Here is a 56,909-nt window from a genome sequence, read left to right as displayed (position 1 = left end):
CTGCCGCGCCGGGTTCCGCGCGTTCTGCTGATCGACGAGCTCGACAAGAGCGAAGCCGATCTCCCCAACGATCTCCTCAGCATTTTCGAAGACGGCGAATTCCGCGTTCCCGAACTCGAACGCATCCGCAGTCACACCCCCGAAGCAACGGTGTTCACCGACGACCCCGGCGAGACGGCTCCGGTCGTCGGTGGGCGGATCCGGTGTCATGCGTTCCCGATCGTCATCATCACCAGCAATGGGGAACGGGAATTCCCCCCGGCTTTCCTGCGGCGCTGTCTGCAACTGGAAATGCCGGATCCGGACCCGGAGCAATTGGCCGCGATGGTCGTCGCCCACCTGCACGATTCGGAGGAGAACCGGCGCAAGCTCGGCGACGGCCTGCAGAACGAGCTGATCGAGCAGTTCGTGCGGCGCAGCGCGTCCGGCGACGACCGCCTGCCCAGCGGGAAGCTCTTGGATGCCATGTACCTCGCCACGTCCGGCGCCTACCGCGGCGACGCGACCTGGGAGCGGCTGGTGGACGCGCTTTGGCAGCGTCTGTCGGCGGTGCAATGACGTGGGCGGCCCGCCCTTTTCGCCGGTCCCCGGTCCCGTCGGCGCGGGATCGCGGTTCACCGGGGCGGGCGAACGGCGACCGTCCGCGGACCCCGGTCAGCCGGATGTGCGGGACGTCGCCGACGCGCTGTGGCTGATCGCGGCGACGCGGACCGACGAGACGCGGCTGCGGCCGGCGATGCCCCATCGCCCACCGGATGTCCCGCGATCCGGTGACCCGCTGCCGATGCCGCTGGAGCTGCCGCCCCCGGCGGCGCGGCCGGAGCCGGTTCCGGTACTCGAAAGCCCACGTCAGGTGTTTGCGGGTGCAGCGGCCGAAGTCCCGTCGGCTACGGATTCCGCACCGCAATCACAACCCGTCTCTGGATCGGTTCGGCCGTCCGTTATCGTTCGTGCCCTCCGCACGCTGAAGCGAAGGGTGCCGGCCTGGCATGAGCACGTTGTCATCGTCGACGAAGCCGCGACGGCCGAGCGGGTCGCCGAGAGCGGATTTTGGTGGCCGGTGACCGAACCCGAGCTCGAACGCTGGCTGGATCTCACCGTTGTGGTGGACACGGCTCGGTCGATGACACTGTGGCGGAGCACCGTGAAGGCGTTTCGCGCCGGCCTCGAACAACTCGGTGCCTTCCGGACGATCCAGTACCGCCGGCTCGACACGCAGAGTAGCGGCCACCGGCGTGGCCGGCCGCGGTTGTACGGCGAGACGTCGTCGTCGGCGCCGCGGGATCCGTCCGAGCTGATCGACCCCACCGGACGGCGGATCGTCCTGGTCGTCACCGACGGCGTCGGTGACCTTTGGCGGTCCGGCGGTGTTTCCGCCGTGCTCGCCGAGTGGGCGTCGGTGATGCCGACGACGGTCCTGCACGTGCTGCCGCAGCGGCTGTGGTCCCGGGGCATGGACCTGCACCGCGCGCGGCTGAACGTCCGGGTGCCGGTCGCGCCGAACAGCCAGTGGGGCTGGGAGCTGCCGGAGGCGTGGGCCGATCCGGAACTGGCGGCGGCCAAGGACGGCGGGGCGATCCCGGTGCCGGTGATGGAGCTCGGCCCGCGGTGGTTGCGGTGGTGGGCCCGGCTGGTTGCCGGTGAGCACAAGGGTTTCGTGCCCGCCCGGGTGCTGCTGAGCGGGCTGAAGGGTGCGCCCATCGAGGGCAGCGACGACCTCGTCGATCCCGGCAGTGCCCGTGAGCGGGTGCGCCGCTTCCTGAGCGTCGCCTCGCCGCCGGCCTATCGGCTGGCGACCATGCTCGCCGCGGTGCCGGCGAACCTTTCGGTCGCGCGGTTCGTCCAGGACGAGCTCCTTCCCGAGGCGCGGCCGGAGCACCTGACGGAAGTGCTGACGAGCGGGTTGCTGCGGCCGGCCGCGGCGGTCGGCGACGAGACGACGGTGTTCGACTTCCCGGCTTCGGTCCGGCAGGTGCTGCTGAGCGGGGCCCGGCGTGCCGACACCGCGGAGGTCGTCCGTGCCACCGAGGCCCGGTTCGGCACCATCACCCGGCTGCGGGATGCCATCGACGCCCCGGACGCCACCCGGGATCCGGACGCCCAGGCGGATCCGGCGCACGATGTCGCACTCGAACGGGTGGTAATGCAGGCGCTCAGTGGTCCTTATTCTTCCCGCGCCAGCCGAATTCGCTCGAAAGAGCGAGACTACTCCGGTGAACTTTCCTCAATAGCACCCGATTCAGCGACGGTGTCGTCGCCTGTTTCCGGGGTAACCGAAGATATCGCCCAAAAGAGAATACCGCCCTACGATTATGGTGAACCGGTGAGAGACACTATGGCGAAACCGCCCGTGCCCCCTGAGGCTTCCACGTCCGCAGTCATGGCCACCGGTGAGGTGGCGGACGACCCGGTTCGGCGGAGTCCGGAGTTGCACGAGCCTTCGCCGTCCCGGGACGGCGGGCCCCGGCTGGGCCCCCGGCCGATCTTCACCCTGGAACACGTGGACAGTCCGACCGAGGACGTCCCTCCGGTGTGGGGCAGCGTGCCGCCCCGGAATCCCAACTTCACCGGGCGCCGGGAACTCCTCCGCGAGCTGGGTGAGCGGGTCATGTCCGGCACCACCGCCGTCCTGCCGTCGGCCCTGCACGGCATGGGTGGCATCGGCAAGACGCAGATGGCCGTCGAATACATCTACGGCCACCTGCGGGAATACGACGTCGTGTGGTGGATCCCGGCCACCGAGGCCGCCCAGATCCGGGTTGCCCTCACCGAGCTCGCCCAGGCGTTGGGACTCCAGGGCTCCGGTGAAGCGAACACCGCCATCCCGGCCGTGCGCGAGGCGCTGCGGACCGGGCGGCCGTACCGGCGGTGGCTGCTGGTCTTCGACTCGGCCGAAGACGTCGCGCTGGTCCGCCAGTTCTTCCCGACCAACGGCCCCGGGGAAATCCTGATCACCTCCCGCAACGCGGAATGGGCCAGCGTCGCCCGGCCGCTGGAAGTCGCCGTCTTCGAACGCTCGGAGAGCGTCGAACTGCTGCGCCGGCGTGGTCCGGAGATCGACGTGGCCGAGGCCGAGCAGTTGGCGGAACGACTGGGGGACCTTCCGCTGGCGATCGAACAGGCCGCCGCCTGGCGGGCCGAAACCGGCATGCCGGTGCAAGAATACCTGCGGTTGTTCGACGAGAAAGTCGCGGAAATCCTCGACACCTCGAGCCCGGCGGACTACGAGGTTTCGGTCGCCGCAGCCTGGAACGTCGCGTTCGACGAACTGCGAACGCGAAATCCGGTGGCGCACCAGCTGCTACAGATTTGCGCTTTTTTCGCACCGGAGCCGATTTCGCGTGCATTCTTTTCTGGTGTCGGCAGTATTTCCATTCTGCCCGAGATCGACACGGCGCTGCGCGACCCGATGAAACTGGCGCGGGCCATCCGGGACATCAACCGGTACAGCCTGGCGAAGATCGACCACCGCACCAATTCGATCGTTCTGCACCGGTTGGTGCAGATCGTGCTGCGCAACCGCATGACACCGCAGCACCGTGCGGAGATGCGGCACGGTGCCCACCTGCTGCTCGCGAAGCGCGACCCCAACGACCCCACTTCGTCGAAGCAGTGGCCGCGCTACCAGGAGATCCTCCCGCACGTCTACCCGTCCGAGATCGTCGAATGCGACGACCGCTGGGTCCGCCAGCTGGTGATCAACCTGATGCGGTACCTGTACCAGTGGGGCGACCACGACGAGGCCCTCCGCCTCGCGGAATTGGCGCACCGCAACTGGACCGAACGGCTGGGTGCCGACGACGAGCAGACGTTGCAGGCCGCCGAGCGGCTGGGTTACTTCTGCTGGGTCACCGGCCGGTACGCCGAGGCGGCGGCGATCAACCGGACGATCCTCGACACGCGACGGGAGCTTTCCGGCGACAACAGCGAAGAGACGCTCGCCGCCCAGATCGCGGTCTCGGGCGACCTCTCCGCGCAAGGCGACTTCCTCGCGTCCCGCGACCTGACCGAAGATGTCTATCAGAAGGCCAAGGCGCTCTTCGGCGAGGACGACCCGGTCACGCTGCGCGCGGCGCGGATCCACGGCACGAACCTGCGTCTCACGGGTCAGTACCGCGAAGCCGCCGAGCTGGACGAAGCGAATTACCAGCGCCAGACCGAGATCCTCGGTTACGACCACGCGGAGACCCTGAGCTCCCGGGCGGGTCTCATCATCGACCGCCGGGAAGCGGGTGATTACGTCTGGGCCCGCGAAGAGAACGAGAAACTCGCCGAACGCGTGCGGGAACTGTTCGGCAAGGACAACGCGGAAACCCTACGCCGGATGGCCTACCTGGCGGTCTCCCGGCGCAAGGCCGGCGACCACGAAGCGGCGAAGGAACTGGCGGCCGCGGTGCTCGAGCGCTTCCGCGTGCGTTACGGCGAAGACAACTTCAACGTGATGGCCTGCGCACTCGGCTACTCGATCGACCTCCGCCACGCACAGGAACTGCGGTCCGCGCGGGAACTGGGTGAGCAGATCTTCGAGCGCTACCGGCGCAACCTGGGCGAGCACCACCCGCACACGATGGCCGCTGCCGTCGACCTGGCCGTGACCCTGCGGCTCTTCGGAAACGCCGCCGCGGCCAGGCAACTGGACGAGCGTTCCTTGGGACAGCTGCGCGAGGCGCTCGGGCCGGACCACCCGAGCGCGGTGTTGTGCGGGATCAACCTGGCGAGCGATCTCTCCGCGCTCGGCGAGACCGCGGTCGCACTGGAGCTGGGAACGAACATGCTGGCGCGAGCCGAGCGAGTACTCGGAAAGGACCACCCGACCACGCTCGCCGCCGCGCTCAACCGGGCACTCGACCTGCGCACGTCCGGGCAGAGCCAGGAAGCGGAGACGCTGTACGCCGATGTCCTGGCGCGATACCGGATGGTGCTGGGCGAGTCTCACCCCGGCACCATCGCGGCGTCGAAGGGCGTCCGCGCGGACTGCGACATCGACCCGCTGCCGCTGTAGTACCGATCCGGCCAAAAGCAGGCCGACGCCCACGCGGCACGTAACCGTTGCCGCGAAGTCATTCGGCCGTGACTGTGGGCGGATTGGTACTGATCGGCGCTGTAACGGGTTCAGCTGCGGACCGGCCGGGTGCCGGTCCGCAGCCAGCCGAGCCAGCCCGCGAGCTCGTCCGGTGTGTCCGGCGCGGCGCCGTCGGCCACCACCAGGCGGTGCACCGCCCGGACCAGCTCCGGCTGGTGCAGCAGGACCGACCCGGCCGGTCCGGTGGCGGACCGGGAGAGGGCGAGCCCGAGTCCCGTCCAGGCCGTCGGGCTGTCCGGATCGGCCGACAGCTCCGCTCGGTAGCCCTCGGCCGCCTGGCCGAAGTGGCCGGACACGTAGGCGAAGTCGGCCGTGGTCGCCCCCGGCACTTCCGGCCACTGCCGGGCGAAGCCGGCGGGATCGGCAAGGGTGAGCCGGGTCAGGTCCAGCCGGGCGTGGTGCCACCGGCCGTCGGGCACGGGGGTGGGGTCGGCGTCGGGCAGGAAGCCCAGAGCCGGCCGGGGGCGCTTGGCCGACCAGGCTTCGGCCAAGGTGCGGACGACCAGCGGGTCGGGCCGCAGGTGACGCAGCCGCCAGCCGGCGTAGTGGTCGAGGAGGGTCGCGCTCGCCGCGGCCGCCCGGGGCGTCGGCACCGGCTCACGCAGCCACGGTCCCAGCTGCTCGGCGATCCGGCGCAGGAACCGCCGGCCGTCGATGGTCAGCCCAGGATCGGCCCGGAGCACCTCCAGGACCTGCCACACCGCTTGCCGCCAGTAGGCGAATTCGAACTCGGCGATCCGCTGGAACGGCTCGTCCTCGAACCGGGCCAGCGCTCGCCAGAACGCCGTGACGCCGAAAAAGGCATACACGCCTTGGAAAACTCCGCCGATTGGCCGGGGATCGTCGCGCCAGGCGGTGTAGAACCGTTCGGCCGGGTCGTCCTGGTGCAGCTGCCGCAGGTGCAGCAACCCGCTGAGCCGGTTGTGCTGAAACTCGTGCACCAGTGATGCGGCGAATGATGCGGCATCGGTGGGCAGCGAAATGACCGCGCTGCCGAACGCCTCGCCACTCGACGCGCTCATGGTGTGGAAGGGCTGCATCGGCCGCGGCACGAGTGAACTGAACCCGACCGGGAACGCGTCCGCCGTGTCGGGCAGGCAGCGGACGATCATCCGCCAGGCGTCGTCGAGCAGGCGGGTCCAGTTCTTCCGTTCGTCCTCCGGAAGGCGTTGGGGGAGAACGGGCTCGAAGGAACCACGGTAGGGGTCGAGGTCGTCGAGGCGCAGGGACAGCACGCGGTCACCCGAAACGGCTGTCACCTGGCGCAAGCCCCACCAGCCCGGCCCGTCCGTGGCCGGGTCAGCAGGTGCCCGGACGATCTCACGGCCGTTGTCCAGTTCCAGCACGGTTCCGGTGCGGCGCACTTCGGCCACTGCCCACTCGGCGTCGTCCCGGAACCGGGCCACCCCGAGGCCGGGGAGCATCGCGGTGCCGGCCCAGACCGGGATGGTCGTGGTGAAGTCGAGGCCGGCGCGGATCGCCGCCGCGGCCGCCAGCGCGTGCAGGTGGCCGGTGTGCACCCACAGCGGACAGACGCCGGTGATCTGCTTGCGCAGCAACCGGATGGTGTAGCCCGCCCACGTGCCGGTGTAGGGATGGCCGAGCAGCAGGTCGACAGCCTCGGGGGCGAGGCTCTGCACCCGGGCCAGCAGGTCCCAGGCTTCGTCCGGGTGCGGGAGTGGGCCGTGCGACGACGGGTCCTTCGCCACGAGGTCGGTGATCGCGCGAAGCAGGAGCAACCTCCGGCTGCGTTCCGCTTCGCGCAGCAGCCGCATAGCGCTGATATCCCCGGTTCCGTTCGCGATCGCGTCGAAATCCGCTGTCCCGATCCGGTGCACCGGCAGTTCACCCGGTGTCACGTGTACCTGGCCCGCCGGCATGACGGCACTGCTAGTCGTGCCAGCTGTCGTCGCGCTTCATATCGCAGAACTGTGGGGCCGCCGACTGTTCGACCACACGGCGCAAGGCGCGTTGCAACTCCGGGTTGTTCATGGTGCGCAGCGCGCTGAGCGGCACCGCACTCAGATCGACCAGTGGTGCGCCCGGGTTCGGGTGTTCGAGAACTCTGTTCATGTCCCATCCCCACTCACGAACGGAAACGGCCGAGTCGCCACGTCCATGATGCCTGACCAGCGCCCCCGGCAGGAAGGGCGGAAGGTAGTGAACCGATCTGCGACCGGAGTTCAGGCAACGCCGAGGACGATGTGCAGCAACGTCGTCAGCTCCGCTTCGAAGTGTGGCCTCGCCGCCACGCGGCGGGTCCGGGCCAGGTCGTTCGCGATGGTCAACGCCGCATGCACCGTGATCTTCGCTTCGCGCTGCGGCAGTGAAGGCCGCACCGCCGACAGCAGTGTCACCCACTGGGCCACGTAATCCCGTTGCACCCGCAGCAGATCCGCCTTGTCGCGGTCCGGCATCGTCACGCGGTCCGCCGAGAACGACACCAGCAGCTCCGGGGTGTGCAAAATCGTGTGCACGTACGACGCTGCCAGCCTGCGCAGGGCCGATCGCTCGTCCGATGTGCGCAGAGCCCGCTCGGCCGCCAGGGCCAGCCTGTCCGCCGCTCGGTGGCCGATCGCCACCATCAGGGCCGCCTTGCTGGGGAAGTGGCGGTACACGCTGGGGCCCGCTATGCCCGCCGCCGCTCCGATGTCCTCCATGCTCACGTCGTGGAAGCCGCGCTGGGCGAACAGCGCCGTTGCCGCCGCCAGGACCTGCTCGCGGCGTGATGGGGTGCCGAGGCTCACCGGCGGGACGGACGGCGCTGGAGCCGGTGCCGGCAGTGTGGCGTTGAGCACATTCAGGGCCAGTTCGACCAGTAACTGCGCGAAGCGGCGGCGGGCCACCGACGTGTGGTGGACGCTCACGCTGCCGAACACCGACAGCGCCGCCCAGCAGAGCAGCTCCGCGTCTTCGGCGGGCAGCTCCGGGCGCCGGGCCAGCAGGGCCTTCGACCACGTCGCCAGTGCCAGCAGCGACCGGCGGGCGATCTCGCGCTGGTCCTCCTTCGGGAGGTGGCGGCCTTCCCAGCGCCACAGCGCCGCTATTTCGCGGCGCTCGACCGCCTGGGTGGCGAGCAGGCCCAGCAGGAACTCCAGCTGGTCAGCGGGGGGAACCGAGTCCGACAGCGCTTCCGCCGTCGCCTCCTCCAGCTCCTCGAAACCGCTCAAGACCACGTACGCCAGGATCGCCTGCTTGTCCGCGAAGTGCCGGTACAACGCCGGGCCGGTGACGCCCGCCGCGTCCGCGATGTCCTTGATGCCGACGCCGGGGAAGCCGCGGGCGCGGAACAGCTCCGCGGCGACCGCGGCCAGCTGGGCCTTGCGGTCACGAGGGCGAGAGCTGCGTTCGGTCATGGTGAGTGAACGATAGCGGCTCATGGCACACCTGCAACCCATTGACACCATGGGGTTATCCGGAGATATGTTAATGGGCATTAGCCCTACTGGCCGGTATACTCGGCCACGGCACGACGACGTCCGAACCCGCTCGCGAGGAGTTGTTCAGTGAGTAGCGAGGCCTACATCTACGAGGCGATCCGCACGCCTCGCGGCAAGAACAAGGGCGGTGCCCTGCACGGCACCAAGCCGGTCGACCTGGTGGTCGGCCTGATCAACGAACTGAAGGTCCGCCACCCGAACCTCGACCCCGCCGCGATCGACGACATCGTGCTCGGCGTCGTCTCCCCGGTCGGCGAGCAGGGCGCCGTCATCGCGCGTACCGCCGCGCTGAACGCGGGCCTGCCCGAGACTGTCGCCGGCGTGCAGCTCAACCGCTTCTGCGCCTCCGGCCTCGAAGCCACCAACACCGCCGCGCAGAAGGTCCGCTCCGGCTGGGACAACCTGGTCATCGCCGGTGGTGTCGAGTCGATGTCGCGCGTACCCATGGGCTCGGACGGCGGCGCGCTGTTCATGGACCCGGCCACCGCCTACGACAACTACATCGTCCCGCAGGGCACCGGCGCCGACCTGATCGCGACCATCGAGGGCTTCTCCCGCGAGGATGTTGACCGCTGGGCCGTCCGCTCGCAGGACCGCGCCGAGGCGGCCTGGTCCGGGGGCTACTTCGCCAAGTCCGTCGTCCCGGTCAAGGACATCAACGGCGTCACGATCCTGGACCACGACGAGCACCGCCGCCCCGGCTCCACCGTCGAGGGCCTCGGCAAGCTCAAGCCCGCCTTCGCCGGCATCGGCGAGCTGGGCGGCTTCGACGCCGTCGCGCTGCAGAAGTACCACTCGGTCGAGAAGATCGACCACGTCCACACCGGCGGCAACTCCTCCGGCATCGTCGACGGCGCCGCGCTCGTCCTCGTCGGCTCCGAGCAGGTCGGCAAGACCTTCGGGCTGACCCCGCGCGCCCGGATCGTGGCGACCGCGTCGATCGGCTCCGAGCCGACGATCATGCTCACCGGGCCGACCCCGGCCACCGAGAAGGTCCTGAAGACCGCGGGTCTCAAGCCCGAGGACATCGACCTGTGGGAGCTCAACGAGGCCTTCGCCTCCGTCGTGCTCAAGTGGATCAAGGACCTGCACCTCGACGAGGAGAAGGTCAACGTCAACGGCGGCGCGATCGCCATGGGCCACCCGCTCGGCGCCACCGGCGCGATGCTGGTCGGCACCGTGGTCGACGAGCTGGAACGCCGCCAGGCGCGCCGCGCCCTGGTGACCCTGTGCATCGGCGGCGGCATGGGCGTCGCGACCATCATCGAGCGGGTGTGAGGACCGAAATGCCTGAAAGCAAGACCATCCGCTGGGAGCAGGACTCCGACGGCATCGTCACCCTGACCCTGGACGACCCGAACCAGTCGGCGAACACGATGAACGCCGACTTCCGCGAGTCGCTCGGGGTCACGGTCGACCGCCTGGAGGCCGAGAAGGACTCCATCACCGGCGTCGTCATCACGTCCGCCAAGAAGACCTTCTTCGCCGGCGGTGACCTGAACGACCTCATCCAGGCCAAGCCCGAGCACGCGGTCGAGCTGACCGAGGGCAGCACCCTGATGAAGGGGCAGATGCGCCGCATCGAGCAGCTCGGCAAGCCGGTCGTCGCGGCGATCAACGGCGCCGCGCTCGGCGGTGGCCTGGAGATCGCGCTGGCGACGCACCACCGGATCGCCGCCGACTCCCACGGCAGCCAGATCGGCCTGCCCGAGGTGACGCTGGGCCTGCTGCCCGGCGGCGGTGGCGTGGTCCGCACCGTGCGCCTGCTCGGCATCCAAAGCGCGCTGCTGAACGTCCTGCTGCAGGGCCAGCGGCACCGCCCGGCCAAGGCCCTGGAACTCGGCCTGGTGCACGAGCTGGTCGGCACGGTCGAGGAGCTCGTCCCCGCCGCGAAGGCGTGGATCAAGGCGAACCCCGAGGGCGGCGTCCAGCCGTGGGACGTCAAGGGCTACAAGATTCCGGGCGGCACCCCGTCGAACCCGAGCTTCGCGGCCAACCTGCCGGCCTTCCCGGCGAACCTGCGCAAGCAGATCAAGGGCGCGAACATGCCGGCGCCGCGGGCGATCCTGGCCGCCGCGATCGAGGGCGCGCAGGTCGACTTCGACACCGCGATCCAGATCGAGACGCGCTACTTCATCCACCTCGCCACCGGCCAGGTCTCGAAGAACATGACGAAGGCGTTCTTCTTCGACCTGCAGACCATCAACTCCGGCGGCTCGCGGCCGGACGGCTTCGAGAAGTACACCGCGAAGAAGGTCGGCGTGCTCGGCGCCGGGATGATGGGCGCCGCGATCGCGTACGTCTCGGCGAAGGCGGGCATCGACGTCGTCCTCAAGGACGTCTCGCAGGAGGCGGCCGAGAAGGGCAAGGGCTACGCGGAAAAGCTGGAGCAGAAGGCGCTCTCGCGCGGCAAGACCACGCAGGAGAAGTCGGACGCGCTGCTGGCTCGCATCAAGCCGACCGCCGACCCGGCCGACTTCGCGGGCGTCGACTTCGTCATCGAGGCCGTGTTCGAGAGCGTCGAGCTGAAGCACAAGGTGTTCGGCGAGATCGAGAGCATCGTCAACGCCGACGCGGTGCTGGGCTCCAACACCTCGACGCTGCCGATCACCACCCTCGCCGAGGGCGTGCAGCGCACCGAGGACTTCATCGGGATCCACTTCTTCTCGCCGGTGGACAAGATGCCGCTGGTCGAGATCATCTGCGGCGAGAAGACTTCGCCGGCGACGCTGGCCAAGGTCTTCGACTACACGCTGCAGATCAAGAAGACCCCGATCGTCGTCAACGACAGCCGCGGCTTCTTCACCTCGCGCGTGATCGGCACGTTCCTCAACGAGGCCGTCGCCGCGCTGGGCGAGGGCGTCGAGCCGGCGTCGATCGAGCAGGCCGGTTCGCAGGCGGGCTACCCGGCGCCGCCGCTGCAGCTGATGGACGAGCTGACGCTGACCCTGCCGCGCAAGATCCGCAAGGAGACCCGCGAGGCGATCGAGGCGGCCGGCGGCACGTGGAAGGCGCACGCGTCGGAGGCCGTGATCGACCGGATGGTCGAGGAGTTCGACCGCAAGGGCCGCTCGACGGGCGCGGGCTTCTACGAGTACGACTCCGAAGGCAAGCGCACCGGCCTGTGGCCGGGCCTGCGCGACGCGTTCAAGTCCGGCTCGGCGCAGGTGCCGTTCGAGGACCTCAAGGAGCGGATGCTCTTCGCCGAGGCGCTCGAGACGGTCAAGTGCTTCGACGAGGGTGTGCTGACGTCGGTGGCCGACGCCAACATCGGCTCGATCTTCGGCATCGGCTTCCCGGCGTGGACCGGTGGTGTCATCCAGTACATCAACCAGTACGAGGGTGGCCTGCAGGGCTTCGTCGACCGGGCCCGCGAGCTGGCCGCCCGGTACGGCGACCACTTCGAGCCGCCTGCTTCGCTGGTGGAGAAGGCCGCCAAGGGCGAGATCTACGAATAAGCGGTGACCGAAGGGGCTCTCCCCGGCTTCGGCCGGGGAGAGCCCCTTCGTCGTGCCGATCACCCGATGGGGGACCGCGCCGGCGCGAGTACGGTGCTGCGGATGGATTTGCCCGTGCACCGAACGATCTTCCTGATCGACGTGGAGAAGTACGGCGACAAGAGCAGGACGACACCGGATCTGCTCACCCTCCGAAAAGGGCTGTACGAGGCACTGGAGACGGCCTTCCTCCGCTGCGAGCTGCCCTGGTCGGACTCGCGGCTCGACGACGCGGGTGACGGCCTCTTCGTCCTCGTGCCCGCCGAAGTACCCAAATCCGCTTTCGTGGAACGGTTTCCCGAGGAGCTGGCCGCGGCGGTGCGCGCCCACAACGACCGGCACCCGGAGCAGGCACGCATGCGCGTGCGCGTCGCCCTGCATGCCGGGGAAATCGCCTACGACGAGCACGGGGTGGCCTCGCCGGCGATCATCAAGGCGTTCCGGCTGCTCGACGCCCCCGTGCTGAAAAAGGCACTCGCCGATTCCGGCGGGGTGCTCGTCCTCGTCTGTTCCGCCTGGTTCTTCGAAGAAGTGGTTCTCCAGAGCGCGGACGCGAACGCGGCCACCTACCGGCGGGTCAAGGTCAAGGTGAAGGAGACCCGCGAGACCGCCTGGATCGCCCGGCCCGACGACCCGTACCCGCCCGCGGCCCGGCGCGCCGCCAGGAAGAGGTGGCGGGTCGCGGTGGCCGCGGCCGTGGTCGTCGCCGTCGCCGCGGTGGGGCTGAAGCTCGTCGCCGAGGCGCGCCGGACCACGTTCCTGGGTGATCCGCGGACCGTGGACCCGTGCGCGCTGACCTACGCCGAGGCGCTCAGCCACTACGGCCGGGTGGAGGCGACCGACCACTACGGCAACTTCGACCGCTGCGACGCCCTGGTCCATCTCGCGAGCGATCCCGGTGACGTCGTGGACGTCCGGGTGCAGCTCGTGTCGGACGCCTACGAACCCGGCCTGCCGGTGCAGCAGGACGGCGAGATCGGCATCCAGCGCCTGCCCGCCGAGCCGGACCGCTGCAGCCGCACCCTGCTGCTGCCCGACGACGCGCAGGTCATCGTCCAGGCCGACCAGGACGGCGACGAAAAGGTCGACCTCTGCGGGATGACCGAAGCCGTTTTGGCGAGTGCCCTGTCCCGGCTGCAGGACCACCGGATCAAGCGGCGCGAGCTCCCTGCCGGGTCCCTCGCGGTCAAGGAGGCCTGCCCGCTGCTGGATCCCGCGGCGGTCAAGGGCGCCCTCGGCGACGGCCCGATGGAACAGACCCCGTCCCTGACGAACTGGAGCTGCCGCTGGGACTACACCGACCGGCCCGGCGTCGTGAAGGTGATCTTCGACCGGACCCAGGCCGAGAGCCTGGAGGGCACGCCCCTGCCGCTGCCCGGCTTCGGCGCGCGGCTGCAACCGGCGGTCCGCAGCCGCACCAGCTGCGCCGTCGCGATCGTCTACCGCACCTACCCCGACGAGAAGCACGTCGACACGGCCGAGCTGGTGATCGTCGACGTGGAGAACAGCGCCGCGCGGCCGGACCGGCTGTGCGAGCCGGCCCGGCAACTGGCCACCACTGTCGCCCAGCGGCTGCGGTCCTAGGGTTCGAGCGCGAGGTGCGGCAACCGGCGGTCCAGCCACCGCGGCAGCCACCAGGCCTTCGCCCCGAGCAGCCGCATGATCGCCGGGACGACCAGGCAGCGGATCACCAGCGCGTCCAGCAGCACCGCGACCGCCAGGCCCAGCCCGAACTGCGCCAGCATCCGGGACGGGTCCAGCAGGAACGCGCCGAACACCAGCACCATGATCGCGCCGGCCGCGGTGATCACCGCGCCCGTCGAGGCGAGGCCTTCGCGGACCGCCAGCCGCGCGTCGCCCGTGCGGCGCCACTCCTCGTGCATGCGGGACACCAGGAACACCTCGTAGTCCATCGACAGCCCGAAGACGATCGCGAAGATCATCACCGGCACGAACGCCTCGATCGGGCCCGGCTGCGCGCCGAACCAGCCGTCGCCGAACACCAGCGTCATCACACCGAGGGAGGCGCCGATGCTCAGCAGGTTCAGCAGTGCCGCCTTGAGCGGGATCAGGATCGACCGGAACACGACCATCAGCAGCAACGCCGACAACCCGACGACAACCAGTACGAACAGCGGCAGCCGGTCCGCGACGGCGCCGGCGAAGTCCGTCGCGGCCGCGACCGAGCCGCCGACGAGGTAGTGGCCCGGCAGCGCCGGCAGGACGTCGGTCCGCAGCCGCGTCACCAGCTCGGCCGTGGCTTCGTCCTGTGGTGACGTCGTGGGGAACGCCAGCACGGTCCTGCCCATCGGCGGCAGGACGTGGGCGATCCCCGGGGTGGCCGCGAGTTTCCGCTGCAGCGCGTCGGTGTCGCCGTCTTCGGTGACGATCGCGAGCGGGCCGGTGAAGCCCGGGCCGAAGCCCTCGGCCAGCAGGTCGTAGGCCTGGCGCGTGGTCGAGCCGGCCGGGTCGGTGCTCGCGTCGGCGAACCCGAGCCGCATGCCGGCAGCCGGAATGGACAGTCCGATGAGGACGATCAAGCCGATGGCGAGCGGGGCCAGCGGACGACGCTGGACGCCGTCGGCGAGCCGTCGCCACGCCTTGCCGTGGTCCCGGCGAAGAGCGTGCCGGCGGATCCCGCGCTCGAGCCGCTTGCCGAACAGCGACAGCAGCGCGGGCAGGAGCGTGACGGACGCGAGCATCGTCATCAGGACGGTGAGCGCGACGGACAGCGCGACCCCGCGCAGCCCGCCGAGCCCGAGCGCGAGCAGGCCGAGCAGGGCGATGATCACGGTCGTCCCGGCGAACAGCACCGAACGGCCTGCCGTGTCGAGGGCGCGGCGGGCGGCCGCGTCGCGGTCGTGGCCGGCGAGGATCTCGGTGCGGTAGCGGGAAAAGATCAGCAGCGCGTAGTCGACGCCGACGCCGAACCCGACCAGCATCATCAGCGGCGCGGTGTAGCTCGCGATGTCGACGAAGTGAGAGACGACCGTGATCACGCCCAGCGTGCTGCCGACCGCGAACACCGCGGTGAGCACCGGCAGCCCGGCGGCGAGCAGCGAGCGGAACAGGAACACGAGGATGACCAGGGCGGCGAGCAGGCCGGCGCCTTCCGCGGGGCCGCCGCTCTCGGAGATCCGCTCGATCGGGTCGCCGGCGAGCGCGACTTCGACGGGCCCGGCCCGCTTCGCGGTGTCGGCGAACTTCACGATGTCGTCGTAGGGGAGGTCGGTCGAGGCCGCGTCGAAGGTGACGGTGGCGTAGCCGATCCGCCCGTCGGCCGAGAGCGTCGTCTCGGTCACCGACCGCACGTGCGGCAGCGACCGGACGTCGTCGAGCATGGCGTCGATCGGCGCGCGGTTCGCGGCGAGCCCGCCGTCGGCCTTCAGCACGATCTGCGCGCTCGCGCCGGACTGCGGGGAGTTCTCGAGCAGGTCCACGACCTGCTGGGATTCGGTGCCGGGCAAGGAGTTGTCGTCGTGGAACGCGCTGCCGGCCAGCTGCGAGGTGACCGTGACGCCGATGAGGACCAGCGCCCAGAGCGCGACGGCGAGCCACCGGCGGCGCTGGGCCCAGCCGGCCAGCCGCGCCAGGCTCCCGCCGGTGGTACGAGTGATGGTGTCCATGGGGGACAAGGATTCGCGAGAGCGGCCGTACCGCGCGTCGCGCAGCGGAGGACACTTCGCGTGCTACCGGCGGTGTCCCTTAAGGCCGATCCCGTACTCCCGCGGGGGTACGGGTCAGGGAGCCAGCCACCGCGGCGTCACGGCGCCGGACTCGTAGGCGAGGACGACGAGCTGGGCGCGGTCGCGCGTGCCGGTCTTGGTCATGATGCGGCTGACGTGTGTCTTCGCCGTCGCCGGGCTGAGCGTGAGCTCACGCGCGATCTCGTCGTTCGACAATCCGGCCGCGACCAGGGACAGGACCTCGCGTTCGCGGTCGGTGAGCCGGTCGAGCGCCGGCGACCGCGCCGGGCGGGTGCCGCGCGCGGCGAACTCCGCGATCAGCCGCCGGGTGATCGACGGCGCCAGCAGCGCGTCGCCGCGGGCGACCACGCGCACGGCGTGGATCAGCTCCGCCGGCTCGGTGTCCTTGACCAGGAACCCGCTCGCGCCGGCCCGCAGCGCGCCGTAGACGTCTTCGTCGAGGTCGAACGTCGTGAGGATGACGACCTTGGTGTGCACGCCGGGGTCTTCGAGGAGGTGCCGGGTGGCGGCGAGGCCGTCGAGCACCGGCATCCGGATGTCCATCAGCACGACGTCGGGGTGGTGGTCGTGCGCGGCCTGCAGCGCCTCGCGCCCGTCCGCGGCCTCGGCGACGACGGAGATGTCGTCCTCGCCGTCCAAAATGGACCGGAAGCCGGCGCGGACGAGCCGCTGGTCGTCGACGAGCAGGACCCGGATCATCGGCCCATCATCGCACCGGCAGCCGGGCGCGCACGCGGTAACCGCCGCCTTCGCGCGGGGCCGCGGTCAGTTCGCCGCCGAGCGCCCGCGCGCGTTCGGCCATCCCGCGGATGCCGTTGCCGGCCGGGGCCGCCCCGCCGTGGCCGTCGTCGTCGACAGCCACGGTCAGCTCGTCGGCGCCGTAGCCCAGCCGGACGACGACGGTCTTCGCGCCGGCGTGCTTGGCGACGTTCGTCAGCGCTTCCTGTACCACCCGGAAGGCGGCGTGCTCGACGTCCGGCGGCAGGTCGCGGGCGGCGCCGTCGATCTCGGTGCGCACGGTGAGCCCGGAGGCGCCGGCCGACTCGGCCAGCTCCGCGATCCGCGACAGTGACGGCAGCCCGGTCTCGCGGAGCATGCCGAGCGTCGCGCGCAACTCCTGGAGTGCGGTCTTGCTGGCGTCCTTGATGGCGGCGAGCGCTTCCTCGGCCTGCCCGGGGTCACGCCGGTGCAGCGCGGCGCCCGCCTGGACGTTGATCAGCGCGAGGTGGTGGCCGAGCACGTCGTGCAGCTCGCGGGCGATGCGCAGGCGTTCGCCGGTGGCGCGCGCCCGGGCTTCGGCCTCCTTGGTCCGCTCGGCCTCCGCGCGGTAGTGCGCGACGGCGCCGCCGGCGACCAGGGCGGCGAACCAGCCGGTCATCAGGAAGAAGGCGAAGTTGTCGACGTTCCGCCCGGTCGGCAGGCTGATCTCACCGGCCGCGACACCGGCCATCGCGGCGACGACGAGCAGCGCGGCGCCCCGGATCCGCCCGGCCGCGGCGGCGTTGTAGAGCGCGTAGGCGAAGGCGAGCAGGACGTGGCCGTCGGGGTCGGTGAGGGGGTAGTAGAGCGCGCAGCAGACCAGGGTCAGCGCGGCGACGCCGAGTGGGTGTCGGCGCCGGAAGAAGAGGGCGGCGCAGGCGAGGACGGTGAGGACCCACCCGATGCCGACGTGGCGGCCGGGCTCCGCACCGTTGTCGAGGATGGTGGCCAGCGAGCCGGCGACCACCGCGACGGTGACCGCGAGTTCGGCCGCGTATCGCCGTAGCCAGGACATACCGGCAGTCTAGGAGAACGGGGCACCGGTTTCCGGCTGTGACGAAACCGCCACTCGGACGGAAACCCGTCACCCCGTGGGTACAGTGCACGAAGTTGCATGATGCGTACTAAGTACACGCTTGGGGGTGTGTCGGTGTCCGGTTCCGGCCGCGCGGTCGTCGTGGTGCTCGCCTCGTGCGGGCTCGTCGCTTCGTTCATGCAGACGCTGGTCGTGCCGCTGATCCCGGTCTTCCCGCGGCTGCTGAACGTCCCGGCGGCCGACGCGTCCTGGGTCGTCACCGTGACGCTGCTGGCCGCGTCCGTCGTCACGCCGGTCAGCGGACGGCTCGGCGACCTCTACGGCAAACGGCGGATGATCCTCGTCAGCCTCGGCCTGCTCGTCGCCGGCTCGGTCGTGTCCGCGACCACCAGCGCGCTCGCGTTCCAGATCCTCGGCCGCGGGCTGCAGGGCTGCGCGATGGGCGTGATCCCGCTCGGCATCAGCATCATGCGCGACGAGCTCCCGCCCGAACGCGTCGGCGGCGCGATCTCGCTGATGAGCGCGACGCTCGGCGTCGGCGGCGCCATCGGGCTGCCGGTCGCGGCCGTGGTGGCCGAGCACGCCGACTGGCACGTGCTCTTCTGGACCGCCGCCGGGCTCGGGCTGGCTTGCGCGCTGCTGATCCTCACCGTGGTGCCGGAGTCGCCGCTGCGCACGCCCGCGCCGTTCGACTTCTTCGGGGCGTTCGGACTGGCCGCCGGGCTGCTCTGCCTGCTGCTGCCGGTGGTCAAGGGCGGCACGTGGGGCTGGACCAGCGCGCCCACGCTCGGGCTCGCCGCGGCCGCCGTCGTCGTCCTGCTCGCGTGGGGCGCCTACCAGCTGCGCCGCCGCGACCCGCTGGTCGACCTGCGGGTGTCCGCAAGACGTCCAGTGCTGTTCACGAATTTGGCGTCGATCATGGTCGGGTTCGCGCTGTACGCCATGGCCTTGTCGTTCCCGCAGCTCCTGCAGGCGCCGGCGTCGACCGGTTACGGGCTGGGCCAGACGATGGTCGAGTCCGGTCTCACGCTCGCCCCGAACGGCCTGGTCATGATGCTGCTGTCGCCGGTTTCGGCGCGGCTCATCGCCCGGGTCGGCCCGCGCCCGACGCTGATCAGCGGCGCGCTGGTGATCGCGGCCGGGTACGCGTTCGCGATCGTGCTGATGGACAACGCGTTCGAGCTGATCACGGCGTCGGTGATCATCGGCGCGGGCGTCGGCATCGCGTACGCGGCGATGCCGGCCCTGATCATGGGGTCGGTGCCGGTGACCGAAACGGCGTCGGCGAACGGCCTGAACTCGCTGATGCGCTCGGTCGGGACGGCGATCTCCAGCGCGGTGATGGCGGCGATGCTGGCCCAGCTGACGATCACCGCAGGCGGGCTGCCGGTGCCGTCGCTGTTCGGCTTCCGCGCGACGTTCGCGGTCGCCGCGTTCGTCGCGCTGGTGGGTGCGCTGCTGGCGGCGCTGGTCCCGGGGAAGCGGACCGCGCCGGCGCCGGCCGGCGTCTAGTTCTTGCGTGCCACCAGCGCCAAGCCGCCGCACTCCGCGGGGTTCGGCGGGACGTCCGCGGGGTCGTCCGGCCGCCACTCGGGGATGAACACGATGCCCGGCTCCACGATCTCGAAGCCGTCGACCAGGGCCCGGAGCTCGTCGGCCGAACGCGGCGTCACCGGGTTCGCGCTCTTCTGGTACATCGCGACGGCGCGGGCCGTGCCGTCGCTCTGCTGCTCGTAGGTGGCGGACGACAGCGCGAGGTAGCTGCCGGGCGCGAGCGCGTCGCGGTAGGCGGCGATCAGCCGGGCCGGGTCGCGCTCGTCCGGGATGAAGTGCACGAACAGCGCCATCACGACCATCACCGGCTGGTCCAGGTCCAGCAGCATCTCGGTGGTGTCGTGGTCGAGGACGTCGTCGGGGAACTCGGCGTCGGCGTGCACCATCACCGCGTTCTCGTTGTCCTCCAGGACGATCTCGCTGTGCGCGACGGCGATCGGCTCGTTGTCGACGTAGACGACGCGGGCGGCGGGGTCGATCGCCTGCGCCACTTCGTGCACGTGCCCCACGGTCGGCATGCCGGAGCCGATGTCGAGGAACTGCCGGATGCCCTGGTCCATCCCGAACCGGATGGCCCGGCGCAGCCACTGCCGGTTCAGCCGCGCCCGCTCGCGCGCGTTCGGCTGCGCGGCGAGCACCTGCTCGGCGAACACCCGGTCGACGGCGTAGTTGAGCTGCCCGCCGAGGATGTAGTCGTAGACGCGCGCCGCGTTGGGCTTGTCGAGGTCGATGCCCCGCCGTGCGTGCTCGTCTTCGCTCATCCGCCGCTCCCGGATTCAGGTGTGCCGCGAGAATAGCCGGGTGCCCCGCTCAGCCGGCGAGGTGACCGGTGTCGTTCAGCGTGTGCAGTGTCCGGTTGTGGAAGCGGTCGTCCTCGGCGAGCACGGTGATGCCTCCGGCACTCGCCCGGAAGGACGCGTACGCGCAAGCCTCGACCGGCAGGCCCAGCCACGCTGCGACGACCCAGCTCAGCGAGCCGCCGTGGGTGACGGCCACCTGGTGTTCCGCCGTGCCCGACCGGATGCGGCCGACAGCGCGGTACACGCGTGTCACCCACTCGAGCTTGGTTTCGGCGCCCTCGACGCCCTCGTCGTGGTCAAGGCGCTCGCCGGTGGCCGGCGGCGGCACGAACCGCTCGTCGAGCCAGGCCTGCGGCCGCCCGCCCGCGACACCGTAGGACTTCTCCCGCAGGTCCGGCACGAGCACCGCGTCCACGCCGAAGCGACGCGCGATCGGCGCCGCGGTTTCGGCCGCCCGCCGGAGGTCGGAGCTGTACAGCTCGATCGTCGCCGCGGGCGGGACCAGCTCGCGCAGCCGGGCCGCGATCGCCGTCGCGTGGACCCGGCCACGGGCGGTCAGCCGCGAGTCGAACCACCCGCCGACCCGGCCCGCCACGTGGTGGGTGGCTTCGGGGTGGGTGACGACGTAGAGCCGGCGCACTAGTTCTTGCGGCCCACCAGGGCCAGCTGACTGGCCTGCTCCGGGTGCGCCCCGACCTCGGCCGGGTCGTCCGGGCGCCACTCCGGTGTGAACACGATCCCCGGCGGCAGGATCTCGAAGCCGTCCACCAGCGCGCGCAGTTCCGCACGCGATCGCGCGACGACGTCGGTGCCGCTCTTCCGGTACAGCTCCGCCGCGCGGCGGACCTCCTCGCCCTGTCCCTCGAACGTGCCCGACGACAGCGCCAGGTAGCTGCCCGGCGCGAGTGCGTCGCGGTAGGCCGCGACGAGCCCGGCCGGGTGCCGGGCGTCCGGGACGAAGTGGATGAACGCCGCCATGATCAGCATCACCGGCTCGGTGAAGTCCAGCAGCCGCTCGGTCGTCGGGTGCTCGAGGACGTCGGCCGGGAGCTCCGCGTCGGCCTGCACCATCGCCGCGTTGTCGTTGTCCTCCAAGACGATCTCGCTGTGCGCCACCGCGATCGGCTCGTTGTCGACGTAGACCACCCGGGACGCCGGGTCGATCGACTGGGCGATCTCGTGCACGTGCCCCACGGTCGGCATGCCGGAGCCGATGTCCAGGAACTGGCGGATGCCCTGCTCGGCGCCGAACCGGACCGCGCGGCGCAGCCACTTCCGGTTGAGCAGGGCCAGCTCCCTGGCCTCCGGCCGCACCTCGAGGATCCGCTCGGCGAACTCCCGGTCGATCGCGTAGTTGAGCTTGCCGCCGATCAGGTAGTCGTACACGCGTGCCGCGTTCGGCCTGTCGAAGTCGATCCCGCGGCTCGCGTGCTCGTCGGTCGTCACCGTTCCTTGCGGGCCACCAGGGCGAGCCCGCCCGACTGCTCCGGCGGGTCTTCGAGCGGGGCGTCCGGGCGCCACTCCGGCGTGAACACCACGCCGGGCGGCAGGATCTCGAACCCGTTCACCAGCGCGCGCAGCTCGTCGGCGGAACGCAGCGTCAACGGCGTCCCGCTCTTCTCGTACAGTGCGACCGTCCGCTGTGTCTCCTCGCCCTGGCCGTCCCACGTTCCCGACGACAGCGCCAGCAGGCTGCCCGGGGCGAGCACCTCGCTGTAGCGCGCGATCAGGCCGGCCGGGTCGCGGGAGTCGGGGATGAAGTGGACGAACGCCGCCATGATGACCATCACCGGCTTGCCGAAGTCGATCAGCTCCGTCGTGGTCGGGTGCTCCAGCACCTCGTCGGGGTACTCGGCGTCGGCCTGCACCATCACCGCGTTCTCGTTGTCCTCCAGGACGATCTCGCTGTGCGCGACGGCGATTGGCTCGTTGTCGACGTAGACCACCCGGGACTTCGGGTCGATCGACTGGACGACCTCGTGCACGTGCCCGACCGTCGGCATGCCGGAGCCGATGTCGAGGAACTGCCGGATGCCCTGCTCCGCGCCGAACCGCGCGGCACGGCGCAGCCACGCCCGGTTGACCAGCGCCATGTGCCGGGCGTTCGGCAGCACGCCCAGGATCTGGTCGGCGAACATCCGGTCGACGGCGTAGTTGAGCTTGCCGCCGATCATGTAGTCGTACACGCGCGCAGCGTTCGGCCGGTCGAGGTCGATGCCCCGCTTCGCGTGTTCGTCTTCGCTCATCCGCCGCTCCCGGGCTCAGGGGTGTGACGGGAGAATAGTCCGTTTCTACAGCAGCGGCGGCACCGCGGCGTCGATGAGGTGCGGGCCGGGCTCGGCGAAGGCCCGCTGGAGCTGTTCGGCGAGCTCTTCGGCGGTGGTCGCGCGCGACGCCGGGACGCCCATGCCCTCCGCGATCTTCACGAAGTCCATGTCCGGCCGGGACAGGTCGAGCAGGTCGTTCGCCTTCGGGCCGCCCGAGGCCGCGCCGACGCGCTGCAGCTCCAGCCGCAGGATCGCGTACGCGCGGTTGTTGAGCAGCACCGTCGTGACGTTCAGGTTCTCCCGCGCCTGCGTCCACAGCGCCGAAATCGTGTACAGCGCGCTGCCGTCGGACTGCAGGTTGAGCACCGGCCGGTCCGGCGCCGCGACGGCCGCCCCGGTCGCCACCGGCATGCCGTAGCCGATCGCGCCACCCGTCAGGGTGAGGACGTCGTGCCGCGGCGCGCCGGCCGTCGCCATCGGCAGCATCAGGCCGGACGTGTTGGCCTCGTCGGCGATGATCGCGTTGTCCGGCAGCAGCGCGCCGATCACCTCGACCCAGTTCTGCGGGGTCAGCGGCCCGCTCGGCAGCGCCGGCCGGGACGCCGGGGCCAGCACCGGCTCGGTGTCCGCGGCGACCAGGTCGGCGACCTCGTTCAGCGCCCGCGTGACGTCCTGCCCGACCGCCGCAAGCGTGTGCACCTGGGCGCCTTCGGGCACCAGGTCGCTCGCCTTGCCCGGGTAGGCGAAGAAAGACACCGGCGCCTTCGTGCCGGCGACGACGACGTGCTTGATCCCGTCGAGCTGGTAGGCGACCTGCTCGGCGAGGTAGCCGAGCCGCTCGATCGACGGCAGCCCGGCGCCGCGCTCCAGCCGGGCCGGGAACGTCTCGACGAACGCCTTCGCGCCGGTCGCCGCCGCGATCCGGCTCGCGGCCCGCAGGCCTTCCTCGCGGCACGCGCTGCCGCCGACGAGCAGCGCCACCGGCTCCCCGGTGCCGAACACCGCGGCGATGTCCTTGACGGTCGTGGCGTCCACGGCCTGCGGCACGCGCGGCGGGATCGGCGCGCAGGTCTCGCCGCCCTCGCCCCAGGAGGCGTCCGCGGGCAGGATCAGCGTGGCGACGCGGCCGGGCGCGTCCTGCGCGGCGGCGACCGCGGCGGCGGCGTCCGCCCCGACGTCCTTGGTGTGCTCCGAGCGGCGCACCCAGCCTTCCAGCGAGCCCGCGACGGCCTCGATGTCCGACTCCAGCGGCGCGTCGTACTGCTTGTGGTAGGTCGCGTGGTCGCCGACGACGTTGACGATCGGCGTGTGCGCGCGGCGCGCGTTGTGCAGGTTCGCCAGCCCGTTGCCCAGGCCGGGACCGAGGTGCAGCAGCGTCGCGGCGGGCTTGTCCGCGATGCGCGCGTAGCCGTCGGCCGCACCGGTGACGACACCCTCGAAGAGCGCGAGCACGCCCCGCATCTCCGGGACGGAATCGAGCGCGGCGACGAAGTGCATCTCCGACGTGCCCGGGTTCGCGAAACACACCTCGACGCCGGCGTCGACCAGCGTGCGGATCAGGGACTGGGCGCCGTTCATCTCGCTCATGCTTTTCCTTCGGGGAAGAGAACGCCGGGGTTGAGGATCCCGGCGGGGTCGAAGCTCTGCTTGATCCGGCGCATCAGCTCGATCTTCGCCGGGTCTTCGAGCTCGGAGTGGTAGTGCGCCTTGGTGCGGCCGAGGCCGTGCTCGCCGGAGATCGCGCCGCCGAGTTCCATGGCGTAGGCGAAGATGTCGGTGAGCAGCTGCTTCCGCTTGGGCGCGTCCTTGCAGAAGATGCCGAGGTGGACGTTGCCGTCGCCGGCGTGCCCGCAGCCGAGCGCGCCGCCGCCGGCGGCCATCGCGAGCTCCCGCGCCCTGGTGATGAACTGCGGCATCGCGGTCCGCGGCACGACGACGTCGATGACATCGTCGGCACCGGCCGCCTTCGCGGTCCAGAACGCCTTCTCGCGGGCTTCGATGAGCTTGCGGGCGGCGTTGCCTTCGAGGACGTAGACGTCGGTGGCGCCCAGTTCGCCGAGCAGCTCGCCGACGGTTTCGACGTCTTCCCCGAGGCGGCCGGTCTCCCGGTTTTCCAGCGCCACCACGAGGTACGCCTCGCTGGTCTCGCGGATCTTGTCCGGAACACCCAGTTCGAGCTTCTCGTTGTAGACGATCGCCGCCATCGTCAGGTTGTCGATGTACTCGAGGATGTGCGGCGCGAGCCCGCTGGAGAGGATGGCGGGCACGGCGGCCATCACCTGGCCGAAGTCGCCGAAGGGGGCGAGCACCGTGGCGCCGTGGGCCAGCCGCGGGTGCAGCTTGACGGTGATTTCGGTGGCCAGCGCGAGGGTGCCCTCGGAGCCGATGATCAGCTGCGTGAGGTCGTAGCCGGTGGACACCTTCGACGTCTTGCCGCCGGTCCGGATGATCTCGCCGGTCGGCAGCACGGCCTGCAGGCCGAGCACGTTGTGGCGGGTGACGCCGTACTTGACCGCCCGCATCCCGCCGGCGTTGGTCCCGACGTTCCCGCCGACGCTCGCGCTGAGCTCACCGGGGTAGACGGTGTAGCCGAGCCCGGCTTCGGCGGTCCTGGCGTCGAGCTCGGCGAGGGTCACCCCGGGCTGGACGACGGCGACGTGGTTGCCGGTGTCGACCTCGAGGACGGCGTTCATCCGCTCGAAGGAGATCAGCAGCCCGTCCGCCGTCGGCCGGGCGGCCCCCGACAGCCCGCTGCCGGAGCCGCGGGCGGTCACGGGGACGTTGTGTTCCGAAGCGGCCTTCAGCAGCTCCGCGACTTCTTCGGCCGTTGCCGGCTTCGCGACGTACGCCGGCTTCTGCGGCTCCGCCGACAAAGCTTCGTCGTGCGCGTAGTCCTCCGGGATCGCTTCGCCCGTGAGCAGGTTCTTGGCCCCGACGATCTCGGCCAGCCGTGCCGCCACGTCGCCCATCGGCAGTTTCTCCTCCGCGCCGTTGCTGTGGTTACCGCAGCGTAGTACGTACCGGCGGTACGCCGCCATGAAGGGTTTTCATGTTCTTCTTGCTCCATTCAGGTAGAACTCCCGCCATTGCCGTTCCTGTCCGGTCTGCCGTGCTTCTCCTTGATCGGAGGCACCGTCGCGAGCGGTCGGAGGGGCGGAACATGAATGGTCTCGACCCGGTGTTGCGGGAAGTGCGCGAGCTGATCGACCGCCCGCGCTGGAGGTGGTCCAAGAGGCACCGGGACGACCTGCGCGGGGAGCAGGCGCTGCCGCTGCTGTGCCTGATCGGCGAGCCGGGCGCGACCGAGGCCGTGACGGAGGCCCTGGCCGCCCGGCTCAACCCGGATCCGGCCCGGCTCGACCGGGCGCCGTCGCGGCTGATCCCGTCCGCCTCGGTCGACGCCACCCTGATCACCGTAGATTCCGGGGACGGCCGTCCGGTGCTGCCGTTGCTCAACCACCTGGTCAAGCACCTGAGCTCGGACCGGTTCGGGGCGGGCAAGGAGATCCCGTTCCACACCTTCCGCCTGGTGGACTGGCTGACCCGGCACAGCAAGTCCACGCTCGAACGCGATCAGCAGGCACCGCTGCGCTCGAAGCTCCTCGAGTGGTACGCCCCGACCGCGCCCGAGGACGAGAGCACCGAACTGCTCGGCCGCATGGTGACCGCCGTGGCGCCGGAAAAGGCGCTCGCGCTGACCAGGCTGATGCCGCGGCTGCTGTCCCGGTTCGGGCGGTGGCTGTGGTTGCGGGGGCTTCGCGGCGGTGAGCCTCGGTGGCTGATGCGGCAGCAGTTCATGGTGCCCAAGCATTCCGCCGATTTCCTGGGGTTCGCCCGGCGGCTCACCACCGACGCCCGCAAGTACGAGAACCTCGAACAGCTGAAGCTGCTCCTGGTCCACGCTTTCCTGCGGGACCTGCGCCTGTTCTACGGAACTCGCACCTGGTGGCTGCGCCGGTGGCGGCGCACCGCCTACCTCACCGCCGTCCTCCACGGGATCACCGAGGCCAACGGAGGCTGGGAGCTCCTGCGCCTGGTCAACGACGTGCGCAACCAGACCGGCGAGCACGACCCGTTGCTCGTCGTCGCGACCGCGACGGACGTCCCGGACAGCCTCGACGTCAAGCCCGGCTCGGTCCGCACGATCGAGGAGAACGTCGCCAGCTGGAAGGACAACCTGCCACGGCGACGGCAGCAGTTCCGGCCGGCGGCCCGGTTCCTCGTCATCCGGCTCGACGGCGAAGATCCGGTGTCCCGGCACGACGCGGGCAGCGGCCGGCACTGGGAACCGAGGAAGATCCCCTGGTTCGCCCGCAAACCGGCCGTGGTCACCGCGGTGCTGCTGTTCCTGGCCGGGACGGGCGTGATCGCGTGGACGACGCGGCCGGAGCCCGTCCCCGACCCGTGCGGGGTCGCCGGATTCCCGGAGGCGGGCGCCGTCCTGATGCCGGAGACCGGGGAATGCGTCGGGGTGAGTGCCGGCGGCTACGTCTTCGGCAGCACGGACAAGCTGCGCAAGGCCCAAGAGGCGGTGTTCGAGCAGAACGAGATCGCGGAGCGCCTGCACGGCACCAACCCCGACCGCTCGATCGTCACGCTGGTCTACTTCGCCGAACTGACCCATCCCGACACCCGGGAAGGCACCGACGACGCCGAGGCGGAGGAGGTGACCGGGCTGCTGATCCAGCAGTCGCAGTACAACACGGTGGGCAACTCCACCGAGGACGCCCTGAATCCGCTGCTGCGGATCGTGATCGCCAACGGTGGCTACCAGATGCGGCACGCGCGGCGCGCGGTCGACCAGTTCATCGCGCCGCTCGCCGAGCGGGACCCGACGGTGATGGGTGTCGTGGGTGGCGGCCGGAGTGTCACCCAGACCGAGAGTGCCATCGGCGCGCTCGGGGCGTTCGGCATCCCCATCGTGGCCACGACGCTGACCGGGGACTCGCTGCCCGCACTGTCACCGCTGTACTTCCAGCTCGTCGCGGGCAATCGCCCGCAGGCACGGCTGGCCGCCGAGTACGCCGCGGCCACCCGGCGGACGGTGACCGTCTACCACCCCGATCTCGCCCAGGAGCCCGACCAGTACCTCAGCTCGCTGCGCGACAGGTTCGCCGAACTCGCGCACGGGAACCCGTCGATCCGATTGCGCCAGTGGCGCACGCCGTCGACCGTGCGGGTCGACTGCCGCGCGGACGACATCGCGTTCTACGCGGGCCGCGAGACCGGGTTCACCGACTTCCTCAACCACGTCCTCGACGACTGCCCGGCCACCGGCAAGCCCACCATCATCGGCGACGACGCGGTGACCCGGTTCATCGCCCAGGGGGAGAGCCGCCGGTCCGACCGGTTCTCGAACGTTTCGCTCGGGTACGTGTCCCTGGCCAACCGGGTCGTGCTCGCCGGCAGCTCCTGCGTCTCCGAGGGAAAGCCCGCCGCGGGCAGCGACCCGGACGGTCAGCGGCCGCTGACCATCTTCTGCACCGGGCTGAAAGGGCTGTACTCGCCGCGGGAGGACCGGCCGGCCGCCTGGCAGGCGTTCGGGGCGGAGCTCGCCGCGCACGGCGGCAACCGCCGCTGGACCGGGGAGCGCGTCGGGACTGCCTACGACGCGGCCGGGCTGTACCTCACCGCCGTGAACCGCAACAAGCTCCGGGCGGTCCCCGAGGCAGGCAAGCTCGCCCCCAACCGGGCGACGGTCGCCCAGGAGTTCCGCGAGTTCGACTGCTCCGACCCGATGAGCGCGGCTTGCTTCAAGGGCGTGTCGGGCCGGATCGACTTCCGGGCCGGCCGCGACGGGGCCGGCCGGCCGCTGGCCGTCGTCACCATCAACGACATCACCGCCATCGACGCCAACCCCGTCTGCACCTTCCGCTTCCAGGACAGCGCGCCCTGCCCCTGAGTTCCGTAGTCAGTTTTCCGCGGCCAGAGCCTCCTGGAGCAGCGTCAGCGCCTGCTTGGCGACGACGTTGAACAGGCCCATGGTCGTGTCCGGCCGGGCGAACAGGACCAACAGGACGGACCCCTGCACGGGGAAGACGCAGACGTGGCCGAGCGAGCCCTGGAACATCGCCCCGCGAGCTTCGCCGAGGCCGGCCTGGCCGACGAACCTCGTGGCGAGCCCGACGGCGGCGGCCGCCATGGCCGCGACGCTGTCGTCTTCGATTTCCCGGGTGTCGCTGGCCAGCAGCAGGCCGTCGCGGCTCGCCAGCAGGAGCCCGGTGATGTTGGCCCGGTCGACCTTGTCGCGGATCTCCGCCAGTGCCCCGGCCGCGGCCGCGGCTTCGGGGTGGGGTGGCTGGGCCTGCCGGATGCCGTCCGGAAAGCCCGGGGCCGCGCCTTGCTTGCGGGTGGGTAGCGGGATCGGGGCGCCGGGCGTCCCGGCCTGCATCCCGGTCACACGACCAGCTCGGCTTCGATGTTCTTCAGGTAGTGCCGCGCCAGCGCGAGGTTGGCGCGTTCGCGGTCCAGGACGAGGTACAGGAAGAGCGAGGAGTCGTGCTTGGCCGGCTTCAGCAGGCGGATCAGGTGGTACTGCCGGCCCAGGGTGATGAGGATGTCCTCGATGTCGTCGTTGAGCCGGAGCGCGGAGATCACCCGCAGCTTGGCGCGGACGACTTCGGTGTTGCCGGCGGCCGCGGTGTCGAGGTCGAGCCAGTCGCCGCCGCCCAGCGTCCCGAGCGCCATCCCGCTTTCGTAGTCGACCAGGGCCGCGCCCACCGCGCCGGAGATGGAAAGGGCTTCCTTCAACGCCGTTTCGATGTTCATCGGGCTCGCCTTCTCCTTGTTCCCGCGGTGGCCGGATTTGATCACCCTAGGGTTGCCCGATACGTCCGCATATCCCTGAACGGCCTAATCGTCCTGGTCTGTTGGCGCTAACAAGGAAGGTCGGCTTCACGGAGAGTGTTCACCGTAGATTTAGCTCAGGCTAAATCTCTAGTGGGTGACGGCGACGGCGGCGAAGCTTCCGGCATGACCTCGACGTACACCTTCGAAGACGGGCGTTCCGTGCACCGCTTGGGTTTCGGCGCGATGCGGCTCACCGGGTGGGACCACGTGAAGGACGGCGCGGCTGCTGTCGCGCGCCGCGCGGCCGAACTGGGCGTGACGTTCTTCGACACCGCCGACGCCTACGACCTCGGGCTGAACGAGGAGCTGCTCGCCGACGCCCTCCACCCGTACCGGGGGCTCTTCATCGCCACGAAGTGCGGGCACGCCCGCCCGAGCCGCGGCGAGTGGGTCCCGCTCGGCCGGCCGGAATACCTGCGGCAGCAAGCGGAACTCTCGCTGCGACGGCTGCGCGCCGACTGCCTCGATCTGCTGCAGCTGCACCGCGTCGACCCGCAGGTGCCGCTCGCCGACCAGGTCGGCGCGCTCGCCCGGCTGCGGGACGAGGGCAAGGTCGCGCGGATCGGGCTGTCCGAAGTGACCGTCGCGCAACTGGCCGAGGCGCGGGCCATCGCACCGATCGCGAGCGTCCAGAACCGCTACCACCTGACCGACCGCGGGTCCGACGACGTGCTGGCCTATTGCGAGCGCGAGCGGATCGCGTTCGTCCCCTGGCTCCCGATCGCCCGCGGCGGCCACGCCACGGCGGGCGGGGCGGGGTGCTCGCCAAGATCGCGGCGGACGTCGGCGCGACACCCGCTCAGGTGTCCCTCGCCTGGCTGCTGCGCCGGTCGCCGGTCGTCGTCCCGATTCCGGGAACGTCGTCGCTCGCGCATCTCGAAGAAAACTGCGCCGCTGCGGACATCGTGCTTTCCGACGCCGATTTCGAGCGGCTGACCGCGCTGGGGTGAGCCGGGCGCACGACCGCGCAATTTTCCCGCCGCTCACCGACGGCAGCGTGGCGTACGTCGTGAAGACGGCGGAGTACGTCTCCGGGCAGGTCAGAAGATCCAGTCGTAGCGCGCCCACCCGGCCTGCACCAGCTGGCCGGTCGAGGCGTCGAACACCGTCTCCGGCTGGGCGGCGTTCCAGCGCCGGGAATGCAGGACTCCCCGGAACTCGCCGCTCGCGGTGATCCGGGCCGCGAAGTCCGGGTACTCGTCGGCGTTGAAGTCCGGGAAGAGGACGAAGTCGGCGCTATTCATCCCGGAGCCGATGATCTTGTACCACTTCGCGACGGGGTTTCCGTTGGAGTCGACCTCGGCGAAGATGTCCAGCGCCCACATCGTGCCGTCGGTCTGCGTGATGACGATGTCCTTGAAGTAGTCGCCCGTCAGGTCCGCGAGGTTGATGTCGGTGAGGTAGCCGGCGCCGTTCAGCAGCGCTCCCCGGTTGCTGTACGACGGCTTTCCGTTGACCATCCCGTCGTTCACGTAGAGGTAGACCGACTGGGCGCCGGAATCGCGGAAGACGATGTCCGCCCGGCCGTCCGGCTCGAGCGGGTTGTTCGGGTCACTGCCGACGTAGTCGGTGAGCAGGGGCAGCATGTTCGGCGCGAAGCCCTGCAGGAACCCGGTGTCGGCGGAGAGCTGCGGCGCGCCGGCCACCACGCCCTGGTTGAACGCGGCGTACATCACGCCGGCGCTGTCGATGCTCGCCACGTCGTTGCGTCCGTCGCCGTTCAGGTCGCCCTGGCCGAACCACACCCGGTTCGGGGTGGTGGCCCGGACCTGGACCGGCGCGGCCAGCGTGGCGGCTCCGGCCAGTGCCCCGCGGCCGGCGTGGACGTCGAGCCGTCCGGTGGCCCGGTCCCGGGTCAGCACGTCGTCGAGCCCGTCACCCGTCACGTCGTTCGCCGTCGCGGTGATCGAGGCCCGGGCCGCCGGTGCGGACTGGTGCCGCGCCATGGCGGCGAGCCCCGGGCCGACCGTCGGCAGGCCGGCCTCCGTCGTCGCGCCGGCCGGTGTTCCACCCAGTGTGATCTGCCAGGACACCATCGCGACGACGGTGGCCAGAACAGCTTGCCTTCTGCGCATCTCGAACCCCCCGTTTTCCTGTGGTGGTGGAATCAACCCCCGGCCAGTGCGGCGGCCAGTGCGGGCACGAATTCGCCCTTCGCCGAGCCGGGTGCGGTGCCGCACGGGCCGTCCGACGTGCCGGGCAAGGTGATCCACGCCTGCTGGAGCCCGGCCGGCTGGTTGGTGAACGAAGCACTCGGTCCCAGCTTGGCGCCCGCCGGGTTGCACGCCGAGGTGACCGGAGCACCGTTGCGGGCGCTGTCGGCGAACGCCGTGTAGTCACCACGGCCGGTCAGGCTCTGCACGGCCGACCGGATCTGCTGCGCTCGACCGGCGGCCAGTTCCGCGCCCGGTGCGTAGCCGCCGACGTTGAGCGAGAAGCCGTCGGCGCGGGCGAGGCCGGCCGCGGCGAGCCGCTGGGCCAGCGCGTCCGGCGGCACCGCCGCGGAAGTGGCGTCGAGCAGGGTTCGCGCGTCCGGTGCGAGGCCGCGCAGGGAATCGACGGCGGCGGCGAGGTACCCGGTCACCGCCGGGTCCGTTCCGCAGCGGGAACCGAGCAGCCCGGGTTCGAGGACCACGATGGCCTTCCGGTCGCCGATGCCGCGGGCGAAGGCGTCGACGAGCCCGGCGGCACCCGGGCGTGGGCAGGCTTCTTCGGCTCCGGCGAAGCTCGCGACCAGCAGCGGCATCATCCGGGCGTCCGCGGCCGCGGTCACGTAGGCACGGACGCGGGTGGTCAGGTCGGTCTCGGCGGCGGTGAACCAGCGCGCCGAGGGACGCACGCCGATGGTGCGTTCGATCAGCCCGGCGTCCGGGGCGCCGGGGTGGGCGCGCGCCCACGTCAGCGCGGCGTTGCCCGGATCCGGGTACACCTGGGCCAGCCCGTCGAGGACGCGGAGGTCCGGGGCCGGACCCGGTTCACCCGGTGGTGGCGTGACGCACCCCGCCGCCAGTGCCGCCACCGCCAGCAGCACCGTTGTGACCAGCGGCCGCCTCACCGGGCCGCCTCCACCGGCTCCGCGAGCGCGTGGGCGAACTGCCGGAGCACCTCCGCGGCTCGTGGCTCGGGGAGTTCCTCGAGCAGTGTCGTCGCCTTCGCCAGCTCCATCACCCGGGCTCGTTCCAGTTCGGCGATCAGGGGTTCCCGACGGTACCGGATCTCCTCCTCGGTGCCGTGGCCGAAACGAGCGGGGATGCCGGACAACCCGCTCGCGAGCGTGCTCGCCAGCGTCGTGTCGAGCCTGGTCCGGCGCCCTTCGAGCACACCGAGGTCCTCGGTCACCAGGAACAGCCGTCCGCAGCTGCGGCCGAACCGGCGCAGCACGCCGATCGTGCCGTCCGCCGCTCCGGCCAGGTGCGCGCCCATGCGGGCCGGGAACTCGAAAACGCCTTCGAACAACGCGACCACCGCGTCTTCCGCGCGCGACTTCACGAGGGCGCCGAGCCAGCCCGCGAACGCGTTCGCCAGATCCGGGCGGTGCCGGGTGAGGAGACCGGTCGCGGTGGCGAGCAGGTAGTCGGCCGCGATCACCGCCGAGGCGTACCGCCAGTCCACGCCCCGGCGCAGCGGTGTCGCCTCGCTTTCCGGGACGGTGTGCGCGACGGCGCCGAGCAGGGCGAGCTCGATCGCCGCGGCGACCGGCGCGTGTCGGACGTCGGGATGGTCCCCGCCGGACATCAGCGCTCCGGCGAGCAGGGTCGACGGCCGCACCCCGCGATAGCCCTGGCCGCCGAGCGTGTGCACGGCGAGGAACGGCCATTCCGCACCCACCGTCCGCACGATGACCTCGTTGCAGGACAACGTGAACGGCGCGAGGTAGGTGCGCGTGGTCTCGGGCAGCCGGTGCCGCGTGGTGAGGCTCCGGTGCGCGATCGGACCGCCCAGCAGCACCACCCGGTGGCCCTGGCGGAAGAACGGATGGTCCGAACGCGCCGAGCTCGACAGGATCCGCCACGCCAGGTGGTAGTGCCGGACGGCGTGGCGCGCGGTCTCGAAGTACCCGACGAACGCGGAGCGCAGGCCCGCCCGGTACGCGTCGGCCATCCGGTCCGGTGCGCCGCGGTGCCCGGTGACCGCGGCGGCCGCGATTTCGGCGCTGCGGACCGCGTTGGAGATGCCGTCGCCGGTGAACGGGTTGACCAGCCCGGCCGCCTCGCCCAGCACCAGCGTCCGGCCGCGCACGGCCGATTCCGGGGCGAACGCGGCGTTGACCGGGTACTCCGCCAGCGGGCCGGCCGGGGTGGCGCCGGCGAGGCGCGGGTCGGCCTCCCGGACGACCCGCACCACGGTGTCCAGGTCCGGCCGGACCGGCCTCATCACCGTCAGGGTGACCGTGGCCAGGTCCGTGCTGCCGGGCACCGGCACCACCCGCACCACGACGGGCAGGGCACGGGGATCGTCCGCCGCCGGCTGGGTCAGGTGGACGAGGACCTCGTGCCCCACCGGGCAGCCCCGCCAGGTCCCGGTGGTCGCGACCCCGTGGCCGGTGCGGCCGGACGCGTGCGCCGCTCCGGTCGCGTCGAGCACGATCTCCGGTGCCTCGCCGCCGGCTCGCTCCGCTTCGGCGGTCACCAGCCGGACGCCCGCGTCCCGCGCGGCCGCGCGAAGGCCGGCCAGCAGCGTGACGCGGGAGGTGATGGCCAAGCCCGGATCGGCGTACCGGCGTGGTGCCTCGCTGCCGAAGGAGAGCACGACCTCGGCCACACCGGCCGCGCCGGGCATCGAAGCGGTGCGTTCGTGCACCAGCTGCCGGTCGGCCGGCGGCCCCGGCGAGCCGGCCAGGACGACGTCCAGCCCGGCCTCGGCGAGCAGCCGTGCGGCGGTGCAGCCGGCGACCCCCGCACCGACTACGAGAGCGTCCATACCGCGTCGGTCACCTCCCGCAGCGCTGTCCACGCCGGCGTGGCTTCGAACGGAGCGAGCGCTTCGAACGCCCTGGCCCGGTGCCGGCGCGCTTCGGTGATCGCGTACTCGACGCCCCCGGCGGAGACCACGATTTCGCGGATCCGGGCGAGTTCCGCGGCGCCGATCTCGGGCGCCAGCAGCAGCGGTCCCAGCTCGTCCGGACGGGCCCGTACCGCGTGCAACGTGGGGAGGCCGAACAGGCCGAGCTTGTGGTCGGTGCCCGCCGGTTTCCCCGCGTTCCCCGGCAGGAAGTCCTTGCAGTCGTCCTGGATCTGGAAGCACACCCCGATCTCGATCGCGAAGGCCGCCACGGCCGGGACGAAGTCCGCCCCGGCCCCCGCGCAGCCCGCGCCGAGCACGCAGCACAGCTTGAACAGTTCGGACGTCTTCCGCTGCACCATCGCCACGTAGTCGTCGGTGCCGAACTCGGTGTCGTACGCGCGCTCGACGTCCATCATCTGGCCGAGCGCCATCGCCGCGCCGCAGCGGCCCCACGCGCCGGCGACCACGGGGCCGAGATCGGCCGCCTCCTGCCCGACCAGTGCGACGCAGGCCGTGCCGGCGAGGAGGGCGGTGCCGGCGCCCACCCCCTCGTGCGCCGCAAGCATCCCGCGCCGCGTCGCGGCCCGGTCCACCACGTCGTCGTGCAGCAGGGACGCGAGGTGCAGCAGCTCCACGATCGCGCCGATCCGGACCAGCTCGGCCGGGTCCGGCCGCCCGCCCGCCGCGGCCGCGGCGACCAAGGCCGACCGGACTCCCTTGCCCGGGTTGTGGATCAGCGGCAGCACGCACGGCCGCAGCCGGTCCGGCAGGTCCGCGGCGAGTTCCAGCAGCCGGGCCCGGACGGCACGGCGGAACACCGGTTGCGGGAACACGACATCCCGGTCGGCGAGGGCGGTCACGCCCCGCGCCCCGCGGCCGCGGCGGCACTCATCGCGGGCCGCGCCAAAGCGGACGCAGCTGGCCGAGCGCCTGGACCGTCGGCACGGCGGCCACGGCGTCCCACACCGCGTCGAAGACGTCGTCACGATCCATGAACGCGATCAGCTGCTGGTGGGTCATCCCCTCGGTCCGGCGGACCAGCGAATTGAAGATCTGGTTGGTCGCGGTGGTTTCCTCGGCCGTCATCCTCGTCTGCAGGGACGCGAGCCCCAGCGCGGCGTCGTCGATGTGCTCACGGGTCACCACCAGACCGGGGCGGTCCGGGGCGTCGACGGCCGCGTAGACGAAGTCCCGGTACTTCTGGTACATGCTGGCGGCACCGGCCTTCTCGCTCGGCGACGCCTCGACCCCCTCGGTCCGGCTCAGGATCACGTTGTTGTTGAGGTAGAACAGCTGCACCAGGAAGTTCCCGGTGTAACTGCGCGCCATGAACCCGTCCCGGATCCGGTCGGCGAGCGGGACGTCGTTCTGCAGCGGCAGGTCGTACATCGAGGCGACGCTGTCGGTGGCCAGGCAGCTGAAGACGCCGAGGTCGATGCCGATCCGCGTCTCGCCGTCCCCGCCCAGCCGGACGCCCGAACCGGAGTCGCCCGGCCAGCCGAACTGCCGGATCCCGATGACGTCGTCGAACCACGCCACCCGCGTGCCGCCGCTGATCTCCATGAACACCGGGAACTTGACGTCGACCGCGTGGATGCGCGACGACGTGTACCCGGTTCGCGCACCCGCCTTTTCCAGCGGCTTGCCGATGTCGGCCGGTCCCGGCACCGCGATGGCTTCGGGCGTCAGGAGGTTGGCGCCGATCTCGCTCAGCGCGGTGTCGATCTTGCAGATGACTCCGTACAAGTTGAAGGGGTCCGCGGCGAAGTACAGGCCGACACAGGGGTTGTCGACGGTGAACGGGCCCATCCGCGCCCCCGCCACCTGGTCGCTGAGCTCCTTGGCCACCGCCGGCGTGAGGCGCGCGATGGCGACGTCGACGAGGTTCGGGCGGGCCGGCCCGAACGTGAAGGGCTTGAACCTGGTCACGTTCGCGACGACGTCGTTCGCGCTGGTCGAGAACGGCTGCCTGATCTCGTTGCCGATCGAGGAACTCGCGTTGTTCGCCACGAGCACGTGGTTGTTCGACAGGATGGCCGGAGCGCCGTCCGTGACGTCGCGGACGATCGCGCCCAGCGTCCCGTACGCGCTCGTGGCGAGATTGCTGATCTGCGCGCCCTGCAGCAGCGGGCGGAACCGTTCCGTGATCGTGGGTCCCGGCGGCTCGAACTCGGGATCACCGAGCAGGGAGAACGGGCCGGCCTGGTAGACGTCGACGCCGTAGTTGCGGTTGCCGACGCCGACCTGCCGCGGCAGGACGTCCTCCTCCAGCAGCAGGCCCTCCGGCCGCTTCTTCGTCACGAAAGCCACGACGACCGGCTCGTCCGTGGTCTCCCCGTCGCGGACCCGGTAGGCGACCCCGGCCCCGTTGAACCCACGGCGGTGCGAAAAGCCCCGGAGCAGGTCCTCGCGCCCCTGGCGCAGGGCGTTGCGCGTCGATCGCGAGATGGTCATCTCAGCCACCTCCCGGTGCGGCGGCGGACATCCTGACCGCGAACCGCCGCGCGTAGTCCAGCCAGAGCTCGGCGCCCGGCCGGGAAGCCGGGTCGAACCGCGGAGCGAGGGTGGCGACACAGAGCGCGACCACCGCGGCGAGCCCGCCGGTCCGGTGCTCGGTGACCTGCTCTCCGAAGCGGCGTACCACGGTCTCGGGGTCGTCGGTCACCGCCACGACCGGACGGACGGTCCGCAGCCCGTCGAGCACCTCGGCGCGGCCCGGCGCGGGCAACCGGTGCCAGGCCTGGCGCAGCCGGGCCGCGGTGATCCGCCCGCCGGCCGGCTCCGGTTCGCCGAACGCGGGGAACGGCACCGGCCGGACCGCGATCGTGGCGGTGATGTGCAGCAGGAGGTCTTCGTCGGCCGGGCGCAACGCGGTCTCGGCCGCCGCGGCGCTCGGCGTGCCCACCGCCAACGCGGCCGCGCCCGCCAGTCCGGCACCCAGTGCGAAGCGCCGGGTGATCGGCCGGCGCGTGAACGATGACAAGATCGACACCCCCCCAGGTGGAATTCACGCCCGAGCGCGGACGCGGAGAATTTCCCCTGGCCGCGAGCGCTGGAAACGCTTCCCCACCGGACGATAGAACACCCGAACGCGGCCGTCATCGACCAAACGGGGTACCCGGGGATCATCGCGCACCGCCGGCGCCGGGAGTTGCACCCGGCGCCGGCGTTGGGGCGCAAGGGAAATTCAGGCGCGCGCGAACGAGAGCGTCTCGCCCTCGACACCCCGCAGCCACAAGTCCTGCGCGGCCGCCGCCATCTCGGCCAGGCCCTCCTCGATCGTGGCGAACACGTTGCCGGGCACCCAGCCCGCGTCGCCGTTGATCAGGAGGTTGTTGCGCCCGTAGAAGATCGCCAGGTCGGTCGCGCCCTGATCGCTGTGCGCCTCGCTGCCTTCGTCGTAGCCGTACGCCGGGTTGCCGATTTCCCAGGCCTCGAAACCGAAGTAGACGACGTCGCCGGGGATCGGCGTGATCGTCGGGTTCTCCCGCCCGGGCTTGGGTTCCGCGAACGGCGGCACGAGCGTGTAGACCTCGTTGCGCGCGTACTTCGCGTGGTAGGCGGAACCGCTCTGCGGCAACGCGTCCCAGACCGCCTTGCACGTCCGCGGTGCTTCGTCGTCGAGCAGCCGCGCCCGGCAGGAGACCCCGCGCTTGTCGAGGGTGATCGTGATGTACCGGGCCATGTTCAGCTCCCCGTGACCGAAGCGACGACGTCTCCCCAGATCCGCAGCGCGTCGTCGACCTGCTCGGCGGTGACGACGAGCGGCGGCACCATCCGGACGACGTTCATGTACGGCCCGCAGGTGAGCAGCAGCAGGCCGTTCTTCGCCGCCGCCTGCTGAGCGGCCTGCGCGGTGGCCGTGTCCGGCTCGCCGTCGGCGGTGGTGAACTCCGAGCCGACCAGCAGCCCGAGCCCGCGCACCTCGCCGATCGACGGCGTCTTGTCCGCGATCACCCGGGCGCCTTCGAGGAGCTGGCGGCCGCGCTCGGCGGCGTTCTCGACCAGGTTCTCCTGCTGGATGACCTCGAGCGTGGCGATCGCGGCCGCGCACGAAACGGCGTTGCCGCCGTACGTCCCGCCCTGCGATCCCGGGAACGCCTTCGCCATCAGCTCCTGCGAGGCGGCGATGCCCGAGAGCGGGAAACCGCTGGCCAGGCCCTTCGCGATGAGGACGATGTCGGGGGAGACGTCGAAGTGGTCGTGGCCCCAGAACCTGCCGGTGCGGCCGAACCCGGTCTGGATCTCGTCGACGACCAGCAGGATGCCGTGCCGGTCCGCGCGCTCGCGCAGCCCGGCCATGAACTCGCTGTTCGCCGGGACGTACCCGCCTTCGCCCAGCACCGGCTCGACGAACATCGCGGCCGTCTCGCCCGGGGCGCTGACCGTCTGGAACAGGTAGTCCAGCTCGCGCAGCGCGAACTTCGTCGCGGTCTGCTCGTCCCAGCCGTAGTGGTAGGCGTACGGGAACGGCGCGACGTGCACGCCGGCCATCAGCGGGCCGATGCCGGCGCTGAACCGCGTCCCGGACGTCGTCATGGTCGCCGCCGCCACGGTCCGGCCGTGGAAGCCGCCCTGGAAGACGATGACGTTCGGGCGTTTTGTCGCTTGCCGCGAAAGCCGCAACGCCGCTTCGACGGCTTCGCTGCCCGAGTTGGCGTAGAAGAGCGAGTCGAGGCCGCTCGGCAGGACGCCGCCGAGCCGCTCGGTCAGCTCGAGCAGCGGCTTGTGCATCACCGTCGTGTACTGGCCGTGGACGAGCTTGCCGATCTGCTCCTGCGCGGCCCGCACGACGTGGGGGTGGCAGTGCCCGGTGCTCGTGACGCCGATCCCGGCGGTGAAGTCGAGGTGGCGTTTGCCCTCGACGTCGTAGAGGTAAACCCCTTCACCGTGGTCGACCACGACGGGCGTTGCCTGCTTGAGCAGCGGAGAGAGCTGGGCCACAGCGTGCTCCTCGATCGGTCTGAGCGGGTTGTCGATTGTTGACAATATCCATAGCATGGCCCTCGGGACAACACGTGAGGAGCAAGTCGGGATGAGCGCGAGCACCGAGTCCGGCGTCGTCGAGGCGGTCGGCAAGGAACTGTTCATCGGCGGCAAGTGGGTCGCCGCCCAGGACGGGAAGACGTTCCCGGTGGTCGACCCGGCCACCGGCAAGGAGCTGTGCCGGGTCGCCGACGCTTCGCCGTCGGACGGCGTCGCGGCGCTGGACGCCGCCGTCGCGGCGCAGGCGGACTTCGCGAAGATGGCGCCCCGCGAGCGCGGCGAGATCCTGCGCCGGGCCTACGAGCTGCTGATGCGGCGCCAGGAGGAGCTGGCGCTGCTGATGACGCTCGAGATGGGCAAGCCGCTGGCCGAGTCGAAGGGCGAGATCGCCTACGCGGCGGAGTTCTTCCGCTGGTTCGCCGAGGAGGCGGTCCGCATCGACGGCGGCTACGCGACCGCCCCGAACGGCGTGGGCCGGTTCCTGATCACGAAGCAGCCGGTCGGGCCGACCCTGCTGATCACGCCGTGGAACTTCCCGATGGCGATGGGCACCCGCAAGATCGGCCCGGCGATCGCCGCCGGCTGCACGTCGGTGATCAAGCCGGCCGCCCAGACGCCGCTGTCGATGCTCGCGCTGGCCGGCATCCTGGCCGAGGCCGGGCTGCCCGAAGGTGTGCTCAACGTCGTCACGACCACCGACTCCGGTGGCGTGATGGAGCCGCTGATCCGCGACGGGCGCGCGCGCAAGCTCTCCTTCACCGGCTCGACCGGGGTCGGCCGCAAGCTGTTGGAGCAGTGCGCCGACAAGGTCCTGCGGACGTCGATGGAGCTGGGCGGCAACGCGCCGTTCCTGGTCTTCGACGACGCGGACATGGACGCCGCCATCGACGGCGCGATGCAGGCGAAGATGCGCAACATCGGCGAGGCGTGCACCGCGGCGAACCGGTTCTACGTGCAGCGCGGCGTCGTCGAGGAGTTCTCGCGGCGGCTGACCGAGCGCATGCGGGCGCTGCCGATGGGCCGTGGCACCGAGCAGGACGTCGTCGTCGGCCCGCTGATCGACCAGAACGCCGTGGACAAGGTGACCGAGCTGGTCAAGGACGCCACCGACCGCGGCGCTCGCGTCCTCACGGGCGGTTCGGGCGTCGACGGGCCCGGCCACTTCTACCAGGCGACCGTGCTCACCGACGTCCCGCAGGAGGCGCGGCTGACGCACGAGGAGATCTTCGGGCCGGTCGCCCCGATCACGCCGTTCGACACCGAGGAAGAGGCCGTCGCGAAGGCCAACGACACGGAGTTCGGTCTGGTCTCCTACGTCTTCACCAGCGACCTCAAGCGCGCGCTGCGGGTCTCGGAAGCCTTGGAGGCCGGCATGATCGGGCTCAACCAGGGCATCGTGTCGAACCCGGCGGCACCGTTCGGCGGGATCAAGCAGTCGGGGCTCGGCCGCGAAGGCGGCTCGGCCGGCATCGACGAGTTCCTGGAGACCAAGTACATCGCGGTGGCACTGTGACGGCCTACCGCATCGCGAGCATCCCCGGCGACGGGATCGGCGTGGACGTCACGGCCGAGGCCCGCAAGGTCCTCGACCGTGCTGCCGCGCGGTTCGGCTTCTCGCTGGAGTGGACCGAGTTCGACTGGAGCTGCGAGCGGTACGCCCGGGTCGGCGCGATGATGCCGGACGACGGCGTCGCGCGGCTGTCGGCATTCGACGGGATCCTGCTCGGCGCGGTCGGCTTCCCCGGCGTTCCGGACCACGTTTCGCTGTGGGGCCTGCTGATCCCGCTGCGGCGGGCGTTCCAGCAGTACGTCAACCTGCGGCCGGTGCGGCTGCTGCCGGGCACGACGTCCGTGCTGGCCGGGCGGAAGGCCGAGGAGCTGGAGCTGGTCATCGTCCGCGAGAACTCCGAAGGGGAGTACTCGGCGGTCGGCGGGCGGCACAACGCCGGCCGGCCGGACGAGTTCGTGTTGCAGGAGTCGGTTTTCACGCGCGTCGGCGTCGAACGGATCATCCGGTACGCGTTCGAGCTGGCCCGGACGCGGTCCGCGCGGGTCTGCTCGGCGACGAAGTCCAACGGGCTGATCCACTCGATGCCGTTCTGGGACGAGATCTTCGCCGAGGTCGCGGCGGAGTTCCCGGACGTCCACAGTGAACAGATGCACGTGGACGCGTTGGCGGCGCGCATGGTGCAGGCACCGGACCGGCTCGACATCGTGGTGGCGTCGAACCTCTTCGGCGACATCCTGAGCGACCTCGCGGCCGCGATCACCGGCGGGCTCGGCATGGCACCGTCCGGCAACATCAACCCATCGGGTGAATTCCCGTCGATGTTCGAGGCGGTCCACGGGAGCGCTCCGGACATCGCGGGGCAGGGGATCGCCAACCCCGTGGCGCAGATCCTGGCGGCCGCGATGCTGGTCGAACACCTGGGCGAAACCGTTGCCGCGCAAGCGATCCGCACCGCGGTGGACCGGGTGCTCGACGAGGGCCGCGTGCGCACGCCCGACCTCGGCGGCACGGATACCACAGAACGGCTCGGCACGGCGGTGGCCGAAGCGCTGGGCTGAGTTTTTGTCGGTGCCCTCCGGCACGGTGGACCACGAGCCCACCGAGGGGGAGGAGTCACCGATGTGCTTCGAATGCGAGAACCGGGACAGACCGGGGTATGTGGAGCGGCTGCGCGCCGGCGTGGCCGACCGGGGCTGGCTCGTGCAGGGCGTGGCCGGATCCGGGCCGTACCCGCCGTGGGCCTACACGATCGGCCTGAGCGGGTACGGCCTGCCGGAGCTGGTCGTGACGGGCCTGCCGGCCCTCGCGGCGGGCAGCCTGCTGAACTCACTGGCGTCCCGCGCCCTGCACGGCCCGCCCTTCTCGGCGGGCGAACACATCCCGCTGCGCGACGGCCCGCTGATCGAGATCGTCGAGCTCACCGAGCCGTCGGCCCACCTGCACTTCGCGGTGGCGTTGTACGGCCCGGAAATCCGCGCGCTGCAGGCGGTCCACGCGGACGCCCGCGGCCGCTGGCCGTGGTCACCCGACTTCCGTGACGGCGAAGGCGGCCAGCCGGTGCTGGGGGTGCGCCGTGCCCGCTGACACCACATCTCCGAAGCCCGCCCAGTCACGCGAGATGCCCGCCTGGTCACGCGAGATGCCCGTCCAGTCACGCGAGATGCCCGCCCGATCACGCGAGATGCCCGTCCAGTCACGCGAGATGCCTGCCCGATCACGCGAGATGCCCGTCCAGTCACGCGAGATGCCCGTCCAGTCACGCGAGACCGCGCCGTCCCGCCCGGCTGCCCGGAAGCTTCTTTCACCGCGACGTGCCGCTGAGGGGCGTGTGGCGGTGGGCCCGTCCCCCGCTGCGCCGGAACTCGGGCCGCGCGTGCGCGGCCGGCTGGGTCCGGACCAGCCGCGTGACGCACACGCGGACGATCTCGACCGCGAGCTCCGGGATCGCGCCCCAGCCCGAGTCCGCCCGCGCCAGCCGGTCTTCGACCGCGTCGAGGACTTCGGCGAGGGCGACCTCGGCGTGCGGTGTCACCTCGCGGACGGCGTCGGCCAGGAAGGTCAGGATCTGCTGGATGGAGGCGCCCTGCCCGGACAGCGTCCGCGCCGCGAGGACCGCGCGGACGCCCTTGAGCTCGAGGGTCCCGTCGGCGTGCCGGACCAGCACCCCGGCCTCGACCAGGTCGGCCAGCAGCCCCGGCTGCCGCCGCACGGCCTCCCGGATCGCGGGGCCGAGGTCGGTCAGCTCGCCGAGCACCAGGTCGGGTTCCAGCAGCGCGCGGACCGCGTCCAGCGGCAGGCCGCGGCTCTGGAACTCGACCACCTGCCGCATCCGGGCCAGGTGCTGCTCGGTGTAGCAGGGCGTGCGGCCGACGCGCGTCGGCGGCGGGAGCAGGCCGCGGGCGTGGTAGGAGCGGATGGTCCGGGAGGACAGCCCGATCGTCGCCGCGAACAGGTCGGCGGTCATCAGCGCACGGGTGTCCAGGAGATTTCTCGGGCCTCTTTCGTCACCGCGCATGACACCGGCCGTCCGCCCGCGGTGCGGAAAAGACAGCGTTGCTCGGAAAAGAATAAGGATACACAGGTTCCCCTCGTCCCTATGATCATCCAAGAACGGGCTCACTCCCCGTTCGAATTCTGCCAGTGGCACCATAAGTTGGACATAAGTATTGCCCCGATGGCCTATCCATGCGGCACATGCTGCGTCGAAGGGTGGCAGTGGGTGCGGGCGAAAGGAGCAGCAACCGGCCATGCGACGTTCTTCCGGAAGGAAACGCTTCCTTTTCTTCGAATTCGCGGAACAGCGTGCTACGTCTTGTCGAGAAACGTCGACGTTGTCATCCTGTCGCGTGCGCGTCCGAGCGGGGCTGCCGGCCCGCCGAGCCGGGGTTGCCGTTCACGACCGCAATCCGATCGTCACCGCCAGGCCGCCGTCGTCACCCGGCACGGCCTGGATCGTGCCGCTGTGCGCGCGCACGATCGACGCGACGATCGACAGCCCGAGCCCGACGCCGGGCCCCCGGCCCGTCCGGTCCTCCCGCAGCTGGCGGAACGGCTCGAACAGCGCGGGAATCGCGTCGGCGGGCACCGCCCGGCCGGTGTTGGTCACCGTCAGCGCGGGTTCGGCGGCCACACGGACGCGGACCGAGCCGCCCGGGCGGTTGTACTTGATCGCGTTGTCGATCAGGTTGGTCACGAGCCGGTCGAGCAGCAACCGGTCGCCGCGCACGGTCCGCGGCACGAGCTCGGTGCCGAGCGTGATGCCCCGCTCCTCGGCGGAAACCCGGTGTTGCAGCACGGCTTGGGCGACGACCTCGTCGAGCCGGACGTCGGTGCGGTCCCGGAGGCCGCGGTCGCTGCTCGCGAGCACCAGCAGCCCGTCGATGAGCTCCTCGCTGCGCGCGTTCACCGTCAGCAGCCGCTCGCACAAGCGCCGGGCGGGCGCGTCGGCGGGCATCTTGGCCATCGCGACCTCGACCATCGTCCGCTGCGTGGCCAGCGGGGTACGCAGCTCGTGCGACGCGTTGGCGACGAACCGGCGCTGGCTGTCGAACGATCCGGCCAGCCGGTCGAGCATCTCGTCGAAGGTGTCGGCGAGCTCGGTCAGCTCGTCGCGCGGGCCGGGCATGCGGATGCGCTCGTCGAGACTGTCCGCGCCGAGCTGCCGCGCGGTGGCCGTCACCCGGTGGACCGGGCGCAGCAGCCGGTGCGCGGCCACCCAGCCGAGCCCGAGTGCGAGGACCGCGGTGGCGGCGAGCGCGATCCCGGACTGCACCAGGAGCGTGTTCAGCATGTCGGCCCGGTACTGCTCGATGTTGCGCTGCACGACTTCGGAGCTGAGCCCGCCGGTCGCCCGAGGTCCGCCGAGGTCGACGCTCTCGCCCGGGGTGGTCGTCTGATCGGCGGAATTCTGGCTCGCCTGCCCGGGCAGCGCGCCGCGCACGAGCAGGAAATTGAGCCCGAGCAGAACCGTGCCGCTGACCAGCAGCAGCCCGGCGAAGACGATCGCGAACCTGGTTTTCACGGAGAATCGGCGGACCATGGCTCCCAGTCTGACGAAATCGGCCGTAAGCCGGGCATAAGGACCAACGCTTACGACCGGGAGATCACCCGCCGGGTACACCTTTTCCTGGACACGGAAAACCCGGGGAGGTACAGACCATGAGCGCGAAAAGCCGAATGATCTTCGCGGTGCTGGCCGCCGCGCTGACCGTGACGGCGTGCGGCCCGGCCGACGCCGGCCGGGACGTCGCGTCGGTGCCCACGACGTCGGCGACCGGCACGTCCGGCGCGGCCCAGAACGGCGCCGAAGACCCGTTCACGAAATGCATGAAGGAGAACGGGGCCGAACCGGGGACGCAGCTCGGTGAAATCGGAAGCGGCACGGTGACGCAGGGCACGCAGTCGCCGGAGCAGCAGCGCAAACAGCAGGAGGCGATGGCGAAATGCGGCAAGCACCTACCCGACGGCGGGAAGCCCCAGCCGCTGAGCCCGGAGGCGCTGGAGCAGGGCCGCAAGTTCGCGAAGTGCATGCGTGACCAGGGAATCGCGTTCCCGGACCCGGATCCGAACACCGGCGGGTACCAGGCGCAGCCCGGCGCCGTCGTCGAGCCGATCCCGGACGGCGTGGACATCAACGATCCCGCCGTGCGCGCCAAGTACGACAAGTGCGCGCAGGTGGCGGGCGGCGCGTCGGTCGTCCGGCCGACGAAATGACGGCGGGCCCCGGCGTCGCCCGGCGGCGTCGCCGGAGACGGGCCGGGCTCGCCGCGGTCGCCGTCGCGGTGCTCGCCACGGCGGGCGTGGTCGGTTTCACCCGGTGGTCGGTCAAGGGCCGCACGGAAGCGCCGAAGACGCCGGCCGCCCCGGCGACGGCCGAGGTGGTCAAGACCGACCTGGTCGACCGGATCACGGTGACCGGCAAGGTCGGCTACGGCCCCGGCCGCCCGGTCACCTCGGCGCGGCCGGGGACGCTGACCTGGCTGCCCGACCCGGGCGCGGTGATCGACCGTGGCCGTCCCCTCTACGCCGTGGACGCCAAGCCGGTGATCGTCCTTTTCGGACGGACGCCGGCCTACCGCGACCTCGCGGAAGGCGCGGAGGGGCCGGATGTGCGGATCCTGCGGGAGAACCTCGCCGCACTGGGCTATCGCACGGCCGACAAGACCGGCACGTTCGGCGCGTCGACGACAGCCGCGCTGAAACGCTGGCAGAAGGCGCTGCGGGTCGAGCAGACCGGCCGGATCGCCCTGGGCGACGTCGTCGTCATGCCCGCGGCGGTGCGCGTCGCCACGGTGTCCGCGCAGCTGGGCGCGCCCGCCGCCGGCGAGGTGCTGACCGTCGGCGGTACCGAGCGGCTGGTGACCGTCGAGCTCGAGGAGGCACAGCGCGGCCACGCGGCCGTGGACGCCAAGGTCCGGATCGAGACGGCCGGCAGCCACGACACGCCCGGCACGATCCGCGCGATCACGGCGAAGTCGGCCGACGACAAGTCCGGCGGCAAGACCACGAAGTACGACGTCACCATCGCGCCGGACGACTCCCGGGCGAACCTGGCCGAAGGGGCCTCGGTCGACGTCGGGTTCGACGGCGAGAAGCGCGCCGGCGTGCTGGTGGTACCGGTCGAGGCGTTGCTCGCGCCCCGCGAAGGGGGCTACGCGCTCGAGGTGATCGAAGGCGCTTCGCGGCGGCTGATCCCGGTTGAGCTGGGCCTGTTCGCCGACGGCAAGGTCGAGGTGTCCGGTCGCGGCCTGGCCGCGGGCATGCGGGTGGTGACCGCGTCGTGAGCGCCGTATTGGAACTCGAAGGTGTCACGAAGGTCTACGGCGGCGGTGTCGCGGCACTGCGGGACGTCTCGCTGCGGGTCGGGGAAGGGGAGCTGATCGCCATCGTCGGGCCGTCCGGCTCGGGCAAGTCGACCATGCTCCACCTGATGGGCACGCTCGACCGGCCGAGCACCGGCCGGGTGCTCGTCGGCGGCCAGGACACCGCGAAGCTGGCCGACCGGCGGCTGGCCGCGTTGCGCGCTGGCTGGATCGGGTTCGTTTTCCAGCAGTTCCACCTGATGCCGGGGATGACCGCGCGGGAGAACGTCATGGCCGCCCAGGTGTACCGCGGTGTCCCGCCCCGGCGCCGCCGGGCCGCGGCCGACCGCGCGCTCGCCGGCGTCGGCCTCTCCCGGCGGGCGGACCACTTGCCGAGCGAGCTGTCCGGTGGCGAGCAGCAGCGGGTGGCGATCGCGCGCGCGATGGTCAACCGCCCGATGCTCGTGCTCGCCGACGAGCCGACCGGCAACCTCGATTCGGCGGTCGGCGCGGACGTGCTCGCCCTGCTGCGCGAGCTCAACGCGGCGGGGACGACGATCGCGCTGATCACGCACGACCTGGCGATCGCCGCCGCGCTGCCGCGGCGGGTCGAGATGCTCGACGGCGAGCTCCGGTACGACTCGGGGGTGCGGGATGCCTGAACCACCCGAACCGGTTCGCTTGGGCCCGCGCGAACTGCTGGGACTCGGCACGGTCGGCCTGCGCACCCGCCCGATGCGAACGGCGCTCGCGGCGCTGGGCATCGCGATCGGCATCGCCGCGCTGATCGCCGTCGTGGGGATCCCGGCGTCCAACCAGGCGGCACTGCGGACCGAGCTCGAAGCGCTGGGCCCGAACCTGCTCACCGTGGCGCCGGGACGCGATGTGGCGGCGGGAACCGACGCGAAGCTGCCCGCGTCGGCGCCGGCCATGATCCGGCGGATCCCGCCCGTGCAGTCGGTCAGCGCGACCGGGACGACGTCGGCGACGGTGCGCCGGACCGACCACGTGCCGGCCGACCGGACCGGCGGGATCCGGGTGAGCGCGGCGAAACTCGACCTGCTGCCGGTGCTGCACGGCACGGTGCGGACCGGGACGTTCCTCACCTCGTCGACCGCTGAGCTGCCGGTGACCGTGCTCGGCGCCCGCGCCGCGGAACTGCTGGCCGCCGAGCCGGGACGGCTGGTGTGGATCAAGGACCGCTGGTTCTCGGTCGCCGGGGTGCTGGACGCGCTGCCGCTCGCGCCGGAGATCGACAACTCGGTGCTGGTCGGCTGGCCCGTCGCCGAGCGGCTGCTCGGGTTCGACGGCAGTCCGGGGTTCATCTACCTGCGGGCGGACTCGCCGGCCGTGGACACGGTGAAGTCGGTGCTCGGCCGGACCGTGAACCCGTTGCACCCCAACCAGGTCCTGGTGAGCAGGCCGTCGGAGGTGCTGACCGCGCAGCGGTTCGTGGAGCGCGCGTATTCGGCGCTGTTCCTCGGGCTGGGCGCGATCGCGCTGCTGGTCGGCGGCATCGGCGTGGCCAACACGATGGTCATCTCGGTGCTGGAGCGGCGGCGCGAGATCGGCCTGCGGCGGGCGCTCGGTGCGACCCGGGGCCACATCGGCGGCCAGTTCCTCGCGGAGTCGGTGCTGCTCGCCGGGCTCGGCGGCGCGCTCGGCCTGCTCGTCGGCGTCGCGGTGACGGCCGGGTACTCGGCGGCCCAGGGCTGGCCCACCGTCCTGCCGCCCGCGGTGCTCGCCGGTGGTGCCGGGGCGGCGGCCGCGGTGGGCGTGCTGGCCGGGGTCTACCCCGCGGTGCGGGCCACCCGGCTGACACCGACGGAGGCATTGGCCAGTACGTGAGAACGAGCCCGGGCCCGTGACCGAGGGGCGGTCACGGGCCCGGCGGATCAGCCGCGGGTCTCGACCCAGGTCGCCACCGGGGAGCAGTCGATCACCAGGTACCAGGATCCGGCGCCCCACCACGGGGTGCCGATCACGCGGCCGTCCGGGCACTGGATGCGCAGCCGGATGGCGCCCGAATAGACGGTGCAGGTCAGGGCGACACGGCTGGGGCCCAACGTCGTGTAGTTGCAGATCCAGGAGGCCTGGACGCTGTGCACCGCCTGGATCGCGGCCGGTGCCGCCGCCGCGGTCGCCGGTGCCACGGCGGCGAGGCCGCCCGCGAGCGCGAGGGCGGTGATCGAGAGCTTCGCCGTCCTGCCGATCGAGGAGATCCGCTTCTGCAAGGTCATTTCGTCCTCAATTCGCCGGAAGGGCCCGTGACCAGGGGGATTGGTCACGGGCCCGTGGTCCGACCGGGGGTCAGCCGATCGAGTCGATCCAGGAACCGGTGCGCTGGTACGGGTAGCAGTCGGTCGAAAGGTGCACGTAGCCGTTCTGGAAGTACCCGGTGGCGATGTAGCCGTAGCCCGAGCAGTAGGACCGCAGGCGGATGGCACCGGAGTAGATGTTGCAGTACGCGTCGGCGCGGTAGTAGCCCAGCGTGTAGGTACAGCTCCACGAGGCCTGGACGCCGTCCGCCGACTGGATGGCGGCGGGCGCCGCGTTGGCGGTCGCCGGTGCCGCGGAGGCGAAGCCGCCCACCAGCGCTAGCGCTGCGAAGGAGATCTTCGCCGCCCTGCCGATCGAGGAAACCCGCTCTTTCAAGGTCATTTCCGTCCCTCCCGGTGTCGCATTTGGCCCGAACACTGGAAAGAATGTCGCGGAATTTCCGCGTTGCTAAGAAATGGAAGATAGGACTTCCAGATCGGCGGTTCTTAGCAGCATTGCGGCGAGGCGGGAAGAAATGGAAGAAATCGCTTCCGCGGCCGGCGCTTATGGCGGTCTTATCCGCGCGCTGGCACAATGATCGGGTGCGCGTACTCGTGATCGAGGACGAAGTGATGCTCGCGGAGGCCGTCGCGGAGGGCCTCCGCGAAGCGTCGATGGCCGTGGACCTGTGCTTCGACGGCGCGGACGCCCTGGAACGCCTGGCGGTGAACCGCTACGACGTCGTGGTCCTCGACCGCGACCTGCCCGGCGTGCACGGCGACGACGTGTGCCGCGCCGTCGTGGCCGAGGGCGGCGAGACACGGGTGATCATGCTGACCGCGGCCCGCGAGGTACCCGAACGGGTGCACGGCCTCGCGCTCGGCGCGGACGACTACCTGACGAAGCCGTTCGCCTGGGACGAGCTCCTGGCGCGGGTCCAGGCGCTCGGCCGCCGGGCCCGCGCGGCGGTCCCGCCGGTGATGCGGGTGGCGGGCATCGAGCTGAACATCCCGCTGCACCAGGTGACCCGCGGCGACCGGCACATCTCGTTGTCCCGCAAGGAGTTCGCGGTGCTCGAGGTGCTGATGCGCGCGGAAGGCGGCGTGGTCAGCGCGGAGAGCCTGCTGGAACAGGCCTGGGACGAGAACATCGACCCGTTCACCAACGCGGTCCGGGTGACGATCATGACCCTGCGCCGCAAGCTCGGCGACCCACCGGTGGTCCGGACGATCCCCGGCATCGGCTACCGCCTGCAAGCCTGACGACGCCCCCGCAACCCCCCCCCGCCCCCGGCGAGCCGTGTCGACCCCGCAATCACGCGTGTCGACCCTCCCGTCACGCGTTTCCCGGCACCGGCGGGGCCTGCCCGTCCGTCAGGCTCGTGCCCGGCGCGAGCCGCTGCACCGCGTCCTCCATATGCGCCTCCAGCAACGTCAGCGCCGTCTCCTCGTCGCCGGCACGCAGGGCCTGGATCAGCTTCGTGTGCTCCTCCACCCGCTCCTCGACGCGCTGGTACGTGCTCTGCAACGCCGTCAGGCACATCCGCGTCTCGATCAGCAGCGTCCGGGCCATCCGCACCAGCCGCTTGCTGCCGGAGGCGTTGATCAGCGCCTCGTGGAACTTCAGGTCGGCGGTGGAAAGCGCGCTGGGGTCGTCCTCGCTCGCCGCCGTCGCCATCTCGGCGACGGTCTGCTCGAGCACGTCCGCGATGCGGTCGCGGTCGCCGCCGCGGAGGGCGCGCAGCATGGCGGCTCGCTCGATCGCGGACCTGGCCGCGTAGATGTCGTAGACGTCGCCCGGCTCGAGGTCGATCACGAACAGCCCACGATGTCTTTCGCTGCGCAGCAGCCCTTCGGACACCAGGTGCTGCATGGCTTCCCGGAGCGGCCCGCGTGACACCTGGAACCGCGCGGCCAGCTCGGTCTCGCCGAGCTGCGTTCCCGGCGGGAGGGCGCCCGTCATGATCGCGTCACGCAGCTGGCGGGCGATGACGGCGGCCGTCGACTCGCGGCTCACCGGCTCGATCTCGGGCAGCATGCCCGGTGGCAGGGCCATCTCAAGCGCTCCCGCCCGGCAGGTGCCGGAAAAGCGCGCCGAGCGAGCGGACGAGCCGCTGCTGGCCGGTCAGGCGCAGGCCCTCCCAGACCGTCACCTGGTTGGCCGTCAGCACGGGCTTGCCGAGCGCGGCCTCCACGGCGTTGATCTCGCCGAGGGTGCGCATGGCGGTGTCCGGCACGAGTACCGCCTGCGCGTCCGGGTGGTCGTGGCTCACGGCGAGCTCGACGACGGCCTCCGGGCTCATCGCGCCCACCTCGGCCGCGGTGATGATGTCGGCGCTGGCCATCGAGACGACCTCGATGCCGCCGGCCCCGAGGAAGTCCGCGAACAGCCGGGCGATGTCGTCCGGGTAGCTGGCGGCGACGGCGACGCGTCGAACGTCCAACGCGCGTGCGGCGTGCACGAACGCGAAAGACGTACTGGAGGCCGGGACTCCGGCGACCGCGGCGAGGCGGTCGGCCTGGTTGCGGGCGCCCTCCCAGCCGTAGACGAAGCTGCCGCTGGTGCACGCCCAGATGACCGCGGCCGGCTCGTGCTTCGCGAGGAGGGCGGCGCCGTCGGCGAGCCGGGCTTCGCTGCCGAGGTCCAGCAGCTCGGCCACGGCGTGCTTGTCGGTGCCGTAGATGTGCTCGACCGCCAGCCGGATGTCGCCCTCGTCGACGGCCGTGCCGCCGAGCAGCTGCTCGGCCAGCGGGTAGTCGTCTTCGGCCGCGTGGTCGGGGTAGATGAAACCGATGGTGGTCACGGAACCTCCGGAGGGGACGCAAATTGTCGACAATCCTAGAGGGTTGGTCAAGGAAAACCTTCACGACACGTCACGGAGCCACCTCCCGGGTCCGACGATGGGGAGGTTCATCCGGCGCAGGCACGCCCACATCGTCAGCTGGTTGGCGGTGAGCACCGGCTTGCCGAGCGCGGCTTCCAGCGGCTCGATCAGGTCGTAGGTGGGGAGGTTGGTGCAGCTGACGAAGATCGCTTCGGCGTCGCCGTGGTCGGCGGCGAGGATGCGCTCGGCGATGGTCCGGTAGCTGACCTTCCAGATGCCGCCGCCCAGCCCGAGGTGGTCGCTGGCCACGGTGGCGACGTCCAGCTCGGCGAGGAACGCGTGCAGGGCCTGGGTCAGGTCGGCGTCGTACGGCGTGAGCACCGAGACGCGGTGGAGGTCGAGCTGGTGCAGCACTTCGGCCAGCGCGCCCGAGGTGGTGACGGCGTCCGGCGCGCCGGCGTCGCAGATCGCCTTGGTCAGCGAGCGCTCGTAGTCGACGCCGTTGACGAAGCTGCCCGACGTGCAGAGGTAGGCGACGACCTCGGGCTCGACGTGCAGCACGTCGCGGGTCGCGCCGGCCAGGTGGTGGCTGTCGCTGACCAGGCGGGCCATCTCCATGCTGACCGGCACGGGCTCGTACGGCGTGCGGGCGAGGTGGAGGGACACCTCCATCGGCACCCAGCGCCAGAGCTCGCGCTCCAGCGCCAGGTCGAAGGGGGCGATGACGCCGATGCCGCGCTGGGCGAGCGGGCCCTCGAACGCCAGGAAGTCGAAATCCAAGGCTCAGCCTCCGGAATACGTCTGAACTTGACAGTCCGGTGCTCCGGGGGTCGTTCCTCGGATTGTTGACAATCATACGAGTGACTTTTACCGTGTCAACGTGATCGCCTCGGAAACCCGGGAACTCCCCGTCCTGGCAGTGCTCTGCGGCGAGTCCCGCCCACCGGACATGCGTGCTGTCGAATCCGGGGCGGTCGTGCGTTACACGGACGCGGCGGGCCTCGCCGAAGCGTTGTCCGGAGCGGACGCCCTCTTCGTCTACGACTTCCTGTCGACGGCCGTTCCCCAGGCGTGGCACGCGGCCGGCCGGTTGCGCTGGCTGCACATCGCCAGCGCGGGCGTCGACCCCGTGCTGTTCCCCGGGCTGCGCGAGAGCGACGTCGTCCTGACGAACTCGCGAGGAGTCTTCGACGACGCCATCGCGGAGTACGTGCTGGGCGTCGTGCTCGCCTTCGCGAAGGACTTCGCGCGCTCGCACGACCTGCAGCGCGAAGGCCGCTGGCTGCACCGCGAGAGCGAGCGGATCGCCGGGCGCGAGGTGCTGGTCGTCGGCACCGGGCCGATCGGCCGGGCCATCGCGCGGCTGCTGCGCGCGGCCGGGATGCGGGTGCGCGGCGCCGGCCGCCGGGAGCGCACCGGCGACCCCGACTTCGGCGTGGTGCACGAGTCCGCGCGGCTCACCGAGGTCCTGCCGCACGCCGACTACGTCGTCGCGGTCGCGCCGCTGACCGAGCAGACCAAGGGCCTGTTCGACGCGCGCGCGTTCGCCGCGATGAAACCGTCGGCGCGGTTCGTCAACGTGGGCCGTGGCGAGCTGGTGGTGACGTCGGATCTCGTGGAAGCGCTGGAAAGCAAGGCCATCGCCGGCGCCGCGCTCGACGTCTTCGACACCGAGCCGCTGCCGGCCGACAGCCCGCTGTGGACGCTGCCGGACGTGCTGATCTCGCCGCACATGTCCGGCGACTTCGTCGGCTGGCGGAACACGCTGGTCGAGGTGTTCACCGAAAACTTCCGCCGCTGGCGCGCTGGGGAGCCGCTGCGCAATGTCGTGGACAAGACGCTCGGTTACGTGCCGTCGGGGAACCAGGGAGCCGGATGAACGACAGGATGCTGACCGCCAGCGAGCTCGTCGCCGCCTACGCGACCGGTGAGCTTTCGCCGGTCGAGGCGACGCAGAACGCGCTGCAGGCCATCGAAGCCCGCGACGGCGAGTGCAACGCCTACTGCCTCGTCGACGCCGACCGCGCGCTGGAACAGGCGAAGGCGTCCGAGGTCCGCTGGCGCGACGGCAACCCGATCGGGTGGCTCGACGGCGTGCCGTCGTCGATCAAGGACATGTTCCTCACCCAGGGCTGGCCGACCGTGCGGGGCTCGAAGAGCATCAGCCCGGACCAGCCGTGGGACGTCGACAGCCCGGTCGCCGCGCGGATGCGCGAGGCCGGCCTGGTGCTGCTGGGCAAGACGACCACGCCGGAGATCGGCTGGAAGGGCGTCACCGACAGCCCGCTGTGCGGCATCACGCGCAACCCGGCCGACCCGGCGAAGACGGCGGGCGGGTCGAGCGGCGGCAGCGCCGCGGCCGTCGCGGCCGGGATGGGCGAGCTGTCGGTCGGCACCGACGGCGGCGGCTCGGTGCGGATCCCGGCGTCGTTCTGCGGCATCGTCGGGCTGAAGCCGACCCACGGCCGCATCCCGCTCTACCCGGCGAGCCCGTTCGGCCCGCTCTCGCACGCCGGCCCGATGGCGCGCTCGGTGGACGACACCGCGTTGCTGCTGGACGTCCTTTCGCTGCCCGACCACCGGGACCCGGCCGCGCTGGCGCCGCCGACGGGGTCGTTCCGCGAGGCCGTCCGGCGTGACGTGCGTGGCCTGATCGCCGCGTTCTCGCCGACGCTCGGCTATGTCGACGTCGACCCCGAGGTGGCCGCGATCGTCGCGGAGGCGGTCCGCGCGCTGGGCGACGCCGGCCTGCACATCGAGGAGACCGACCCCGGGTTCGCCGACCCGAAGCCGGCGTTCGACGTCCTGTGGTCGTCGGGGGCGGCGAAGCTGCTGGACACGTTCCCGCCGGGGTCCGAGCAGCGGACCGACCCCGGCCTGCGCAAGGTGTGGGAGCTCGGCCGGAAGTGGACGGCGGGCGACTACCTCGACGCGACCGCCGAGCGCGCCGCGCTGGGCATCCTGATGGGCGAGTTCCACACGCGCTACGACGTGCTGATCACGCCGACCCTGCCGATCGCGGCGTTCGAGGCCGGGCACGACGTGCCGCCGGGCAGCGGGCTCAGCGAGTGGCCGGAGTGGACGCCGTTCACGTACCCGTTCAACCTGACTCAGCAGCCGGCGATCAGCGTGCCGGCCGGGCGCACGTCGGCCGGACTGCCGGTCGGCCTGCAGATCGTCGGGCCGCGGCACTCGGACGACCTCGTGCTGGCCGTCGCGAAGCTGCTGGAGGAAGTGCGGCCCTGGGCACCCGCCTGACCACACGTGCGGGTGAAACCCGGACCGCCGCGGGAGAAGCTGTGCCACTGTCGGCCGGGTGAACGCTGAAGGCTGGCGGTACGAACGAGCCATCCCGACCGTCGACGTCACCGGGCAGCCGACGCGGGTGGTCGTCGGCCTGGTCGAGCAAGGCGACCGGCTGGCCGCCGCACTGCGGATCGACGACGGCAAGGCGGCGCTGGTCCCGCTGGAGATCGGCGGCGAGCTGCTGAAGGCGCTGCGCGAGACGCTGGAGAACTGGTGGCGGCTCGACGGCCACCGCGATCTGACGTCCCGGTAGGCCGGCCCGGGCTGACCGGCGTCGTGCGGGTGGGCCCGGGAGTCCTCACAGCGTGTAGCGCGTCCCGTCCGGCGGCAGTGACGCGCCGGCCGCCAGCACCGCCGCGTGCTCGGGTGACGCCGGGTCCAGCGCCGGGTTCGTGTTGTTCACGTGGGTGAACGCCCAGGGTCGCCCGGCGACCCGGGGCAGGCTCGCCGTGATCGGCAGGTGGCCCATCGCGAGCTGGTCCGGCCCGCCGACGCCGGCCATCTCGTCCGGCGCGAAGAACGTCCCGTCCAGCAACACGAGGGACGCGTCCGCCACGAACGCGTCGAACCCGGCGGGCCGGCTCCGCAGGCACGGCGCGTACACCAGCACCCCGCCCGTCGCCGGGTCCGTGATCCGGTACGCGACCACCCACGGCCCGCCGGACTCCACAGTGTACTTCGGCCGCTTGTCGCTCACCGGTAGCACCTCGACGCGCAAGCCCGGGATGTCCACGGAAGACGACCACGTCCACCTGCCGTAACTGTCCACAATGGAAGACAACGGCGACAGCGCCGACAGCACCGCCGGCGGCGCCCACACCGGGAGCCCGCCCGACTCGCGCAACATCGGCAGGCCCAGCGTGTGGTCGAGTTCCGCGTCCGTCAGCAGCACCCCGCGCAGCGGGATCTCCCGCGGCCCCGGCCCGGCCCGCAGCTCCGGCGTCCCGAGGATCTGCGCCCGGATGTCCGGTGAACAGTTCAGTAGGTACCAGCCGGCGCCGTCCGCGCTGATCGCGACGCAGTCCTGTGTGCGCGGCGGCAGTCCGGCCGTGCACAACGAGCACGCGCAGTTCCACTGTGGACACCCGCCGCCCGCCGCGGTGCCGAGCAGGATCACCTTCACCGGCGCATGACCAGATCGGTCACCGGCGGCCGCGACAGGACCAGGTCGACCACGCCACGCTCGGGCGACCGCGAGCACACCGGGTCCGTCGCCGCGGCGTCGCCGGTGAGCAGGAACGCCTGGCAGCGGCAGCCCCCGAAGTCGAGGCCGCGGCGGTCGCACGTGCGACACGGTTCGGTCATCCACTCCTCGCCTCGATAAGCGTTGAACGACGACGACCGGTACCAGATCTCGGCGAGCGGCGTGTCGCGCACCGAAGACAGCGAAAGCGTCGAGATCGCCGACGCCGCCGGGCACGGCAGCACGGTCCCGTCCGGCGCCACCGTCAGCTGCCGCGCGCCCCAGCCGTACATGCACGGTTTCGGGTACGGCTCGTGGTAGTCGGCGACGACGTAGACGATCTCCATCGTCCCGCGCAGCCGGGCCACCGCCGCCCGCACCACCGGCTCCGCCGCCGCGAGCTGCTCGGCCGTCGGCATCAGCGCGTCCCGGTTGCGCAACGCCCAGCCGTAATACTGTGTGTTCGCCAGCTCCAGCCGGTCGGCGCCCATCCGCTCGGCCAGCTCGATGATCCCGGCGAGCTGGTCGTGGTTGCGCCGGTGCAGCACCACGTTCAGCGACAGCGGCAGCCCGGCCTCCTTCACCACCGCGGCCGCGGCGAGCTTCCGGTCGTGCGCCTTCGCGCCGGCCAGCAGATCGGCCCGCTCGCGGGTCGCGCCCTGTGCCGACAGCTGGACGTGCGCCAGGCCGCGCGAAACGAGGTCGTCGAGCCGCGAAGCCGTCAGGCCGAGCCCCGAGGTGACCAGGTTGACGTAGCAGCCGAGCCCGTGCGCGTGCGCGACCAGTGCGGGCAGGTCCGGCCGCAGCAACGGCTCGCCGCCGGACAGGTGCACCTGCAGCACACCCAGTTCGCGAGCCTGGGTCAGCACCGACAGCCAGTCCTCAGTGGACAGTTCGGCGGCGCGGGCGGTCAGTTCCACCGGGTTCGAGCAGTACGGGCAGTGCAGCGGACAGCGGTGGGTCAGCTCGGCCAGCAGGCCCAGCGGCGGGCTCACGTCCATGCGACGACCCGCCGTTCGCCCAGCCGCGCCAGCACGGAAAGGA

The 56,909-nt window shown here is 71.4% G+C and carries 50 protein-coding genes and 1 pseudogene (2 of these 51 cut by a window edge); 19 read left to right on the top strand and 32 right to left on the bottom strand.

Annotated elements, in window-relative coordinates; genetic code table 11:
- Together I4Q55_RS32975 and fxsT are read left to right on the top strand one after the other, a co-directional pair.
- Positions 1-558: the final stretch of a MoxR family ATPase gene (locus I4Q55_RS32975; protein WP_206793438.1), read on the top strand. 570 nt of this gene lie to the left of the window's left edge; only the last 558 of its 1,128 coding nucleotides appear in the window; the start codon falls outside the window, past its left edge; its stop codon occupies positions 556-558.
- 1 nt (position 559) lies between these two features.
- On the top strand, positions 560-5,002 hold the full coding sequence (gene fxsT, locus I4Q55_RS32970; RefSeq protein ID WP_307793371.1) for an FxSxx-COOH system tetratricopeptide repeat protein: 4,443 nt from the start codon (positions 560-562) through the stop codon (positions 5,000-5,002).
- Positions 5,003-5,112: 110 nt separating this feature from the next.
- Here the strand turns inward: fxsT and I4Q55_RS32965 are convergent, their stop codons facing one another.
- The 3 genes from I4Q55_RS32965 to I4Q55_RS32955 all read right to left on the bottom strand — a co-directional run bounded on the left by I4Q55_RS32965 (position 5,113) and on the right by I4Q55_RS32955 (position 8,439).
- A complete protein-coding gene (locus tag I4Q55_RS32965) occupies positions 5,113-6,963 on the bottom strand; it encodes an HEXXH motif domain-containing protein (RefSeq protein ID WP_242547195.1) in 1,851 nt (616 codons plus the stop codon).
- A gap of 10 nt (positions 6,964-6,973) precedes the next feature.
- On the bottom strand, positions 6,974-7,156 hold the full coding sequence (gene fxsA / locus I4Q55_RS32960; RefSeq protein ID WP_206793436.1) for an FxSxx-COOH cyclophane-containing RiPP peptide: 183 nt from the start codon (positions 7,154-7,156) through the stop codon (positions 6,974-6,976).
- A gap of 110 nt (positions 7,157-7,266) precedes the next feature.
- Positions 7,267-8,439, bottom strand: coding sequence for a TetR/AcrR family transcriptional regulator (locus I4Q55_RS32955; protein ID WP_242547194.1), 1,173 nt, complete (start codon positions 8,437-8,439; stop codon positions 7,267-7,269).
- A gap of 150 nt (positions 8,440-8,589) precedes the next feature.
- Here I4Q55_RS32955 and I4Q55_RS32950 point away from each other — a divergent pair, with 150 nt between their 5' ends.
- The 3 genes from I4Q55_RS32950 (at position 8,590) to I4Q55_RS32940 (ending at position 13,604) form a co-directional block, all read left to right on the top strand.
- Positions 8,590-9,801: an acetyl-CoA C-acetyltransferase gene (locus I4Q55_RS32950; RefSeq protein WP_206793431.1), complete on the top strand. Its 1,212-nt coding sequence runs from the start codon at positions 8,590-8,592 to the stop codon at positions 9,799-9,801.
- An 8-nt stretch (positions 9,802-9,809) separates the two neighbouring features.
- A complete protein-coding gene (locus I4Q55_RS32945; protein ID WP_206793429.1) occupies positions 9,810-11,981 on the top strand; it encodes a 3-hydroxyacyl-CoA dehydrogenase NAD-binding domain-containing protein in 2,172 nt (723 codons plus the stop codon).
- A gap of 114 nt (positions 11,982-12,095) precedes the next feature.
- A complete protein-coding gene (locus I4Q55_RS32940; RefSeq protein WP_206793427.1) occupies positions 12,096-13,604 on the top strand; it encodes a hypothetical protein in 1,509 nt (502 codons plus the stop codon).
- Here the strand turns inward: I4Q55_RS32940 and I4Q55_RS32935 are convergent.
- The 3 genes from I4Q55_RS32935 to I4Q55_RS32925 all read right to left on the bottom strand — a co-directional run bounded on the left by I4Q55_RS32935 (position 13,601) and on the right by I4Q55_RS32925 (position 17,501).
- Positions 13,601-15,646: an MMPL family transporter gene (locus I4Q55_RS32935; RefSeq protein ID WP_206793424.1), complete on the bottom strand. Its 2,046-nt coding sequence runs from the start codon at positions 15,644-15,646 to the stop codon at positions 13,601-13,603. The two genes, I4Q55_RS32940 and I4Q55_RS32935, sit on opposite strands and share 4 nt — an antisense overlap.
- A gap of 114 nt (positions 15,647-15,760) precedes the next feature.
- Positions 15,761-16,426, bottom strand: a complete 666-nt coding sequence (locus I4Q55_RS32930; protein ID WP_206793423.1) for a response regulator transcription factor — start codon at positions 16,424-16,426, stop codon at positions 15,761-15,763.
- A 7-nt stretch (positions 16,427-16,433) separates the two neighbouring features.
- Positions 16,434-17,501: a sensor histidine kinase gene (locus tag I4Q55_RS32925; RefSeq protein WP_206793421.1), complete on the bottom strand. Its 1,068-nt coding sequence runs from the start codon at positions 17,499-17,501 to the stop codon at positions 16,434-16,436.
- Positions 17,502-17,636: 135 nt separating this feature from the next.
- On the opposite strand from I4Q55_RS32925, the gene I4Q55_RS32920 reads away from it, so the two are divergent.
- Positions 17,637-19,034 carry an MFS transporter gene (locus tag I4Q55_RS32920; RefSeq protein WP_374194508.1) on the top strand — a complete coding sequence of 466 codons (1,398 nt, stop codon included), beginning with the start codon at positions 17,637-17,639 and terminating at the stop codon, positions 19,032-19,034.
- Here I4Q55_RS32920 and I4Q55_RS32915 read toward each other — a convergent pair.
- From I4Q55_RS32915 to I4Q55_RS32890, 6 genes are read right to left on the bottom strand one after another with little or no spacing between them, the layout of a single operon-like run.
- Positions 19,031-19,837, bottom strand: a complete 807-nt coding sequence (locus I4Q55_RS32915) for an SAM-dependent methyltransferase (RefSeq protein ID WP_206793419.1) — start codon at positions 19,835-19,837, stop codon at positions 19,031-19,033. The two genes, I4Q55_RS32920 and I4Q55_RS32915, sit on opposite strands and share 4 nt — an antisense overlap.
- A gap of 49 nt (positions 19,838-19,886) precedes the next feature.
- The gene (locus I4Q55_RS32910) at positions 19,887-20,516 is read right to left on the bottom strand and encodes a histidine phosphatase family protein (protein ID WP_206793417.1); all 630 of its coding nucleotides are present in this window, start codon (positions 20,514-20,516) and stop codon (positions 19,887-19,889) included.
- Positions 20,516-21,322 (bottom strand): SAM-dependent methyltransferase, encoded by an 807-nt coding sequence (locus I4Q55_RS32905; RefSeq protein WP_206793415.1) that lies wholly within the window; start codon positions 21,320-21,322, stop codon positions 20,516-20,518. The genes I4Q55_RS32910 and I4Q55_RS32905 overlap by 1 nt, the downstream gene beginning before the upstream one ends.
- Positions 21,319-22,122 carry an SAM-dependent methyltransferase gene (locus I4Q55_RS32900; protein WP_206793413.1) on the bottom strand — a complete coding sequence of 268 codons (804 nt, stop codon included), beginning with the start codon at positions 22,120-22,122 and terminating at the stop codon, positions 21,319-21,321. Before I4Q55_RS32900 ends, I4Q55_RS32905 begins: the two co-directional genes overlap by 4 nt.
- Positions 22,123-22,167: 45 nt before the next feature.
- Positions 22,168-23,721, bottom strand: a complete 1,554-nt coding sequence (locus I4Q55_RS32895; RefSeq protein ID WP_206793479.1) for an acetolactate synthase large subunit — start codon at positions 23,719-23,721, stop codon at positions 22,168-22,170.
- 5 nt (positions 23,722-23,726) lie between these two features.
- Entirely contained in the window at positions 23,727-25,112 is a 1,386-nt protein-coding gene (locus tag I4Q55_RS32890) for an FAD-binding oxidoreductase (protein ID WP_206793411.1), read from the bottom strand.
- 191 nt (positions 25,113-25,303) lie between these two features.
- On the opposite strand from I4Q55_RS32890, the gene I4Q55_RS32885 reads away from it, so the two are divergent.
- Positions 25,304-28,045, top strand: a complete 2,742-nt coding sequence (locus I4Q55_RS32885) for a hypothetical protein (RefSeq protein WP_206793409.1) — start codon at positions 25,304-25,306, stop codon at positions 28,043-28,045.
- A gap of 9 nt (positions 28,046-28,054) precedes the next feature.
- On the opposite strand, the gene I4Q55_RS32880 is transcribed toward I4Q55_RS32885, so the two are convergent.
- Both I4Q55_RS32880 and I4Q55_RS32875 read right to left on the bottom strand, forming a co-directional pair.
- Positions 28,055-28,534 (bottom strand): roadblock/LC7 domain-containing protein, encoded by a 480-nt coding sequence (locus I4Q55_RS32880; protein ID WP_206793477.1) that lies wholly within the window; start codon positions 28,532-28,534, stop codon positions 28,055-28,057.
- Positions 28,535-28,539: 5 nt separating this feature from the next.
- Positions 28,540-28,911 (bottom strand): hypothetical protein, encoded by a 372-nt coding sequence (locus I4Q55_RS32875; protein WP_206793407.1) that lies wholly within the window; start codon positions 28,909-28,911, stop codon positions 28,540-28,542.
- Between the two features lie 204 nt (positions 28,912-29,115).
- Between I4Q55_RS32875 and I4Q55_RS32870 the strand changes: the two are divergent.
- A pseudogene (locus I4Q55_RS32870) lies at positions 29,116-29,942 on the top strand (aldo/keto reductase).
- Between the two features lie 90 nt (positions 29,943-30,032).
- Here I4Q55_RS32870 and I4Q55_RS32865 read toward each other — a convergent pair.
- The 8 genes from I4Q55_RS32865 to I4Q55_RS32830 form a co-directional block, all read right to left on the bottom strand.
- Positions 30,033-31,067 (bottom strand): VCBS repeat-containing protein, encoded by a 1,035-nt coding sequence (locus tag I4Q55_RS32865; RefSeq protein WP_206793405.1) that lies wholly within the window; start codon positions 31,065-31,067, stop codon positions 30,033-30,035.
- 32 nt (positions 31,068-31,099) lie between these two features.
- On the bottom strand, positions 31,100-32,047 hold the full coding sequence (locus I4Q55_RS32860; protein WP_206793403.1) for a glycoside hydrolase family 6 protein: 948 nt from the start codon (positions 32,045-32,047) through the stop codon (positions 31,100-31,102).
- Positions 32,044-33,912, bottom strand: a complete 1,869-nt coding sequence (locus I4Q55_RS32855; protein WP_206793401.1) for a hypothetical protein — start codon at positions 33,910-33,912, stop codon at positions 32,044-32,046. The genes I4Q55_RS32860 and I4Q55_RS32855 overlap by 4 nt, the downstream gene beginning before the upstream one ends.
- The gene (locus I4Q55_RS32850) at positions 33,897-34,856 is read right to left on the bottom strand and encodes a polyprenyl synthetase family protein (protein ID WP_206793399.1); all 960 of its coding nucleotides are present in this window, start codon (positions 34,854-34,856) and stop codon (positions 33,897-33,899) included. The genes I4Q55_RS32855 and I4Q55_RS32850 overlap by 16 nt, the downstream gene beginning before the upstream one ends.
- 28 nt (positions 34,857-34,884) lie before the next feature.
- Positions 34,885-36,450 (bottom strand): hypothetical protein, encoded by a 1,566-nt coding sequence (locus I4Q55_RS32845; RefSeq protein WP_206793398.1) that lies wholly within the window; start codon positions 36,448-36,450, stop codon positions 34,885-34,887.
- 1 nt (position 36,451) lies between these two features.
- Positions 36,452-36,979, bottom strand: a complete 528-nt coding sequence (locus tag I4Q55_RS32840) for a hypothetical protein (RefSeq protein WP_206793396.1) — start codon at positions 36,977-36,979, stop codon at positions 36,452-36,454.
- Positions 36,980-37,183: 204 nt separating this feature from the next.
- Positions 37,184-37,681, bottom strand: a complete 498-nt coding sequence (locus tag I4Q55_RS32835; RefSeq protein ID WP_003079597.1) for a DUF3830 family protein — start codon at positions 37,679-37,681, stop codon at positions 37,184-37,186.
- Between the two features lie 2 nt (positions 37,682-37,683).
- Entirely contained in the window at positions 37,684-38,940 is a 1,257-nt protein-coding gene (locus tag I4Q55_RS32830; RefSeq protein WP_206793394.1) for an aspartate aminotransferase family protein, read from the bottom strand.
- A 91-nt stretch (positions 38,941-39,031) separates the two neighbouring features.
- On the opposite strand from I4Q55_RS32830, the gene I4Q55_RS32825 reads away from it, so the two are divergent.
- The 3 genes from I4Q55_RS32825 to I4Q55_RS32815 all read left to right on the top strand — a co-directional run bounded on the left by I4Q55_RS32825 (position 39,032) and on the right by I4Q55_RS32815 (position 42,076).
- Entirely contained in the window at positions 39,032-40,495 is a 1,464-nt protein-coding gene (locus tag I4Q55_RS32825; protein ID WP_206793392.1) for an NAD-dependent succinate-semialdehyde dehydrogenase, read from the top strand.
- Complete coding sequence (locus tag I4Q55_RS32820; protein WP_206793390.1) at positions 40,492-41,550, top strand: tartrate dehydrogenase; 1,059 nt, start codon at positions 40,492-40,494, stop codon at positions 41,548-41,550. Before I4Q55_RS32825 ends, I4Q55_RS32820 begins: the two co-directional genes overlap by 4 nt.
- A 61-nt stretch (positions 41,551-41,611) precedes the next feature.
- On the top strand, positions 41,612-42,076 hold the full coding sequence (locus tag I4Q55_RS32815) for a DUF4262 domain-containing protein (protein WP_206793387.1): 465 nt from the start codon (positions 41,612-41,614) through the stop codon (positions 42,074-42,076).
- A gap of 217 nt (positions 42,077-42,293) precedes the next feature.
- Here I4Q55_RS32815 and I4Q55_RS32810 read toward each other — a convergent pair whose 3' ends face one another.
- Entirely contained in the window at positions 42,294-42,956 is a 663-nt protein-coding gene (locus I4Q55_RS32810; protein ID WP_206793384.1) for a MerR family transcriptional regulator, read from the bottom strand.
- A gap of 429 nt (positions 42,957-43,385) precedes the next feature.
- A complete protein-coding gene (locus tag I4Q55_RS32805; RefSeq protein WP_307793370.1) occupies positions 43,386-44,513 on the bottom strand; it encodes a HAMP domain-containing sensor histidine kinase in 1,128 nt (375 codons plus the stop codon).
- A 137-nt stretch (positions 44,514-44,650) separates the two neighbouring features.
- Between I4Q55_RS32805 and I4Q55_RS32800 the strand changes: the two genes are divergently transcribed.
- From I4Q55_RS32800 to I4Q55_RS32785, 4 genes are read left to right on the top strand one after another with little or no spacing between them, the layout of a single operon-like run.
- A complete protein-coding gene (locus I4Q55_RS32800; protein WP_206793380.1) occupies positions 44,651-45,205 on the top strand; it encodes a hypothetical protein in 555 nt (184 codons plus the stop codon).
- The gene (locus I4Q55_RS32795; RefSeq protein WP_206793378.1) at positions 45,202-46,275 is read left to right on the top strand and encodes a peptidoglycan-binding protein; all 1,074 of its coding nucleotides are present in this window, start codon (positions 45,202-45,204) and stop codon (positions 46,273-46,275) included. The genes I4Q55_RS32800 and I4Q55_RS32795 overlap by 4 nt, the downstream gene beginning before the upstream one ends.
- Positions 46,272-46,955: an ABC transporter ATP-binding protein gene (locus I4Q55_RS32790; RefSeq protein ID WP_206793376.1), complete on the top strand. Its 684-nt coding sequence runs from the start codon at positions 46,272-46,274 to the stop codon at positions 46,953-46,955. Before I4Q55_RS32795 ends, I4Q55_RS32790 begins: the two co-directional genes overlap by 4 nt.
- Entirely contained in the window at positions 46,948-48,141 is a 1,194-nt protein-coding gene (locus I4Q55_RS32785; RefSeq protein ID WP_242547192.1) for an ABC transporter permease, read from the top strand. Before I4Q55_RS32790 ends, I4Q55_RS32785 begins: the two co-directional genes overlap by 8 nt.
- Before the next feature lie 47 nt (positions 48,142-48,188).
- On the opposite strand, the gene I4Q55_RS32780 is transcribed toward I4Q55_RS32785, so the two are convergent.
- Together I4Q55_RS32780 and I4Q55_RS32775 are read right to left on the bottom strand one after the other, a co-directional pair.
- A complete protein-coding gene (locus tag I4Q55_RS32780; RefSeq protein ID WP_206793374.1) occupies positions 48,189-48,533 on the bottom strand; it encodes a hypothetical protein in 345 nt (114 codons plus the stop codon).
- Positions 48,534-48,603: 70 nt separating this feature from the next.
- Positions 48,604-48,954 (bottom strand): hypothetical protein, encoded by a 351-nt coding sequence (locus I4Q55_RS32775; RefSeq protein WP_206793372.1) that lies wholly within the window; start codon positions 48,952-48,954, stop codon positions 48,604-48,606.
- 200 nt (positions 48,955-49,154) lie between these two features.
- On the opposite strand from I4Q55_RS32775, the gene I4Q55_RS32770 reads away from it, so the two are divergent.
- On the top strand, positions 49,155-49,814 hold the full coding sequence (locus I4Q55_RS32770; protein ID WP_091317515.1) for a response regulator transcription factor: 660 nt from the start codon (positions 49,155-49,157) through the stop codon (positions 49,812-49,814).
- Positions 49,815-49,887: 73 nt separating this feature from the next.
- Here I4Q55_RS32770 and I4Q55_RS32765 read toward each other — a convergent pair whose 3' ends face one another.
- From I4Q55_RS32765 to I4Q55_RS32755, 3 genes are read right to left on the bottom strand one after another with little or no spacing between them, the layout of a single operon-like run.
- Positions 49,888-50,607: a GntR family transcriptional regulator gene (locus tag I4Q55_RS32765; RefSeq protein ID WP_206793370.1), complete on the bottom strand. Its 720-nt coding sequence runs from the start codon at positions 50,605-50,607 to the stop codon at positions 49,888-49,890.
- A 1-nt stretch (position 50,608) separates the two neighbouring features.
- Entirely contained in the window at positions 50,609-51,355 is a 747-nt protein-coding gene (locus tag I4Q55_RS32760) for a maleate cis-trans isomerase (RefSeq protein ID WP_206793368.1), read from the bottom strand.
- 60 nt (positions 51,356-51,415) lie between these two features.
- Positions 51,416-52,156 (bottom strand): Asp/Glu/hydantoin racemase, encoded by a 741-nt coding sequence (locus tag I4Q55_RS32755; protein WP_206793366.1) that lies wholly within the window; start codon positions 52,154-52,156, stop codon positions 51,416-51,418.
- A gap of 100 nt (positions 52,157-52,256) precedes the next feature.
- Between I4Q55_RS32755 and I4Q55_RS32750 the strand changes: the two genes are divergently transcribed.
- The 3 genes from I4Q55_RS32750 to I4Q55_RS32740 are packed head-to-tail and all read left to right on the top strand — an operon-like array spanning position 52,257 to position 54,935.
- Positions 52,257-53,255, top strand: a complete 999-nt coding sequence (locus tag I4Q55_RS32750; protein WP_206793364.1) for a D-2-hydroxyacid dehydrogenase — start codon at positions 52,257-52,259, stop codon at positions 53,253-53,255.
- Positions 53,252-54,634: an amidase gene (locus I4Q55_RS32745; protein ID WP_206793362.1), complete on the top strand. Its 1,383-nt coding sequence runs from the start codon at positions 53,252-53,254 to the stop codon at positions 54,632-54,634. Before I4Q55_RS32750 ends, I4Q55_RS32745 begins: the two co-directional genes overlap by 4 nt.
- A gap of 58 nt (positions 54,635-54,692) precedes the next feature.
- Positions 54,693-54,935, top strand: a complete 243-nt coding sequence (locus I4Q55_RS32740) for a hypothetical protein (RefSeq protein WP_206793360.1) — start codon at positions 54,693-54,695, stop codon at positions 54,933-54,935.
- Positions 54,936-54,980: 45 nt separating this feature from the next.
- On the opposite strand, the gene pqqB is transcribed toward I4Q55_RS32740, so the two are convergent.
- The 3 genes in view from pqqB to pqqD are tightly spaced (each overlapping or abutting the next) and all read right to left on the bottom strand, a layout consistent with a single transcriptional unit that may run on beyond the window.
- Positions 54,981-55,805 carry a pyrroloquinoline quinone biosynthesis protein PqqB gene (pqqB, locus tag I4Q55_RS32735; protein WP_206793358.1) on the bottom strand — a complete coding sequence of 275 codons (825 nt, stop codon included), beginning with the start codon at positions 55,803-55,805 and terminating at the stop codon, positions 54,981-54,983.
- Positions 55,802-56,866, bottom strand: coding sequence for a pyrroloquinoline quinone biosynthesis protein PqqE (pqqE, locus tag I4Q55_RS32730; protein ID WP_206793356.1), 1,065 nt, complete (start codon positions 56,864-56,866; stop codon positions 55,802-55,804). The genes pqqB and pqqE overlap by 4 nt, the downstream gene beginning before the upstream one ends.
- A protein-coding gene (gene pqqD / locus I4Q55_RS32725) for a pyrroloquinoline quinone biosynthesis peptide chaperone PqqD (protein ID WP_206793354.1) crosses the window boundary here: on the bottom strand, positions 56,857-56,909 show its 3' end. Its footprint extends 214 nt past the window's final position; 53 of the gene's 267 nt are visible here — the last part of the coding sequence; its start codon lies beyond the right edge, outside the window — the gene reads right to left on this strand; its stop codon occupies positions 56,857-56,859. Before pqqD ends, pqqE begins: the two co-directional genes overlap by 10 nt.

The sequence above is a fragment of the Amycolatopsis sp. MtRt-6 genome (genome assembly GCF_017308975.1).
Taxonomy (GTDB): domain Bacteria; phylum Actinomycetota; class Actinomycetes; order Mycobacteriales; family Pseudonocardiaceae; genus Amycolatopsis.
This window is presented reverse-complemented; position numbering and strand designations above follow the sequence as displayed.

Excerpts from the sequence above, each read along its gene's own strand:
- I4Q55_RS32965 (WP_242547195.1), bottom strand. The coding sequence starts at position 6,963 with ATGCCGGCGGGCCAGGTACACGTGACACCGGGTGAACTGCCGGTGCAC.
- fxsA (WP_206793436.1), bottom strand. The coding sequence starts at position 7,156 with ATGAACAGAGTTCTCGAACACCCGAACCCGGGCGCACCACTGGTCGAT.
- I4Q55_RS32955 (WP_242547194.1), bottom strand. The coding sequence starts at position 8,439 with ATGACCGAACGCAGCTCTCGCCCTCGTGACCGCAAGGCCCAGCTGGCC.
- I4Q55_RS32945 (WP_206793429.1), top strand. The coding sequence starts at position 9,810 with ATGCCTGAAAGCAAGACCATCCGCTGGGAGCAGGACTCCGACGGCATC.
- I4Q55_RS32935 (WP_206793424.1), bottom strand. The coding sequence starts at position 15,646 with ATGGACACCATCACTCGTACCACCGGCGGGAGCCTGGCGCGGCTGGCC.
- I4Q55_RS32930 (WP_206793423.1), bottom strand. The coding sequence starts at position 16,426 with ATGATCCGGGTCCTGCTCGTCGACGACCAGCGGCTCGTCCGCGCCGGC.
- I4Q55_RS32925 (WP_206793421.1), bottom strand. The coding sequence starts at position 17,501 with ATGTCCTGGCTACGGCGATACGCGGCCGAACTCGCGGTCACCGTCGCG.
- I4Q55_RS32915 (WP_206793419.1), bottom strand. The coding sequence starts at position 19,837 with ATGAGCGAAGACGAGCACGCACGGCGGGGCATCGACCTCGACAAGCCC.
- I4Q55_RS32900 (WP_206793413.1), bottom strand. The coding sequence starts at position 22,122 with ATGAGCGAAGACGAACACGCGAAGCGGGGCATCGACCTCGACCGGCCG.
- I4Q55_RS32895 (WP_206793479.1), bottom strand. The coding sequence starts at position 23,721 with ATGAACGGCGCCCAGTCCCTGATCCGCACGCTGGTCGACGCCGGCGTC.
- I4Q55_RS32890 (WP_206793411.1), bottom strand. The coding sequence starts at position 25,112 with ATGGGCGACGTGGCGGCACGGCTGGCCGAGATCGTCGGGGCCAAGAAC.
- I4Q55_RS32885 (WP_206793409.1), top strand. The coding sequence starts at position 25,304 with ATGAATGGTCTCGACCCGGTGTTGCGGGAAGTGCGCGAGCTGATCGAC.
- I4Q55_RS32880 (WP_206793477.1), bottom strand. The coding sequence starts at position 28,534 with ATGCAGGCCGGGACGCCCGGCGCCCCGATCCCGCTACCCACCCGCAAG.
- I4Q55_RS32875 (WP_206793407.1), bottom strand. The coding sequence starts at position 28,911 with ATGAACATCGAAACGGCGTTGAAGGAAGCCCTTTCCATCTCCGGCGCG.
- I4Q55_RS32865 (WP_206793405.1), bottom strand. The coding sequence starts at position 31,067 with ATGCGCAGAAGGCAAGCTGTTCTGGCCACCGTCGTCGCGATGGTGTCC.
- I4Q55_RS32855 (WP_206793401.1), bottom strand. The coding sequence starts at position 33,912 with ATGGACGCTCTCGTAGTCGGTGCGGGGGTCGCCGGCTGCACCGCCGCA.
- I4Q55_RS32845 (WP_206793398.1), bottom strand. The coding sequence starts at position 36,450 with ATGACCATCTCGCGATCGACGCGCAACGCCCTGCGCCAGGGGCGCGAG.
- I4Q55_RS32835 (WP_003079597.1), bottom strand. The coding sequence starts at position 37,681 with ATGGCCCGGTACATCACGATCACCCTCGACAAGCGCGGGGTCTCCTGC.
- I4Q55_RS32825 (WP_206793392.1), top strand. The coding sequence starts at position 39,032 with ATGAGCGCGAGCACCGAGTCCGGCGTCGTCGAGGCGGTCGGCAAGGAA.
- I4Q55_RS32815 (WP_206793387.1), top strand. The coding sequence starts at position 41,612 with ATGTGCTTCGAATGCGAGAACCGGGACAGACCGGGGTATGTGGAGCGG.
- I4Q55_RS32810 (WP_206793384.1), bottom strand. The coding sequence starts at position 42,956 with ATGACCGCCGACCTGTTCGCGGCGACGATCGGGCTGTCCTCCCGGACC.
- I4Q55_RS32800 (WP_206793380.1), top strand. The coding sequence starts at position 44,651 with ATGAGCGCGAAAAGCCGAATGATCTTCGCGGTGCTGGCCGCCGCGCTG.
- I4Q55_RS32795 (WP_206793378.1), top strand. The coding sequence starts at position 45,202 with ATGACGGCGGGCCCCGGCGTCGCCCGGCGGCGTCGCCGGAGACGGGCC.
- I4Q55_RS32785 (WP_242547192.1), top strand. The coding sequence starts at position 46,948 with ATGCCTGAACCACCCGAACCGGTTCGCTTGGGCCCGCGCGAACTGCTG.
- I4Q55_RS32780 (WP_206793374.1), bottom strand. The coding sequence starts at position 48,533 with ATGACCTTGCAGAAGCGGATCTCCTCGATCGGCAGGACGGCGAAGCTC.
- I4Q55_RS32775 (WP_206793372.1), bottom strand. The coding sequence starts at position 48,954 with ATGACCTTGAAAGAGCGGGTTTCCTCGATCGGCAGGGCGGCGAAGATC.
- I4Q55_RS32765 (WP_206793370.1), bottom strand. The coding sequence starts at position 50,607 with ATGGCCCTGCCACCGGGCATGCTGCCCGAGATCGAGCCGGTGAGCCGC.
- I4Q55_RS32745 (WP_206793362.1), top strand. The coding sequence starts at position 53,252 with ATGAACGACAGGATGCTGACCGCCAGCGAGCTCGTCGCCGCCTACGCG.
- pqqE (WP_206793356.1), bottom strand. The coding sequence starts at position 56,866 with ATGGACGTGAGCCCGCCGCTGGGCCTGCTGGCCGAGCTGACCCACCGC.